The following is a 56,555-nucleotide window of genomic DNA, read 5'->3' as shown; positions in this document are numbered from 1 at the left end:
GTTCGAGCTGCATGCCTCATCGACCGGTGTCGGGCAGCACGCCACCAGCCTGGTCGCGCGGGGCGCCGAACTGCCAGACTCCGCCCGATTGTTGGTTTTTGACGACATTTCGGAGATTGTTTCTGCGCAGCGTGCGCAAGCTTGGGGCGAGGTAGCTCGCCGCCTCGCGCACGAAATCAAGAACCCGCTGACGCCCATCCAGTTGTCAGCCGAGCGTCTGGAAATGAAGCTCTCAGGCAAGCTGCCGGGCCCCGAGCAGGCCGTGCTTGCCAAGTCCGTCAAGACCATCGTGGAGCAGGTCGATGCCATGAAGCGGCTGGTCAACGAGTTCCGCGACTACGCCCGCCTGCCTGCTGCAGAACTGCATCTGCTGGACTTGAATGCCCTGGTGGCCGACGTGCTGCATCTGTATGGAGAAGAGAACGCCACCGTGCGCGTGGAAGCCGAACTGGACCCCCGCTGCCCCTCGATAGCGGGTGATGCGCAGCAGTTGCGCCAGGTGGTCCACAACCTGCTGCAAAACGCCCAGGACTCTACCGAACAGGCGCGGACCGGCGCAACCACCGAGCCCGCCGAGCCGCTGCCCCCGGTGCGCATCAGCACCCGCTGGAGCGAGTCGTCGCGCCGTGTGCGGCTGACCGTGACCGACAGCGGCGGCGGCTTTCCGGCGCACATCCTGCAGCGCGCGTTCGAGCCCTACGTCACCACCAAACCGCGTGGCACCGGCCTGGGCCTGGCCGTGGTCAAAAAGATCGCCGACGAGCACGGCGCACGCATCGACCTGTCCAACCGCACGGAAGATGGCGTGGTACGCGGAGCCCAAGTGTCGTTATCATTCGCCCCTGAACCAGCGGTGGCGTCATAACAACACCGCCCCGCAGTACCCTCCCAAGGCGTCTCTACACACATGGCAAACATTCTGGTGGTCGACGATGAGCTCGGCATTCGTGATCTGCTGTCGGAAATCCTGAACGACGAAGGTCACAGCGTAGACCTGGCAGAAAACGCCACCCAGGCGCGAACCGCCCGTGCCGGAAACAGCTACGACCTCGTGCTGCTCGACATCTGGATGCCAGACACCGACGGTGTCTCGCTGCTCAAGGAATGGGCCACCGCCGGTGTGCTGACCATGCCCGTGATCATGATGAGCGGCCACGCCACCATCGATACCGCGGTGGAAGCCACCCGGATCGGAGCCTTCTCCTTCCTGGAAAAGCCCATCACACTGCAAAAGCTGCTCAAGGCCGTGGAGCAGGGCCTGGCCCGCAACGCCGCCCACCAGGCCGCACCTGCCGCCGCCGCCCAGGCACCCGTCCAGCCCCCGGCCGACCCCACCTTCGCACAGCTGCCCGCCGTGTCGACCGTGATGGCCGGCGTGGACGCCGGCCCCCACGCCCACCAGGGCTTCGACCTCGACCGCCCTCTGCGCGAAGCGCGCGACGGCTTCGAAAAAGCCTACTTCGAATTCCATCTGGCCCGCGAAGGCGGCTCCATGACCCGCGTGGCGGAAAAGACAGGCTTGGAGCGCACCCACCTGTACCGCAAGCTGCGGCAATTGGGCGTGGATCTGGGGCGCGGCAAGCGCGGGTGATCTGTAGACGTTGTCAAAATTTCATGCCATCGCCAGAAAGCTCTTTTTTCTGGTTATAATTTGAGGCTCAGGCCCGGTAGCTCAGTCGGTAGAGCAGAGGATTGAAAATCCTTGTGTCGGTGGTTCGATTCCGCCCCAGGCCACCAAATATAAAAAAGCCCAGTTCCAACGAACTGGGCTTTTTGCATTTCTGGCCCGACAACGGTTCCTTTGACTTCTGCGGGCACATCCCATCAATTGCCCATGGCGTCGGGCCCCGAGTCACCGGGCTCAATGCCCCCCACACCCCCGCTGCCGCGTATCCGACGGCGTCTCTCCGAACCGCTTGCGATAGCCCTCTGCAAAGTGCCCCAGGTGGAAGAACCCGTAGCGCGCAGCAATGTCCGCTACGTGCGGGGCGCGGTCTGCGCTGGTGGGCTGTTGCAGTGCGGCGTGGGCGGCATCCATCCGCAGGTCGCGCAGAAAGGCCATGGGGCTTTTGCCGGTGCATTGGGCAAAGGCCTGCTGCAAAGAACGGGCGCTGGTGCCTGCGTGGGCGCACACGTCGGCCAGGGTGATGGGCAGCTCCAATTGGCTGTGCATGAATTCCTGCGCGCGCTTGACGGCACGTGGCAGCACCATGCGACCGGTGCAGGTCGTGGGTGCGCCTGCGCCCGCGGCGAGCGCTGCCGAATGGTTGTGCTGCGCGGACAGCAGCAGGCTGGTGAGCAGGTGGTTCTCGGCCTGTTCGGCCAGCACCGGGTGCCCCAGTAGGAAAGCGCTGGTTTCCACCGCCGAACGCAGGTAGGCGATGAAGCTGGCCATGCCCATGAGTGCGGGGTTGGCCAGGTCCATGCCCAGGTCGAACACCAGGGGCTGCTGCACCGGCGCCTGCAGCAGGTCCGACAAGCGGGCGTGCAGTGCCTCGCTCTCTATCTTGACGATGAACTGCGGGCTGTCTTCATGCCAGCGCATGGACAGCGGCTCGGTGGGTGAGGGTACCGAGGCCATCAGCGTGTGCGACTCCACCGTTTGCCCGCCGCAGCGGACCGTGGCGCCGCCGCGCAGCGGTATCTGCAGCAAATAGAAGCTGCGCAGGTACCCGGGCTCGATGCGCACCGCAGGGCCGTACTGCACATAGTTCAGGCTGACATGGCGGTGCAGCGGGGCGCTGTGGTGGCATGCGTCCAGCCTGTCGCCGGGGTGCAGTGTGGCCAGGTCGTGCGGGCAGAACACGCGGCCCACGAACTCCCGCGCTTCGTCCAGGTCGTGGCTGTCGAACAGGCGATAGCGCTGCAGCGGTAGCCGGTCGGCGGCGGTGCTCTGCGGGGCGATGTCCATGGTCTTGGCGGCGTGGGCGTGCGTCGGTCGGTCGGTGGATCGTGTGCTGCACGCAGCGGGTGCGCCACGGCGGCGGTGCGAACGAAATCCTGCGTTTTAGGGATACGGCCTGCGCTTTCCGGATGCGGTCGGGCCGGCTCCTTTTCTATTCTTGTGCAGGCCCCGAGCCCTGCGCAAGAGCGCTACCCCGGGGCATCGGGCGCGACTGTTTCAGCGTGTGAGCGCTGCTGCAGCGCAGCAAAGGCTGCCGGGCGCACTGCCCGGCCCGCAACGCACAGGAGTCACCATCATGGTCCAGGGGTTCGAAGGAATGCGCGGCAAGAGCGCCATCGTGACGGGGGGCGCCACCCTCATCGGGGCCGGGGTGGTGCGCGCACTGCACCAGGCGGGGGTGAGGGTCATGGTGGCCGACATCAACGCAGAAGCCGGGCAGGCACTGGCGGATGCACTGGGTGCCGGCGTGCTGTTTCGGCGCACCGACATCACCAGCGACGCGGAGATCGCTGCCTGCGTGGCCGAAGCTGCAGAGCGCCACGGCGGGGTCCACTACCTGGTGAACCTGGCCTGCTCGTATCTGGACGATGGCATTGCATCGCCGCGGGAGGACTGGCTGGCTTCGCTCAACGTGAACCTGGTCAGCGCGGTGATGGTGCTCAAGGCGGTGCGCCCGCATTTTCAGCGTGCGGGCGGCGGGGCGGTGGTCAACTTCACCAGCATTTCCTCGGGCGTGGCGCAGACCGGGCGCTGGCTGTACCCCGTGGGCAAGGCGGCCATGGTGCAACTGACGCGCAGCATGGCCATGGACCTGGCGGGAGAAGGTGTGCGCGTGAACAGCGTCTCCCCGGGCTGGACGTGGTCGGCCATCATGGACCAGCTCACCGGCGGCGACCGCGCCAAGACCGACCGCGTGGCCGCGCCGTTTCACCTGCTGCGCCGCGTGGGTGACCCGGCCGAAGTGGCCAACGTGGTGCTGTTCCTGTGCTCGGACCTGGCCAGCTTCGTGACGGGGGCCGACTATGCCTGCGACGGCGGCTACTCGGCCATGGGCCCCGAGTCCTATACCCCCGCCATTCCTCAGCTGATGTCGTGAAGGAGCAGCCGCCATGACCATTCGATCCGTAGGCATCGTCGGTGCCGGCTTTGCCGGCCTGTCCACCGCCAAGGTGCTGCGCGCCTTTGGCTTTGAGGTGACGGTGTTCGAAAAAGAGCCCGACGTGGGCGGCGTGTGGGCCGCGTCGCGCCGCTACCCGGGCCTGACCACGCAGAACCCGCGCACCACCTACGCGCTGTCGGACTTTCCGATGCCGGCGCACTACCCCGAATGGCCGTCGGGCCAGCAGGTGCAGGCCTATCTGCAATCGTATGCAGAGCACTTCGGCCTGGTGCCCCACCTGCGCATGTCCACGGTGGTGGAGCGCGCGGTACTGGATGAAGATGCCGGCACGTGGACTGTGCAGACGCGGCCTGCGCAAAGGCAAGGGCAGGGCGATGGCGTGACGCCTATGCAAGCGCAAGCGCAAACGCAGACGCAGACGCAGACGCAGACCCACCGCTTCGACTACCTGGTGGTGTGCAACGGCATCTTCAGCGAACCGGCCGTGCCGCACTATCCGGGGGCGGACGCCTTCGTGGCGGCTGGCGGGCGCGTGTGCCATACCAGCCAGTTCAACGACGCGAGCGCTGCACGCGGCAAGCACGTGCTGGTGGTGGGCTACGGCAAGTCGTCGTGCGACGTGGCCAACGCCATTGCGGCCGACAGCGCCAGCACCACCGTGCTCGCGCGCCATCTGATCTGGAAGATCCCGAAGAAGTTCATGAACGTGCTGAACTTCAAGTTCCTGCTGCTCACGCGCATGGGCGAGGCGCTGTTCAAGTACATCGAGCCCAAGGGCTTCGAGAAATTCCTGCACGGTGCGGGCTTGCCGGTGCGCAACTCCATGCTGGGCAGTGTGGAGTCGGTCGTCACCCGGCAACTGAAGCTGCGCGAGATCGGCCTGCACCCGGGCACGCCGCTGGAGACCATCGCCCGCAGCACGGTGAGCCTGGTGACCGATGGCTTTTATGAAAAGGTGGCCGCGGGAGCACTGGGCGTGCGCAAGGGCGTGACCATCCGCGAGCTGCAGCCCGGCCAGGCAGTGCTGAGCAATGGCGAGACGGTGCCGGCCGACATCGTGGTCTGCGGCACCGGCTGGCACCAGCAGGTGCCGTTCTTCGACACTGGCGTGATGCAGCGCATCACCGATGCGCGCGGCAACTTCCGGCTGTACCGCTCCATCCTGCCGGTGGGCATGCCGCGCCTGGCTTTCAATGGCTACAACTCATCGTTCTTCAGCCAGCTCAACTGCGAGGTGGGTGCGTTGTGGCTGGCCAACCACCTGCGCGGCGGCCTGCAGCTGCCGTCCCAGGCCGACATGAATGCGCAGATCGACCGGCGCCTGGCCTGGATGGAGGAGCGCACCGATGGCAAGCATTCCAAGGGCACCAACATCATCCCGTTCTCGGTGCACAACATCGACGAGCTGCTGCAGGACATGGGCTTGCCACTCGGCGCCGTCACGCGTTTCAGGCAATGGCTGGAGCCGGTGAACCCCGCCGACTATGCTGTGGTCACCCGGCAGTTGCTGGCCCGGCATGCGGGTGCAGCTGCCGGTGCGCCGCTGGCCGCCCGCGCCGCAGCCGGCACCGGTGTCTGAAAGAATTCGCCCCGACTCCTACCCCACCGAGAAGGACATCCCATGCCAGGACAATGGATCACGCTGGACGCCGCCGACGGCAGCGGCCGCTTTCGCGCCTACCTCGCCACCCCTGCCAGCGGCAGCGGTCCCGGCCTGGTGATTGCGCAGGAGATTTTTGGCGTCAATGCCACCATGCGCGATGTGGCCGACTACTACGCAGAAGAAGGCTACGTGGTGCTGGTGCCCGACCTGTTCTGGCGGCAGGAGCCCGAGGTCGAGCTGGACGCCGCCACCGACATGCCGCGCGCATTCGCGCTGTACCAGGGCTTCGATGAAGCCAAGGGCGTGGACGACCTGCAAACCGCCATCACCGCCCTGCGCGCGCGGCCAGAGGTCCAGAGCGCGGGCAGCGCGGGCGGCCCGGGCAAGGTCGGTGTGCTGGGCTTTTGCCTGGGCGGCAAGCTCGCCTATCTGGCGGCCTGCCGCACCGACGCCGACGTGGCCGTGGGCTACTACGGCGTGGGCATCGAGGCCGCGCTGGCCGAGGCGCCCGGCATCCGTTGCCGCCTGGTGCTGCACATCGCCGAGCTCGACGGCTTCTGCACGCCGCCTGCGCGGGACGCCATCGTGCAGGCCCTGTCGGGCCGCGAGAACGTGGAGCTGTACGTCTACCCCGGCACCGACCATGCCTTCGCCCGCGTGGGCGGCGACCACTTCCACAAGCCGTCGGCCCTCATGGCGCACCAGCGCAGCGTGGCCGCACTGCGGCGCGAGATGGGCCCGCACTACGATCTGTCGGCGCTGTGGGACAAGCATTGCGAATACGAGTTCGCCACCCGTGATGTGGACGCCACCATGGCCACCATGGTGGCCGAGCCCTATGTGAACCACATCCCCACCATGACGGGCGGAGTGGGTTACAAGCACCTGCACGACTTCTACACCCGCCACTTCGTCAACAGCAACCCGCCGGACACGAGCCTGACCCCGATCTCCCGCACGGTCGGGGCCACGCAGGTGGTGGACGAAATGCTCTTTAACTTCACCCACACCACCGAGATCCCGTGGATGCTGCCGGGCGTGGTGCCCACGGGCCGGCGTGTGGAGATACCGCTGCTGGCGGTGGTGAAGTTCCGCGGCGACAAGCTCTACCACGAGCACATCTACTGGGACCAGGCCAGCGTGCTGGTGCAGGTCGGCCTGCTCGACCCCGCAGGCCTGCCCGTGGCCGGTGTGGAGACAGCGCGCAAGCTGCTGGACGAGATGTTGCCTTCCAACGGTTTAATGGGCGAGGGCCGCTAGCCTGGGTGCGCCGGTGGCATGGGCTGAGGCAAGGGCTTTGATCTCGCCGCAGCCCGCCTTGTTACGCCAAGCCCCGGAACCATCAGCGAGAAGTGTTCCGCCGACCCGAACCTGAATGCCAGCTCGGCCATGGGCGCTGCGGACGCGGCCAACGACATCATTAAGTCGGCCAGTGCGGGTTACCGGGGCGGGTTCGACAAATAGGCCGGCCGGTGTGCTGCGACGGTGCGACGGGGCAAAGGGGGCTGAGTGTCCGACTGCACCGCATCGCACCGCTGTGCAGCGCGGCCCCGCGTTACTTCGCGGAGCGCCGCTGCCGCGCCCGGCGCGACACCATGTTGAGCACCTCGACCAGCGCCGAGAACGCCATCGCTGCGTAGATGTAGCCTTTGGGGATGGGGGCGCCAAAGCCCTCCGCAATCAGCGTGGTGCCGATCAGCAGCAGGAAGCCCAGCGCGAGCATCACGATCGTGGGGTTGGCCTGGATGAAATTGGCCAGCGGCGTGGCGGCGAACAGCATGACTGCGACCGTGACCAGGATCGCGATCACCATGATGGGGATGTGGGGTGTCATGCCCACCGCGGTGATGATGCTGTCGATGGAGAACACCAGGTCCAGCATCAGGATCTGCCCGATGGCGGCGGTGGTCGTCAGGCCGGCGGACTGCGGTGTGAACACATCGGGGCCCGGGTCGGGGTCCACGCTGTGGTGGATTTCCTTCGTGGCCTTCCAGACCAGGAAGAGGCCGCCCGCGATCAGGATCACATCGCGCCAGGAGAAGCCTTTGCCGAAGAGGGTGAACACCGTTTCGGTCAGCCCGACGATGAAGGCGATGGTGCCCAGCAACGCCAGCCGCATGACCAGTGCAGCCCCGATGCCGATGTTGCGCGCGCGGGCGCGGTCCTTCTGCGGCAGCTTGTTGGTGAGGATGGAGATGAAGATCAGGTTGTCGATGCCCAGCACGACTTCCATCGCGATCAGGGTGGCCAGGGCGATCCAGGCGGCGGGGTCGGCCGCGAGCGTTTGCAAGTAGTCCATGGTGTGCAGGTGTGGTGATGAGTGGATACCGTTCGGCTCCAGCCTGCATCACACCCCTTGCTGCGCAGGGGGCGTGGGCTCCATGGCCGCTCGCAGTTTCCTCGGGGGCAAAGCGCAGGAAACGCGCGCATCTTAAATCGCAACCTGCAAGGGCGGCCCGTTCGGAGAGCGGCGCTGCACGGAATGGATGCCGTCCTACCCGGCAGGCGGGTGGCGGCGGGCGTGGCGCGGCGGCCTCAGGTCAGGTTCAACCCGCCGTCCGACAGCAGGACTTCGCCGGTGAGGTAGTCCGAGGCCACCAGCAGGGCCACGGCGTGGGCGATGTCGTCGGGGCTGGCTGCGCGGTGCATGGGCGCGCGCTCGCGCCACAGGGCCTGCGCGGCCGTCCAGTCGGCCGTGAGTGGGGTATCGACCAGGCCTGGCGCCACGGCGTTGACCCGGATGTCCGGCCCGAGCGACAGTGCCAGCAAGCGCGTGAGGTGGTTGAGCGAAGCCTTGCTCACCGCATACGGGATGGATGCGCCCTTGGGGCGAACGCCAGCGTGCGAGCTGATGTTGACCACGCTGCCAGCCCGGCCGCGCAGCGCCGCAGCACGCAGGGCCGCCTCCGCCAGCGCCACCAGGTGGAACGGCGCCACGACATTGACCTCGTGCAGTTCATGCCATATCGCCGACGTGGCGGCGGCCAGGTCCTGGTGGGGAATGACCTTGCTGATGCCCGCGTTGTTGACCAGAACGTCGAGCCGGCCCCATGCGGCAACCGACTCGGCCACCAGCCGCATCCGGTCGGCTTCGATCGACAGGTCGGCCTGCACATACACCGCCCTCTCCAGCTCGGCAGCCATGGCACGCCCGGCCTCAGCAGAGCTTCGTGAATGCAGGACCACGGCGTAGCCGTCGCGGCTCAACCTGCGCGCAATGGCGGCGCCGATGCCGGAGGTGGACCCGGTCACCAGCGCCACGCCCAGCGCGCCGTCGAGTGTGGGGGCGGCGTTCACGGATGTGTGCCTCGGTGCGGAGCGCGCCACAGTCATTGCCCGGCCATGGACTTGCACAGTGCGTGCAAGGCTGTCTGGTTCTCCGGCTTCTTCGCTTCGGCGGCTTGCTCCTGTTGGTGCTTCGCCGCAGCCTTTGCAAAGGCGTCTGTCTTTCGGTAGGCGATCAGGTCCGGCGACAGCGACGCGAGATTCTCCTGCCACAGCTTGCCAATATCCTTCGCCAGCTCGGGATGCTGCGCGCTGCACAAGGCCACGGTGGAGGCATCGATGACGTGAAGCTCGCGGTCCATGGCCGCCTGAATGTCCTGCCGGGTGATTTGATTGGCGGGCTTGGGTTGTGCCTGGGCGAAGGGGGCAGCAACGGACAGGGACAGGGCGGCGAGTGCGGTGAGTGCGGCGGGTTTCATGGGCGGGGGCGTGTGGAGAGCGGTGGCAGCCTGGCACGGTGTCGCTGCCTGCCATCGGTGCGATTTCTGCGTTCATCCGAAAAAATCGGGTCTGGAGAGTTTAGTGTGGCGGCCTTCGATGCTGGAATTCCTTCGCGTCGGTGCCCATGCCCATCTGGGTGGGGCAAGGCCCACAACTTCTTCAGGAGAAACACCATGCGTCCATGGACGGTTTTCATCAGCCTGCTGGCGGCAGCGGCGAGCCCGCTCGCCCTGGCACAACAGGGGCTGCCCACGCCAGATCAGTTCAGGCAGTGGGACGCGAAATTTCCACCCGGGCTCTATGAGTTCGTGGACTTCGACCTTGCCGACGGCGCGCCGAACCCGGACAGCGCCTCGGCACCGCGCCGCGTTTGCATGGACCGGATGAATGCGTATCTCATGGGGCGCGGAACCTACTTCGCGGAGCCCATGAAGTCCTGCGATCTGGTGGGTGTGAAGCTGGACGCGCGCGGCCTGGCCATGTCGCACCACTGCGGTGACCAGGCGCAAAGCAAGCGGCCCATCATCGGCGTGATCGTGATCTCGGAAGTGCAGGAGGGCACTTTTCTCGCCACGGTCGGCCGGCAGGTGCATGCCGCACCGGGTGCGCCACAGGAGCCCCTGGCAGGCACCGGCCAAGCGTTTCAGCGGGTGGGGAGCTGCCCTTGAGCCGCGCCGCGTCGGGGCAAGGCGGCTGACGGGCTGACGCGATGGCGGCGCGGCCCTGGTACCGTGCCGAGTGCGGCGCACCGGGCCCGGCGCGACACGCCGGCACCCGCGAATCCAGGCCATTTGCCAGCGCTGCGGCGCGCGCTCCGCTGGCGCCGCTATCATTCCGACCCGGCCCGGCATGGCGGGGCCGCCACCGCCGCGTGCACCCGCCAATGGGGGTCAACGCGGGGCAAGCCGCCCCGGCGGCCTCCCTCTTTCTTTGTATTTTTCTTTCCGTCTGCAGGTTTCGAGCGTGTATGAACGCGTGCTGCAAGCGTTCTTCCATTGCGATATTTCCATGACCATGCGCGTTTTGCAGGACACCACCCTCGGTATCGACTTCGGCACTTCCAACTCCGCCATGGCCGTGCGCCAGGGGGCGGGCCCGGCCCGGATGATTGCGCTGGAGGGCGAGGCGCGTGCCCTGCCCACGGCGCTGTTCTTCAATGGCGAAGACCACCGTACGCACTTCGGGCGTGACGCAGTCGCCCAGTACCTGGCGGGCACCGAGGGGCGGCTGATGCGCTCGCTCAAGAGCCTGCTGGGCAGCGCCCTGCTGCAGGACAAGACGGTGGTGCACGACAAGCTCGTGAGCTACCAGGACATCATCAGCCTGTTCCTGCGCATGCTGGTGGACAAGGCGTGCGCCGACCTTGGCGGCATGCCCGCGCGCGTGGTGATGGGGCGGCCCGTGCACTTCGTGGACGACGATGCCGAGCGCGACCGGCAGGCCGAGGCCGCGCTGCGGCAGGCGGCCGTGGATGCTGGGTTTTCCGAGGTGTCGTTTCAGCTGGAGCCGATCGCCGCAGCGCTGGACTATGAGCAGCGCATCGACCGCGAGTCGATCGTGCTGGTGGTGGACATCGGCGGCGGTACCTCCGACTTCACTGTGGTGCGGCTCGGCCCGGACCGCTTCGCGCGGGCCGATCGCGGCAGCGACGTTCTGGCCACCACGGGCGTGCACGTGGGCGGCACGGACTTCGACCGCCGCCTCAGTCTGGACCTGCTCATGCCGCTGCTCGGCTTTCGCCACACAGGGCCGTCGGGGCGCGAGGTGCCCAGCCGCGTGTTCTTTGATTTGTCGACCTGGCACCTGATCCAGTGGCTTTACTCGCCCAAGGCGCTGCGCGACGCGCAGAACCTGCGCACCGACTACGCCGACGCGCGCCTGCACGAGCGGCTGATGCACGTGCTGCGCGAGCGCCTGGGGCACCGCATGGCCGATACGGTGGAGCAGGCCAAGATCGCAGCGTCCCTGGCGGACGCCGAGGCGCCCATGCCGCTCCACTGGATCGAGAGCGGGCTGCAGGCTGCGGTGACGCCCCAGGGGTTGTCTCAGTTCCTGGCCCAGCCGCTGGCCCAGGTGGTGGCCTGCGCGCGCGACTGCGTGCAGCGGGCAGGCCTGGGCATAGAGGGCGTGGACGCCATCTATCTGACGGGCGGCTCCTCCGCCTTGCGGCCGTTGCGGCAGGCGCTCCGGGTGGCGTTCCCGGACACCCCGCAGGTCGAAGGCGACTTGTTCGGCGGGGTGGCTGCGGGGCTGGCCGTGACCCGGTAATGGGTGAGGCTGGCAGGCTGCACCCGGTTGAGTGAATTGAAGCGCACAGCCGGTCCGTGCGGCGCGGCCGGGTTGTGCACATGCTATCAAAAAAGGAGCTATTGGCGCTTTCCTGTCAAGCGTGAGAGGCGGATTTCACTAGAAGACATGGCCTTTGCCGCCATCATCGCGCTCAGTCGCCCGTCTCTTCTCCGTCCTGCCCGTCCCCCGCGTCGCTGCGCTTCCATGACAGCGCCGTGTCGTACAGCACGTTGCGCGGTGCGCCCGTGATCTCGGCCGCCAGCCGCACGGCGGTCTTGAGCGGCAGCTCCTGCACCAGCAGGCGCAGCACGCGCAGGCTCTCTGCGTCGTCGGCGGCCACGGGCATGGGGTGCAGCAGCACCACGAACTCCCCGCGCGAGCGCTGCGGCGCACCGGCCAGCCAGGCCGCCAGGGCGTGCGCGGGCTGCGTCGTGACTTCCTCGAACTGCTTGGTCAGCTCGCGTGCCAGCGTCACCGGGCGCTCACCCAGTACCGCCAGGGCCTGAGCCAGCTCGCCAATGCGGTGTGGGGCCTCCAGCAGCACCACGCAGCGGGGCTCGGCTACCAACTGCTTCTGGATGGTGGCCGCCCGCTCGGCACTCTTGACCGGCAGAAAGCCTGCAAACACGAAGCCGCCGTGCTCCGTACTGTGCGCGACGGCGCCGGCCACGCTCAGCGCCGTGGTCACGCTGCTCGCGCCGGGCAGTGGCACAGCCCGCAGGCCGGCAGCCTGCACGGCCGCCACCAGGCGTGCGCCCGGGTCGCTCACGCCCGGGGTGCCGGCATCGCTCACACAGGCCACGCGCTGGCCTTGCTGCAGGCGCTGCACGACGGCCTGCGCCGCCTCGGCCTCGTTGTGCTGGTGCACGGCCAGCAACTGCGCGGCAGCCTTGTCGATACCGTAGGCGCGCAGCAGCGACTGCGTGTGCCGCGTGTCCTCGCAGGCCACGGCGTCGGCCATCTGCAGTACGTGCAGCGCGCGCAGCGTGATGTCCGCCAGGTTGCCGATGGGCGTGGCCACGACGTACAGCGCGCCCTGCGGATAATGCTGCACAGCCGCGGCCTCGTGCGCGGCGCTCAGGGCTGAAGCGAAAGAAGCGCTCAATGAATTTCCTTGGAAGAAAGAAGCCGCCTGCTGCCGCCGCTCCATCGGCGCCGTCAGCGTCTCGCGGCGGTGCCGACAGCACCGCCACCACGACGCGCGAGCGCGGCAATGCGGCGGAAGACAAGGCCCTGGCGTACCTGCAGGCCCAGAGCCTGCAACTCGTGGTACGCAATTATCGGACGCCTGGACGCGGCGGTGGCGAGATCGATCTGGTGATGCGCGAGCGGGACGGCACGCTGGTGTTCGTCGAAGTGCGCAGCCGGGCCAGCGCTACCTTCGGCGGTGCGGGGGCGAGCATCAGCGCCGCCAAGCAGCAGCGCATCATTTTTGCGGCGCGGCACTACCTGCTGCGCATGCCTGCACCGCCGCCCTGCCGTTTCGACGTGGTGCTGGTGGAGGACTCCGTGCAATGGCTCAAGGCGGCATTCGATGCGCAGTAGATGCTTCGCCGAGCCAGTCATCGGCCATCGGGCGCACCGCTACAGCCCGGCTGGCGACAACGGTTTGCTACAAAAGCTGTAACACCCGGCGGGTATCATCGGGCCCTCATGCTTGAGCAACGCATCCAACAGCATTTCATCGACAGCGCCGACCTGAAGTACCAGGCCGCGCAAGCCCTGAGCCACCCCATCGCCGCCGCCGTGCAGGCTGTCCTGGCCTGCGTGACCAGTGGCGGGAAGGTCCTGGCCTGCGGCAACGGCCCCTCGGCCGCCGAGGCCCAGCAGTTCGCCGCCTTCTGCGTGGCCGGCTTCGAGCGCGAACGGCCCGAGCTGGCAGCGCTGGCCCTGTCGTCCGACAGTACCTTGTTGACCTCTGCCGCAGCAGGCGCCGGTGTCGCCAGCGACGCGGCCCAGCAGTTCGCCCGCCAGGTGCGGGCGCTGGGGCAGGCGGGCGATGTGCTGCTGGTACTGTCTGTCACCGGCAACGACGCCAACCTGATTGCCGCCACCGAAGCCGCGCACGAGCGCGACATGACCGTGGTGGTGCTCACCGGCCGCACGGGCGGAAAGCTCTCCGTGCTGCTGCGCGAGACGGATGTGTTGATCAGCGTGCCCCACGACCGCGCAGCGCGTGTGCGCGAAGTCCATGCCCTGGTGCTGCATTGCCTGAGCGACGGCGTGGACGCCCAGTTACTTGGTGAACAGGAGATTCCGCTATGAAGCAAACGACCATGAACCCGACCTTTCGCCGCGCGTCCCGCGTGGTGTGCACCGTGCTGGCCGCAGCAGCCCTGGCAGGCGGCCTTGCTGCCTGCGCGCCGCTGATCGTGGGCGGCGCGATGGTGGGCGGCGTGATGGCCATCGACCGCCGCACCGCAGGCACGCAGATCGAGGACGAGGGGATCGAGCTGCGCGCAGGCAATCGCATCCGCGAAGCGCTGGGCGACCGCGCGCACGTCAACGTGACCAGCTACAACCGCCAGGCCCTGCTGACCGGCGAAGTGGCCACCGCCCAGGACCGCCAGACCGTGGAGCAGATCGTCTCGCAGGTGGAGAACACCCGCTCGGTGGTCAACGACCTGGCCGTCATGCCGGTCACCACGCTGAGCCAGCGTTCCAACGACACCTTCATCACCGGCAAGGTGCGCGCCAGCCTGGTGGACGCCAAGGACATCTCCGCCAACTCCTTCAAGGTGGTGACCGAGCGCAACATCGTCTACCTGATGGGGCGCGTCTCGCAACGCGAAGCCTCCCGCGCCTCCGACATCGCCCGCGGCGTGAGCGGGGTTGCCAAGGTCGTGCGCGTGTTCGAAATCGTCTCGGAAGAAGAGCTGCGCCGCATCGCCCCGCAGCCCGCGCCCGTCACCACGGACAACACCAAGCCCGCAGGCGGCTGAAGATCATTCAGCAGGCCCGGTTGCCTGCATGACCGCTGACTAAAAAAGAAATCCCGGCGCGCAACACGCGGCCGGGATTCTTTTTTTGGCGACGACCCTGCGCGCCGTGCTGTGAAACTGGCGCTGCACAAGCCAGCGCACCCGTGGAACCGGCTCCGCCGGGCCACCGGGTGTGTCCCCCCTCAGGGGGATGGCGCCGCAGGCGACTCAGGGGGGAGTTATTTCAGCCGCTTGACCAGGCTCGACGTATCCCAGCGGTTGCCGCCCATCTTCTGCACGTCGGCATAGAACTGGTCCACCAGCGCCGTCACAGGCACACGCGAACCGTTGCGCCGGGCTTCGTCGAGCACCAGGCCAAGGTCCTTGCGCATCCAGTCCACGGCAAAGCCGAAATCGAATTTATCGTCCACCATGGTCTTGCCACGGTTGTCCATCTGCCAGCTCTGCGCCGCGCCCTTGCCGATCACGTCCAGCACCTGCTTCATGTCCAGGCCCGCGTTCTGGCCGAAGGCCACGGCTTCGGACAGGCCCTGCACCAGCCCGGCGATGCAGATCTGGTTGACCATCTTCGCCAGCTGACCTGCGCCGCTGTCCCCCAGCAGGGTGAAGGCGCGCGAGAACGCCATCGCGACCGGCTGGGCCGCGCTGAATGCATCGGCATCGCCGCCGCACATCACCGTGAGCTGCCCGTTCTGCGCACCAGCCTGGCCGCCCGACACCGGCGCATCGACAAACTGCAGGCCCTGCGCCTTGGCCGCCGCATACAGCTCGCGCGCCACCTCGGCGGACGCGGTGGTGTGGTCCACGAAGACGGCGCCCGGCTTCATGCCCGCGAACGCACCGTCGGCACCGAGCGTGACCGATCGCAGGTCATCGTCGTTGCCCACGCAGCAGAACACAAAATCCGCCCCGGCCGCCGCCTCGCGCGGCGTGGGTGCATGTTTTGGGGCTGTAGCGCTTGCATACTCTGCGCACCAAGCTATCGATTTGGTAGCGGTGCGGTTGTACACCGTGACCTCATGCCCCGCCAGCGCGAGGTGTCCGGCCATCGGATAGCCCATCACCCCCAGGCCCAGGAAGGCGACCTTGCGGGAAGGGGTGGCGTCATAGCTGCGGGGATTCGTGCTTGGCATGGGTGGAAGTGTAAAAGTGGTGAATCAAAAAAGAAAACGCCCGCAAGGGGCGCGTACCCGCCAGGGCCACCGTGGAGCGGGCTTTGCCCGGCCACCGGTGGCGTCCCCCTCGGGGGAAGCCGCAGAGCGGCTCAGGGGGGCTTCAGACGATCGCGAAATGCTCGGTGCCCTGCGCCAGGTCGGGCGACTTGGCGCGCTGGCTGTTGAGCTTGATCTGCAGGCGCAGGTCGTTGAGCGAGTCGGCGTTGCGCAGCGCGTCCTCGTAGGTGATCAGGTTGGATTCATACAGGTCGAACAGCGCCTGGTCGAAGGTCTGCATGCCCAGGTTGCGGCTCTTCTTCATGATCTCCTTGATCTCGTGGACGTCGCCCTTGAAGATCAGGTCAGAGATCAGCGGGGTGTTGAGCATGATCTCCACGGCGGCCGCGCGGCCCTTGCCGTCCTGTTTGGGGATCAGGCGCTGCGACACCATGGCGCGCAGGTTGAGCGACAGGTCCATCAAGAGCTGCGGTCGGCGTTCTTCGGGGAAGAAGTTGATGATCCGGTCCAGCGCCTGGTTGGCGCTGTTGGCGTGCAGCGTGGCCAGGCACAGGTGTCCGGTTTCGGCAAACGCCACCGCGTGTTCCATGGTCTCGCGGTCGCGGATTTCGCCCATCAGGATCACGTCCGGCGCCTGGCGCAGCGTGTTCTTCAAGGCCGCTTCCCAGCTGTCGGTATCCAGGCCCACCTCGCGCTGCGTGACCACGCAGTTCTTGTGCGGGTGCACGAATTCCACCGGGTCTTCCACCGTGATGATGTGGCCGAAGGAGTTCTCGTTGCGCCAGTCCACCATGGCGGCCAGCGTGGTCGACTTGCCCGAGCCCGTGGCACCCACCAGGATGCACAGGCCGCGCTTGGTCATGGTCACTTCCTTGAGCACCTGCGGCACGCCCAGACCGTCGATGGTGGGCAGCGTGAGCGGAATCGTCCGCAGCACCATGCCCACGCGCCCTTGCTGCACGAAGGCGTTCACCCGGAAACGGCCCACGCCCGCGGGCGAGATGGCGAAGTTGCACTCCTTGGTGCGCTCGAAGTCGGCCACCTGCTTGTCGCTCATGACAGAGCGGGCCAGCGTGAGGGTGTGTGCGGGTGTGAGGGGCTGTGGCGACACCTTGGTCACCTTGCCATCCACCTTGATCGCGGGCGGGAAATCTGCCGTGATGAACAAGTCGCTGCCATTGCGGCTCACCATCAGCTTGAGCAGGTCATTGATGAATTTACTGGCCTGATCGCGTTCCATCAGATTTTCTCCCTGGCGTGGCGGTCCGTGGGCCGTCCACTGTTGATGATGTTGAATCGTCGGCGCATTGCTATGGCTACTTCTGGTTGTCGCTCAGGCGGGCGCTCACCACGCGCAGACGCAGCGACAGCTTGCGGGCCAGCAGTGCAATCAGGCTGGCTGCCAGCTGCGGGTCCTTGGTCATCATGTCGTCCATGGCCTCGGCCGAGAGCACTGCAATCTCGCAGTCAGTGAGCGTGGTGCAGGCCGAAAAGCGGATGCCGCTATCGAGCAGCGACATCTCGCCCAGGATGTCGCCAGGCCGCGTCTCGGCCAGGCGCAACTGCTCGCCCCACGGCTGCACGCGGTCCACGGCGATGGTGCCGGTAAGCAGCACCACCATGAAGTTGCCATACTCATCCTGGCGGATCACATCGCGGTTGGAGGGGATGGCCGCGAACTCGAAGAAGCGCTCCATGCGTTCCACGGCGTCCTTGTCCAGGTGCGCCATGTACTTGTCCTTGGCCCACAGCCCCTGCAGCAGCTTGCCGCCGCGGCTGGTGGGCAGGCGCTTGGCGCCCACCTCCACGGCACGGGCCTCCCAGGGCACGAGCATGGAGTCGTCCACGCCCTGGCCGGCGAACGCGGTGGAGAACAGCACGGAATCCGTGTGGTCGTCCGCAGGCTTGCCATTGCGGGTTTTCATTTTCAGAAGGCCGAGAATGCCTTTCATACAGTGCTCCGGTGTGCGGCGCGGGGCGCCGCCAGTCGTCTATCGGGGGAGGGCGGGGGTCAGCCCGGGAAATTCTCGGGAATCTTGGCCTTCGAGCGGGCCTCTGCCGGGCTGATGATGTTGCGGCGCACGAGGTCGGTCAGGTTCTGGTCCAGCGTCTGCATGCCCACGCTGTTGCTGGTCTGGATGGTGGAGTACATCTGCGCCACCTTGGCTTCGCGGATCAGGTTGCGGATGGCGCTGGTGCCCAGCATGATCTCGTGCGCCGCCACGCGGCCCGAGCCGTCCTTGGTCTTGCACAGCGTCTGCGAGATCACGGCCTGCAGCGATTCGGACAACATCGCGCGGACCATTTCCTTTTCTTCGGCGGGGAACACGTCGATGATCCGGTCGATGGTCTTGGCGGCGCTGGAGGTGTGCAGCGTGCCGAACACCAAGTGGCCCGTTTCCGCCGCCGTCATGGCCAGGCGGATGGTTTCCAGGTCGCGCATTTCGCCCACCAGGATGGCATCCGGGTCTTCGCGCAGCGCGGACTTCAGCGCGGCGGCGAACGACAGCGTCATCGGGCCGACTTCACGCTGGTTGATCAGGCACTTCTTGGACTCGTGCACGAACTCGATCGGGTCCTCCACCGTGAGGATGTGGCCGTACTCGGTTTCGTTGAGGTAGTTGACCATGGCGGCCAGCGTGGTGGACTTGCCAGAACCCGTGGGGCCGGTCACCAGTACCAGACCGCGGGGCTTCAGGGCCAAGTCGCCGAAGATCTTGGGCGCGTTGAGCTGCTCAAGGGTCAGGATCTTGGAGGGAATGGTCCGGAACACGGCGGCCGCGCCGCGGTTCTGGTTGAAGGCGTTGACGCGGAAACGGGCCAGGCCTTCGATCTCGAACGAGAAGTCGACCTCGAGGAATTCTTCATACGTCTTGCGCTGCGAGTCGCTCATGATGTCGTACACCATGGCATGCACCGTCTTGTGGTCGAGCGCATCGACATTGATGCGGCGGACATCCCCGTGGACCCGGATCATGGGCGGCAGGCCTGCGGAAAGGTGCAGGTCGGAGGCCTTGTTCTTGACGCTGAAAGCGAGCAGTTGGGTAATGTCCACGGAATCCCTCTATCGTTTGATACGCTGTCAAACATTATGACCACGATTGCTAACAACCTCCAACAGGTTCTGGGCAGGATGGCGCAGGCATGCAAAGCCGCCGCGCGCGACCCGGCCAGCGTGTCCTTGCTGGCGGTTTCCAAGACTTTTGGCACCGACGCCGTGGCCCAGGCCGTGGCGGCCGGCCAGCGCGATTTCGGTGAAAACTACATCCAGGAAGGGGTGGACAAGATCATTGCCCTGCGCACCGCCCATCCCGGCGTGGCACTGCAGTGGCACTGCATCGGCCCTATCCAGAGCAACAAGACGCGCCTGGTGGCCGAGCACTTCGACTGGGTGCACACGGTGGACCGCCTCAAGATCGCCGAGCGCCTGTCGGCCCAGCGGCCGGCGCACCTCGCGCCGTTACAAATATGCGTGCAGGTCAACATCGACGGCGGGGCCACCAAGTCGGGCGTGGCGCCTTCTCATGCATTGGCATTGGTCCGCGCTGTCGCGAAACTGCCACGGCTGGTGGTGCGGGGGCTCATGAGCATCCCCGACCATGCTCCTGAATTCGAAGCGCAACGCGCCCTTCATGCAAGCGCCAGGGCGCTTTTCGACCAGATATCGGCGCTGCAGGAGCCCGGTCTCGAACGCTTCGACACCCTGTCCCTGGGCATGACGGCCGACCTGGAGGCCGCCATCCACGCCGGCAGCACGATGGTGCGCGTAGGCACCGGCATCTTCGGCGGCAGAACTTAGGGGCAACCCTCTGTGGGGTTGCGCGCCTCGGGGCTGGCCGCCGCAGTCGGCAGCTCTTCAGGCCGTCCAAGCCTGCGCAGGCAGGCTTGGAGCCGCGGCCCTCAGCCCCTTCTCTTGAAAGGCTACGCCGTTCGGGAAGGGGGACACCGCCAGTGCTGCGGGGCGGCCCTTGCGCGGCGGTCACTGGCTTGAAGCGTGCGGGTATTGAACGCCGTGGGGACAACGGCGCACGTTCGGGGCGCCGCTCCTGCCTTACCTGCCGGTGAAGCGAGCCACGCAGTCCAGCGCAGCGGTCACGTCCGACTCGCTCACGTCCAGGTGCGCCACCCAGCGCAGGCGCGTGGCGACGCCGTACAGGCTGCTCGTCACCCGCACGCCGTTCTCGGCCAGCCAGGCGGTGAAGGCCGGGGCCACATCCGCATGCAGGTCGGTGAAGAGGATGTTGGTCTGCCAAGGGTGGACCGTGATCTTGCCTTGCAGCACCGGGTGGCTCTGGTTGAGATCGCTCAGCCCCTGGGCCAGCCGCGCCAGGTTCGCGTGGTCGTCGGCCAGGCGGCGTACGTGGTGCTCCAGCGCGTATTGGCCTGCTGCGGCCAGCACGCCGGCCTGGCGCATGCCGCCGCCCAGGATCTTGCGGGTGCGGCGAGCCTGTCGGATGAAGTCGCGCGAGCCCAGCGCCAGCGAGCCGACCGGGGCGCCGAGGCCTTTGCTCAGGCACAGGGACACCGAATCGAAATGGCTGCACAGCGAGCGCGCCTCCACGTACACATCGGTGCCATGGCGCGCCGCGTTGGCCGTTGCGGCGTTGAACAGTCGCGCGCCGTCCAGGTGCATCGCCAGACCCCGGCTGCGTGCCAGCTGGGCCACCTCGGCGATATAGGCGGGCGGCAGCACCTGGCCGCCAGTCGTGTTCTCCAGCACCACGAGGCGGGTGCGCGCGAAGTGCGGGTCGTCCGGCTTGATGGCGGCGGCGATGTCGGCAATGCGCAGCGTGCCATCGGGCTGCGTCTCCACCGGCTGAGGCTGGATGGAGCCCAGCACCGCCATGCCGCCGGCCTCCCAGCGGTAGGTGTGCCAGCTCTGGCCCACGATGGCCTCGTCGCCGCGCTGGCAGTGGCCCCACAGCGCGATCAGGTTGGTCTGCGTGCCCGAGGGCGCGAACAGCGCGGCCTCGAAGCCCAGCAACTGCGCCGCATGCTCCTGCAGTGCGTTCACCGACGGGTCGTCGGCGAACACATCGTCACCCAGCGGGGCCTTGAACATGGCCTCGCGCATGGCGGGCGTGGGCTGGGTGACGGTGTCGCTGCGAAAGTCGGGCATGGGCATCCTGTGGGCAAACAAAAGGAAAGGCGCATCGTAGCGGTGCCTAAGGGTGCAGTGGCATCCAGGGTTTATTTCTGAACGAAGGCGGCAGTGCCGTGGTGATCACCGGGCTGTCGCTTGCATGCCAGCTGCGCTTGCCGGTGCCCGCCAGAATGCACCGCAACTTCAGCATCTGTGTGGGACACCTGCATGACCGACTGCCCCCTGTTCACCAAAGTCCTGGTTGCCAACCGTGGCGAGATCGCGCTGCGCACAGTGCGCGCCCTGCACGACCTGGGGCTGCCCAGCGTGGCCGTGTTCGCAGACGACGATGCCGCCAGTCCCCACGTGCAGGCGGCCGGCACCGCCGTGGCATTGGGCGCTGCAGGACCGGCGGCGTACCTGGACGGCGCGCGCCTCATTGCCATGGCCAAGGCGCAGGGCTGCGATGCCGTGCACCCGGGCTACGGTTTCCTGAGCGAGCGCGCTGACTTCGCCCGCGCCTGCGCCGAGGCCGGGCTGCGCTTCATCGGCCCCACGCCTGAGCAGTTGGCGCTGTTTGGCGACAAGGCGAGGGCGCGTGCGCTGGCGCAGCAGCAGGGCGTGCCGCTGATGCCCGGCACGCAGGCAGCGGTGACGCTCGGCGAGGCGCAGGCCTTCTTCGCGCAGCACGCGACTGCAGGCATCGTCATCAAGGCCATCGGCGGCGGCGGAGGGCGCGGCATGCGCGCGGTGGCGTCGGCCGAGGACTTGCCATCTGCCTATGCGCGCTGCCGCAGCGAGGCGCAGGCCGCGTTTGGGGTGGGCGGTGTGTACGTGGAGCGCCTGATGTCCAACGCACGCCATATCGAGGTGCAGGTGCTGGGCGACGGGCGCGAGGTGATGGCCCTGGGCGAGCGCGAATGCACACTGCAGCGGCGCTTTCAGAAAATGGTGGAGATCGCGCCCAGCCCCTCGCTGCCGGGCGCATTGCGCGAGCGCATCACCACGGCCGCGCTGTCCATGGCGCGCGCCGTGGACTACCAGGGCCTGGGCACCTTCGAGTTCTTGGTGGACCTGGCCAGTGCCGACCTGCCTTTTGTGTTCATCGAATGCAACCCGCGCCTGCAGGTGGAGCACACCATCACCGAAGAGGTCACCGGCGTGGACCTGGTGCAGGCCCAGATCGCGCTGGCGGCGGGCCGCACGCTGCAGGACATCGGCCTGAACCCCGCCGCGCCGCCGCCCGCCCAGGGATTTGCCGTGCAGTGGCGCATCAATGCCGAGACGCTGGATGCACAGGGCAACGCCACCCCCGGCAGCGGCATGCTCAGCCGCTTCGACCTGCCCACGGGCCCGGGCGTGCGTGTGGACACACACGGTGTGGCAGGGGCCGCGCCCTCGCCGCACTACGACACGCTGCTGGCCAAGCTCATCGTGCACACGCGCAGCCCACGTTTTGCCGACGCACTGCGCCGCTCGCAGCGTGCGCTGGCCGAGTGCCGCATCAATGGCGTGGCCACCAACCTGGCGCTGCTGCAGGCCCTGGCCGCGCGGCCCGAGATGGAGAGCCAGCAGGTGCACACCCGCTGGCTCGAATCGGTGCTGCCTGCGTTGCTGGATGCTACTAAAAACATAGCTGTTAGCGCTCGTCCAACAAGCGGTGGCGGCCTGAAAGACACTACAAACACTGCGTCCGCTCTCGCACCCACGCTCGCACCGCCAGGCGCGGTGCTGGCTCCCATGCCTGCACGCCTGGTGCAGCTCAGCGTGGCCCAGGGCGACGTGGTCGCCGCAGGTGCCGAGCTGGCCGTGCTCGAGGCCATGAAGATGGAACACGTGCTGCTGGCCCCGCATGCAGGCCGCGTGGGTGCGCTGCTGGCCGTGGCGGGCGGCTACCTGGCGCAGGGGCAGCCGCTGCTGGTGCTGGAGGCCGTCGCAGATGCGGCGGCTGTGGAGGTGCAGGGCAGCGCCGCGCTCGACCCCGACCACATCCGCGCCGACCTGCAGCGCGTGATCGACCGCCACGCCTTCACGCTCGATGCCGCGCGCCCCGAGGCGATGGACAAGCGCCACGCCCAAGGCGGCCGCTCCGCGCGCGAAAACATCGCCGACCTGTGCGACGACGGCAGCTTCATTGAATACGGCGCGCTCGCCATTGCCGCGCAGGCGCGCCGCCGCAGCAAGGAAGACCTGATTGCCAACACCCCCGCCGACGGCATGGTCACGGGCATCGGCGGCATCAACGGCGCACTGTTTGGCGATGAGAAATCCCGCGCCGTGGTCATGTCCTACGACGCCACCGTGCTCGCAGGCACCCAGGGCGCACGCAACCATGCCAAGACCGACCGCATGCTGGGCATTGCCCTGGCGCAGAAGCTGCCGGTGGTGCTGTTTGCCGAGGGCGGCGGCGGCCGCCCGGGGGATACCGACATGCCCATCGTGGCGGGGCTGCATGTGCACACCTTCGCCAGCTACGCCGCTCTGTCAGGCCAGGTGCCGGTCATCGGCATCGCGGCGGGGCGCTGTTTTGCAGGCAACGCCGCCCTGCTGGGCTGCAGCGACGTGATCATTGCCACCCGCGCCAGCAACATCGGCATGGGCGGCCCGGCCATGATCGAAGGCGGCGGCCTGGGTGTGTTCAAGCCCGAGCAGATCGGCCCGAGCCGCGTGCAGCATGCCAACGGCGTGATCGACGTGCTGGTCGACGACGAGGCCGGGGCGGTGCAGGCAGCGCGCCACTACCTGTCGTTCTTCCAGGGCCGCACATCGCAATGGTCCGCGCCCGATCAGCGCCTGCTGCGGGCCGTGGTGCCCGAGAACCGCCTGCGTGTGTACGACACCCGCACGGCGATGAGCGGGCTGGTGGACGACGGCAGCTTGCTGCTGCTGCGCACCGGCTTTGGCGCAGGCATCCACACCGCATTGGCGCGCATCGAAGGCCGCCCCGTGGGCATCCTGGCCAACAACCCGCAACACCTGGGCGGCGCCATCGACGCCGACGCGGCCGACAAGGGCGCGCGCTTCATGCAACTGTGCAACGCGCACGGCCTGGCCATCGTGAGCCTGGTGGACACGCCCGGCTTCATGGTCGGTCCCGAGGTCGAAGCCACGGCCCAGGTGCGCCACGTAAGCCGCCTGTTCGTCACCGCCGCCAGCCTGCGCGTGCCCACCTTCAGCGTGGTGCTGCGCAAGGGCTACGGCCTGGGCGCCATGGGCATGACGGCCGGGGGCTTCCACGCACCCGTGTTCACCGTGGCCTGGCCCACGGGCGAGTTCGGCGCCATGGGGCTCGAGGGCGCAGTGCGCCTGGGCTTTCGCAAGGAACTGGAAGCGCTGCCCGAAGGCTCGGAGCGCGATGCGCTGTTCGCCAAGCTGCTGGCCAGGTCGTACGCCAACGGCGAGGCGCTGCACATGGCAGCCACGCTGGAGATCGATGCGGTGATCGACCCGGCCGATACCCGCGCGTGGCTGGCGCGCGGGCTGGCGTCTGCCAAGGTGGCGCCGCTGGGGCAGCGGTTTGTGGATACGTGGTGATAAGCTGGCCCGCTGATTTGTTCAACGGAGAGATTGCCCATGCCCGGCCTTTTGCCCGATATCGACCCTGATGGTTTGCTTGAGTTTTCGGTGGTCTACACCGACCGCGCGCTCAACCACATGTCCAAGCGCTTTGCCGGCGTGGTGCAGGACATTCTGGGCACGCTGAAAGAGGTCTACCACGCCCACACTGCCGTGCTGGTGCCCGGCAGCGGCACCTTCGGCATGGAGGCCGTGGCCCGCCAGTTCGCCAACCGCGAGAAGGTGCTCATCGTGCGCAACGGCTGGTTCAGCTACCGCTGGACGCAGATCTTCGACGCCGACAAGGGCCTGGGCGGTGGCTCGGTGGTGTGCAAGGCACGCCCCCAGGGCAGCGGCCCACAGGCTCCCTGGGCACCGTGCCCGGCCGACGAAGTCGCGGCCACCATCCGCGCCGAAAAGCCCAAGGTGGTGTTCGCCCCCCATGTGGAGACGGCCAGCGGCATCATCCTGTCCGACGACTACATCCGCACCGTGACGGCTGCGGCCCACGATGTGGGCGCGCTGTTCGTGCTGGACTGCGTGGCGTCCGGAGCCATGTGGGTGGACATGCAGGCCACGGGCGTGGACGTGCTGATCAGCGCGCCGCAAAAGGGCTGGAGCGGCTCGCCCTGTTGTGCCATGGTGATGCTGAGTGAACGCGCGCGCCAGGCGATCGACGGCACCACGAGCAGCAGCTTCTCGTGCGACTTGAAGAAGTGGATGCAGATCGCCGAAGGTTACGAAAAGGGCCAGCACGCGTACCACACCACCATGCCCACCGACGCGCTGGTGCGCCTGTCCGAAGTGATGGCCGAGACGCGCGCCTACGGCTTTGCAAAGGTGCGCGACGAGCAGATCGAGCTGGGCGCCAAGGTGCGCGCGCTGCTCGAGTCGCGCGGGTTCCCCAGCGTGGCGGCCGAGGGCTTCAAGGCCCCCGGCGTGGTCGTGAGCTACACCACCGACCCCGGCATCCAGAACGGCAAGAAGTTCATGGAGGTGGGCCTGCAGACGGCTGCCGGCGTGCCGCTGCAGTGCGACGAAGGCCCGGACTTCAAGACCTTCCGCATCGGCCTGTTTGGCCTCGAGAAGTGGCACAACGTGGACCGTACCGTGGGCCATTTGTCGAAGGCGCTGGACCAGATTGCAGCCGCGCCCTGACCTGCGTTGTGGCGTGGCGCAGGGCATCGTTGTGCCCGCGCGCGCCTTGTAGGCATGAACAGCAGTCCGCTGCCCCCTTCTTCAGACGCCACCGAAGACCCGGCGCGCGCCCTGCGGCGCGCCAAGCGGCAGGCCCTCGCCCTGTTGCTGCTGGTCACCGCCGTGTTCGTGGCGACCAGCGTGGTCGAGCGCGGCCTGTGGCTCAACGGCATCAAGGCCATGGCCGAGGCCGCCATGGTGGGCGCGCTGGCCGACTGGTTCGCGGTGGTGGCGCTGTTCCGCCGCCCGCTGGGCCTGCCCATTCCGCACACGGCGGTCATCGCGCGCAACCAGGCGCGCATCGGCCGCAACCTGGCCACCTTTGTGCGCGACAAATTCCTGGATGTGCCCTCGCTCGTGGCGCTGATCCGCCGGCACGACCCTGCCGATAGGCTGGCACAGTGGCTCACGTCACCCGGCAACGCCGCGCTGCTGGGGCACCAGGCCACGCGCCTGGCATCGGCCGCGCTGGAGACGGTGCAGGACGCGCAGGTGGAGCGCTTTATTCAGAAGGCGGCGCGCGCGTTGATCGGGCAGGTCGACATGTCGCGCGCGCTGGCGGCGGTGCTCGACACCCTCACGCACAACGGCCGCCATCAGGCGCTGCTGGACGACGTGCTGGAGAAACTCATCGAGCTGCTGCACAACGAGGAAACCCGCGCCTGGGTGGCCCAGAGCATCGTGCTGTGGCTCAAGAAGGACCACCCGCGCACTGAAAAGCTGTTGCCCAGCGACTGGCTGGGCGACAAGGGCTCGGCCCTGCTGGCCCGCGCACTGGAGAGCGTGATGGCCGACGTCGCCGACAACCCGCAGCATGCCCTGCGCGCGCAGTTCGATGCGGCGGTGCAGCGGTTCATCGAGCGCCTGCGCAGCGACCCCGACTGGGTGCGCAAGGGCGAGGAGATCCGCACCTGGCTGCAGACCGACGCCACCGTGGCGGGTTATGTGCAGACACTGTGGCAGGACCTGCGCGGTGCCCTGCAGCGCGACCTGCTGGACGCCGATTCGGTCGTGGCGCGGCAGGTGCGCAACCTGGGCCAGTGGCTGGGCCAGTCGCTCGCGGGCGATGCCGCGCTGCGGCAGTCGCTGAACGACCGGCTGGAGCACTGGGTGCAGGGTCTGGCGCCCGACGTGTCGCAGTTCGTGGCGCAGCATATCGAGGACACGGTGCGGCGGTGGGATACCGAAGAGATGACGCAGCTAATCGAGCAGAACATCGGCAAGGATCTGCAGTACATCCGCATCAATGGCACTGTGGTGGGTGGGTTGATCGGGTTGGTACTGTTCGTGGTCTCGCACGCGGGGGGAATCTGGCGGGCGGCAGGAGGTGGTTGAGCGGGGTGGTTCACGTTCCGGTTGAACCCTTTGGCACCGGTGCGCAACCACTGTGCGTTCGGGTTGCGCTTGCACAAACCTGGGCTGGCTCGTTCTCTGATGGATGCGGCATGTCTGATTGACGGTCGGGAGCCGGGGAGCGCGCCCCGGTTTCGGCGAGCTCAGCCCGCACGGGCGAGGGTGAGGCGCCCGGGTTTCGGGCCGCACCATCCGATCCGACCACGACGCGCTGCGTCACACCCCATCCGGCACCACCGCCGTCGCCTCGATCTCCACCTTAGCCCGCTCTTCCATCAACCCGGCTACCTGCACACACGCCATCGCCGGAAAATTCTTGCCCAGCACCTCCCGGTACACCGCCCCCAGCTCCTTGAGCCGCGCGTTGTACTCCTTGCGGTCCAGCACATACCAGGTCAGCCGCACCAGGTGCTCGGGGCCCGCGCCGCCGGCTTGCAGCACTGCGCGCACGTTCAGCAGCGTCTGCTTCGTCTGGTCGATGAAGTCGTCGCTCTCGAACTGCTGCTGCGCGTTCCAGCCGATCTGCCCGCCGGTGAAGACCATCGTGCCGCGCGCCGCGACGCCGTTGGCATAGCCCTTGGGCGCCACCCAGCCCTCGGGCTGCAGGATCGTGTTCGTCATCGTCATGGTGTTGTTCTTGTAGAGGAAGAAGATAGGTTCGGGGACGCCGCGCCCTGGCGCAGCTTGAAGCGCTGCAGCTTGCCGGTCTCGGTGCGCGGCAGCGCTGCCACGAACTCCACCACGCGCGGGTATTTGAACGGGGCGATGGTGGCTTTCACATGGTCCTGCAAGGTCTTGACCATGGCCGCGTCGGCTGCATGGCCCGGCTTGAGCACGCAGATGGCCTTGACCACCATGCCGCGCTCTTCGTCGGGAACGCCGATCACGCCGCACTCGGCCACGGCGGGGTGGCGAAGCAAGGCGTCTTCCACCTCCGGACCGCCCACGTTGTAGCCGGCGGTGATGATCATGTCGTCGTCGCGCGCCTGGTAGAAGAAGTAGCCGTCGGCGTCCTGCGTGAAGGCGTCGCCCGGGTAGTTCCAGCCGTCCTTCACGTACTTGGCCTGGCGCGGGTCGTCGAGGTATTTGCAGCCCGTGGGGCCGATCACCGCCAGTTTGCCCACGGTGCCGTGCGGCACCTCGTTGCCATCGTCGTCCACCACCTTGGCGGTGTAGCCGGGCACAACCTTGCCGATGGCGCCGCGCCGGCTCTCGCCGCCGGCCGACGAGACAAAGATATGGAACATCTCCGTGGCGCCGATGCCGTCCGTCATGTCGATGCCGGTGGCGTCCTTCCACAGCTGGCGCGTGGCGTCCGGCAGGCCTTCGCCTGCGCTCACGCTGATGCGCAGCTGCGGCAGGCCGATCTGCCTGGCGAATGGCGCCATCTGCCGGTAGAACGTGGGCGCGGTGTAGCAGATGGTGACGCCCGCGTCGCGCATGAGGGTGACCATGGTCTCGGGGGTGTAGGGCAGGTCGGGGAAGTACACGCTGGCCCCGGCCCACATGGGGAACACGAGCAAGCCGCCCAGGCCGAAGGTGAAGGCCAGGGGCGGCGAGCCGGCCACGATGTCGTCGGGCGTGGCGCGCAGCACATGGCGCGGCCAGGCCTCGCAGGCGGCGAGCACGTCGCGGTGGGTGTGCACGGCGGCCTTGGGAGCGCCGGTGGTGCCGGAGGTAAAAGCCATGAGGGCGATGTCGTCCGCCGAGGTGGGGCAGGGCGGCGTGGTGCCCGGCTTGGCCTGGGCGCGCTGGATCAGGTCGGCCGCATCGGGTGCGGTGTGGAACGGTACGATGGCGGCCAGCACCGGTTGCTGTGTCTGCGCAGCCTGCAGCTCCGCCAGCAGCCGGCCGTCGCACAGCGCCAGCGTGGGCTGTGCGCGTTCGATGATGCTGGCCAGCTCGCCCGCGCGCAGCAGCGGCATGGTGGCCACCGCGATCAGGCCAGCGTACACCGTGCCCAGCCAGGCCAGCGCCATCTCCACGGTGTTTCCGCCGCGCAGCAGCACGCGGTTGCCGGGCACAAGGCCGTGGTCCTGCGTGAGCACTTCGGCGATGCGCGCCGCCTCGGTCCAGGCGTCGCGGTAGGTGTATGTGCGGTGCGGGCCGCGCAACAGGGGGCGGTCGATATGGCCGGCGCGCTCGGCCTGCTCGAACAGTGCCTGCACCAGGTTGGCCTGGTCTGCGATCTGCTGTTCATCCAGGTCGTAGTGCAGGGCCGGCCAGGCCTCGGGCGGAGGCAGGCGGTCGTGCACGAAATGGTCGGGCTGGGCGGAGGGGGTTTTCATGAAATCACTCCTGCAAAACGGCCTTGCCGATGATGAGCTGCTGCACTTCGGTGGCGCCTTCGTAGATGCGCAGCGAGCGGATGTCGCGGTACAGCGACTCGACCTTGCTGCCCACTTCCACGCCGCGCCCGCCGTGCAGCTGCAGCGCCATGTCGATGACGCGCTGGGCGTTTTCGGTGGCGGTCATCTTGGCCATCGCCGCCTCGGCCGTCACGCGTGCCTGGCCGGTGTCGCGCAGCCAGGCGGCGCGGTAGGTGAGCAGCGCGGCGCTGTCCACCAACGCGGCCATCTCGCCGATCCGCGCCTGCGTGAGCTGGAAGTCGGCGAGCGTCTGGCCGAACATGCGGCGCTGGCGTGCATGGTGCACGGCCTCGGCCAGCGCGCGGCGCGCCATGCCGAGGGCCGCGGCGGCGACCGACGCGCGGAAGATGTCGAGCGTGCGCATGGCCAGCTTGAAGCCGCCGTTCTCCTCGCCCAGCAGCGCATCGCCAGGCACCGTGCAATCCGTGAACTGCAGCGTGGCCAGCGGGTGCGGCGCCATCACGTGGATGTGGCGCGAGGTGTCCAGGCCCGGCGTGTCGGCATCGACGATGAACGCGCTGATGCCGCGCGTGCCGCCCGCCGGGTTGGTCTTGGCGAAAACGCAGTAGAAGTCCGCGATGCCGCCGTTGCTGATCCAGGTCTTGGTGCCGTTCAAGCAAAAAGTGCCGTTGGCGCTTGCTGGGTCTGCGCTGGAAGCTATTGTTTGCATAGCGCCAACGTCCGACCCCGCCCCGGGCTCGCTGAGTGCGAATGCGGCGATCAGCTCGCCGCTCGCCACGCCTTGCAGGTAGTGCGCCTGCTGTGCCGGGCTGCCCGCCAGCGTGATCGCGCCGCTGCCCAGGCCCTGCATGGCAAAGGCGAAGTCCGCCAGCGGCGAGTGGTAGGCCAGCGTTTCGCGCAGCAGCACCAGCGCGCGCGAGTCGAGCGCGGGCAGCGCTCCACCGTGGGCCGCTGGCACGCAGTAGCGCAGCCAGCCACCCGCGCCCAGGCGTTTCACCCAGTCGCGGCAGGCGGCGCGGTCGTCGGTTTCATCGACTTCCTGCGCAGCCGCCCACGGCACCAGGCCCTGGGCCAGCGCGCGGTGGGCGTCGTCGAAGAAGGGCAGGGCCAGGTGCGCCGTGGAGGGCGGGTGGGGGGCCGGGGGCGTTGCAACGTGCATGGTGGGCGAAAGGACCTGTTGGGATGTCACACCCGTTCGGGCTGGGCCTGTCGAAGCCTTGCGCAGCGCTTCGACTGCGCTCAGCGTGAACGGTTCGGGGGGGCGTGTCTTTCCTAGTCTCCCTGGAACACGGGCTTTTGCTTGGCCGCAAAGGCCTCGTACGCGCGCCGGAAGTCTTCGGTCTGCATGCAGATGGCCTGTGCCTGGGCTTCGGCCTCGATGGCCTGCTCGATGGTCATGCTCCATTCCTGGCTGAGCATGGTCTTGGTCATGCCGTGGGCGAAGGTGGGGCCGTCGGCCAGCGTTCGCGCCGTGGCCTGCACGTTGGCCAGCAGGTCGCTGCTGGCGTACAAATCGTTGAAGAAGCCCCAGGCCAGGCCTTCGTGCGCGGTCATGGCGCGGCCGGTGAACAGCAGCTCGCTGGCGCGGCCCTGGCCGATCATGCGGGGCAGCAGCGCGCAGGCGCCCATGTCGGCGCCAGCCAGGCCCACGCGGGTGAACAGGAACGCGGTCTTGGTGGCTTCGGTGCCGTAGCGCATGTCGCAGGCCAGCGCCATCATCGCGCCCGCACCGGCGCAGATGCCATCGATGGCGCCCAGCACGGGCTGCGGGCATGCGCGCATGGCCTTGACCAGGTCGCCCGTCATGCGCGTGAACTCGAGCAGCTCGGGCATGGTCATGGTGGTCAGCGGGCCGATGATCTCGTGCACGTCGCCGCCCGAGCAGAAATTGCCGCCCGCGCCCGTGACGACGATGGCCTTCACGTCGGTGGCAAAGCGCAGCGCGTAAAAGAAGTCGCGCAGCTCCGAGTAGCTCTGGAAGGTGAGCGGGTTCTTGCGGTCCGGACGGTTGAGCGTGACGGTGCCCACGCCGTTGTCGAAGCTCCAGTTGAAATGCTCGGCCACGTAGCGGGCCTCCGGGTTGAACTGCTCGCGCATGGGGTTGCTCGCCCCGATGAAATGTTTCATTCCGCTGTCTCCTGTGTGTGTTCCTTCACCTTGCCCAGCAGGCGGTACAAGGTGGCGATGTCGCGCTCGCCCAGCGTGGCGAAGGCTTCGACGATCCATTGCTCGTGCTGGCGCGCCATGTCGTTGAATTGCGTTCGGCCCTGGGGCGTGAGGCGCACCAGGTAGGCGCGGCGATCGCCCTGCACGTCCATGCGCTCGACCAGTCCTTCGGCCACCAACTGGTCGGTGATGCCGGTGATGTTGCCGCTCGTCACCATCATGCGGCGCGACAGCTCCTTCATCTTCATGCCGTCCGGCGCGCGCTCCAGCTGCGCCATCAAATCGAAGCGCGGCAGCGTGGTGTCGAACTGCGCGCGCAGATGGCTGCGCACCTGCTTTTCGATGAGCTGCGTGCAGGTGAGCAGGCGCAGCCACAGCCGCAGGGCCTCGGGGTGTTCGCTGGGGGCGGCGCCGTGCAGGCGGGCTTCGAGGTCCATGGCTAGCCTTCTTCTTCGGAAGATGCTCTGTTCTTGGTAGCTGATGGCGCTTGTGCAGTGAGGGCTGCAAGCTGCTTTTGCTTGCCGATCTCGCGCAGCATCTGGTCGCGGCCACTGGCGTACTGCACCGGCCAGTCGGTGTGGGCCGCGGCCACAGGGCTCAGCTGCGCGGCGGCATGCAGCGTCCAGGCCGGGTCTGCCAGGTGGGGGCGGGCGATGGCGCACAGGTCGGCCCGGCCGGCGGCGACGATGCTGTTGGCGTGGTCGGCCTCGGTGATCGCGCCCACGGCCATGGTGGCAATGCCCACCTCGTTGCGAATGCGGTCGGCAAACGGCGTCTGGTACATGCGGCCATAGATCGGGCGCGATTCGCGCGTGGTCTGGCCGGAGGACACATCGATCAGGTCCGCGCCCGCCGCCTTGAACAGCCGTGCGATGGCAATCGCATCGTCGGCGGTGTTGCCCTGGCCTTCCTGCAGCCAGTCGTGGGCCGAGATGCGCACAGAGAGCGGCTTGTCTGCGGGCCACACGGCGCGCAGCGCGGTGAACACTTCCAGCGGGTAGCGGCAGCGGTTGTCCAGGCTGCCGCCGTAGTCGTCCGTGCGCTGGTTGGTGGCGGGGCTGATGAAGCTGGCCAGCAGGTAGCCGTGCGCGCAGTGCAGCTCCAGCCAGTCGAAGCCGCAGGCCGCGGCGCGGCGGGCGCTGTCCACAAACGCGGCGGTCACGCGGTCCATGTCGGCACGGCCCATGGCGGAAGGGGTCTGGTTCTGCGCGCCGTAGGCGAGCGGGCTGGCGGCCAGCAGCGGCCAGTTGCCGGTCTGAAGCGGTTCGTCCGTGCCCTCCCAGCCGACGCGCGTGGAGCCCTTGGGGCCGCTGTGGCCCAGTTGCAGGCCGACCTTGGCCGTGCTGCTGCCGTGCACGAAGTTCACGATGCGTGCGAAGGCGGCTTGCTGCGCATCGTTCCACAGGCCGGGGCAGGCGGGGGTGATGCGGCCCTCGGGCGTGGGGCTGGTCATCTCCACCATCACCAGGGCGGCGCCGCCCAGCGCGCGCGCGCCCAGGTGCACCAGATGGAAGTCCTGCGGCACGCCTTCGACCGCGCTGTAGGTGGCCATGGGCGAGACGACGATGCGATTCTTGAGCGTGAGGCCTTTGAGGCTGAATGGCGTGAGCATGGGCGGTACGGCAGCCTTGCCGCCCGCCAGCCAGGCCTCATAGCCTTCGAGCCACTGCGCGTCGCGAAGCCGCAGGTTCTCGTGGCTGATGCGCTGGCTGCGCGTGAGCAGCGAGTACGCGAACTGCTCGATGGGCATGCCGGTATAGCGGCCCACGTTCTCGAACCACTCGGTGGAATTGCGCGCGGCGTTCTGGATCTTGAGCACCTCCACGCTGCGGCGTGCTTCGTAGTGCTGCAGCACCTCATCGATGGGCAAGCCCGTTGCAAACTCGTTGGCGAGATCGATGGCGTCTTCAAGAGCCAGCTTGGTGCCACTGCCGATCGAGAAGTGCGCCGTGTGCGCCGCATCGCCCATCAGCACGATGGGCACCTGCTTGCCGCCTATCGACTCGCGGTGCACCCAGGTGTTGCAGATCACGCGCGGAAAGCGGATCCAGTTGGCCGAGCCGCGCAGGTGTGTGGCGTTGCTGATGAGCGCGTTGCCGTCCAGGTACTTCGCGAACAGCTTCTCGCAGAAGGCGATCGCCTCGGGCTGCTCCATCTGGTCCAGGCCATGGGCTTTCCACACGGCCTCGGGTGTCTCGACGATGAAGGTGGAGGTGTCGGCGTCGAACTGGTAGGCGTGCGCCTGGAACCAGCCATGCTCTGTCTGTTCGAACGCGAAGGTGAAAGCGTCGAACTTCTTCTTGGTGCCCAGCCACACGAAGCGGCACTGGCGCAGGTCGATGTCGGGCTTGTAGGTGGCCGCGTAGCGGGTGCGGATGCGGCTGTTGAGACCGTCGCTTGCGATCACCAGGTCGGCACCGTACTGCGCGGCGATCTGCTGGTCGTCGGCGACGTCGGTCTCGAACACCAGCTCCACCCCGACCGCCAGGCACCGGTCCTGCAGGATGTTGAGCAGCCGCTTGCGCCCGATGCCGCAAAAGCCGTGGCCGGTGGAGCGCACGCTGCGGCCCTTGAAGAACACCTCGATGTCGTCCCAGTGGTTGAACGCATCGCCGATCAGCGCGGCCGTGGGCGCATCGGCCGCCTGCAGGTTGGCCAGCGTCTGGTCGGACAGCACAACACCCCAGCCGAAGGTGTCGAACGGCCGGTTGCGTTCGACCACCGTCACCCGGTGGGCAGGGTTCTGCTGCTTCATGAGCAGTGCGAAGTAAAGGCCTGCGGGGCCGCCGCCGATGCAGAGGATGTTCATGTGAAAATAGTTTAGACCTAAACAAAATGCTGTCAATGGGGCTTGCCCCGCCCGGTGGCGCACCTTGTAGGACGGCGCCTTGAAAGCCCTGCCGTCGAGTTGACGCAGCGCAGCATGGCTCCAAGAATGTGCGGTATGAAGCACTTGCTGCAGACCCTGGAAGGGCGGCTGGCAGCTTTGCCAGTGCCCATGGCCGTTCAGTTGCCGGCGGGCCGGCGGCTGGGGGCGGCGCAGCCTGCCGTCACGCTGCGTTTTCGGGACCGTGTGGCCCTGGTGGCCCTGGCCACCGGCGAGATCGGCAGGGTGGGGGCAGCCATCGTGGAAGGGCGCGTGGCGCTGGAGGGCGGCATGCGCGACCTCATGGCCGCTGCGGCGGGCCTGCTCACCCGGGACCCGGCCCGCGACCAGCACGACGGCTGGTGGCGGCGCGTGCTGGCGCGTGCGCGCTCCATGGCGGCACACACGCTGGCACACGATGCGCGGCAGGTGCGGTTTCACTACGATCTCAGCGACGACTTCTATGCACTGTGGCTGGACCCCCGGCGCGTGTACTCGTGCGCCTACTTCCGCGATGCCGGCATGTCGCTCGCGGCGGCGCAGGAGGCCAAGCTCGACCACATCTGCCGCAAGCTGCGCCTGGCGCCGGGCGAGCGTTTCCTGGACATCGGCGCCGGTTGGGGCGGCTTGCTGCTGTGGGCGGCGGAGCACTACGGCGTGTCGGCCACGGGCATCACGCTGTCGCGCCACCAGCATGCGCACGTGCAGCAGCTCATCGCGGAGCGCGGGCTGCAGGAACGTGTGCAGGTGCTGCTGTGCGACTACCGCGAGCTGCAGGTGGACCGGCCCTTCGACAAGGTGGCCTCGGTGGGCATGTTCGAGCATGTGGGCCGCGCGCAGATGGGCCGCTACTTCGATACCGTGGCCCGGCTGCTGCGCCCGGGCGGCCTGCTGCTGAACCACGGCATCACCGCCGGCGCGGTGGACAACGCGCAACTGGGCGCGGGCATGGGGGAGTTCATCGAGCAGTACATCTTCCCGGGGGGCGAGCTCGTCCATGTGAGCGCAGTGCTGCACGACATGGCACGCGCGGGGCTGGAGATGGTGGACACCGAGAACCTGCGCCCGCATTACGCGCGCACGCTGTGGGCATGGTCCGACAGCCTGGAGGCCCGGCTGCCTGCGGCGCGCGGGGTGCTGGCCGCACAGGTGGGCGCCGAGCAGGGCGATAAGGTATTGCGTGCGTACCGCCTGTACCTGGCCGGCAGTGCGCTGGGGTTCGAGCGCGGTTGGATGGCCCTGCACCAGATGCTGGCCATCAGGCCCGATGGCGACGTAGCCAACGGCTGTCTGCCCGGCGCACAATCGGACTATCCGTTCACACGCGATTACATCTACCGCAGCTGAGTCTGTCTCACAACGAAGCCCTTCACCATGCTCTACAAATTCAAGTCCCGCGCCGCCGCTGATCTGATCATGCTGGAGCCCCAGGGCCGTCAGGTCGTGACCCTCATGGGCAAGACGCCCGGTGCCAGCGGCATCGTGACGGCAGCGCAGATTCCGGCCGCCATTGCCGCACTGGAAGCTGCCGTGGCGGCCGAAGAAGCGCTGCCCGCATCGGCAGCAGACGCCGAAGAGGACGACACCGCTGCCGACGACCGCCAGGATGCCGTGCGCCTGCGCCAGCGGGTGGCGCCCTTCATCGACATGCTGCGTCGCAGTGCGGCGGAGAACGTCGATGTCGTCTGGGGCGTCTAACCGTGGCCCAGGAGGGTGATGCATCGCCGCTGGCCGTCGTTCAGGCTCAGCTCGATGCCTACAACGCCAAGGACATCGACGCCCTGCTTGCCACCTACGCCGAGGATGCGCAACAACATGTGCTGCACGGCGAGCGCCTGGCGCAGGGCCATGCCGAGATGCGCCCGCGCTTTCTGGCCCGCTTTGCCGAGCCCGACCTGCATGCGCGCCTGCTGTCGCGCACCGTGGTGGGGGGGGTGGTGGTGGACTACGAGTTGATCACGCGCAACTTCCCCGAGGGGCTGGGAACGCTGGAGATGCTGTGCGTGTACGAGGTCGCGGACGGGCGGATCCAGCGCGCATCCTTCGCCACGGGCGAGAAGCGCCTGCTGCCTGACGCCGCTGCGGGCTGAGTGGACGCGAGACGCACGCGCCGGGCCGTTGCACGTTGCTTTGGCGGTGGCAGCCTGCTTGCGGCCCTCAATCCACCTTGGCGCCCGAGGACTTCACCACCTGGGCCCACTTCTTGTGCTCGTTGTCGATGTGCTTGGCAAAATCCGCCGGGGTGTTGCCCCCGGGGATCGCGCCCTGGGCCAGCAGCCGCTCCTTCATGGCCGGCGTGGCCAGCGATTTGGCCACCTCCTGCTGAATGCGGTTCACGATGTCCGGTGGTGTTCCGGCCGGGGCCAGCAGGCCGAACCACGAGCTGGCCTCGTAACCCTTGAGCGTGGGGCCGCCCGCCTGTTCCACAGTGGGCACATCGGGCAGGGCGCCGGAGCGCTCCGAGCTCGTCACGGCCAGGGCGGTGAGCTTGCCGGCCTTGATCTGCGCCATGGACGACGGCAGGTTGTCGAACATCACGTCCGCATTGCCCGCCACCATGTCCAGCAGTGCCGGGCCCGAGCCCCGGTAGGGCAGGTGCAGCATGAACGTGCCCGTCATGCTCTTGAACAGCTCGCCTGCGAGGTGGATGGAGGTGCCGTTGCCGCTGGATGCCATGTTCATCTTGCCGGGGCTGGCCTTGGCCACGCGGATGAAGTCCTGCACATTGGCGATGCCTTGCGCCTTGGCCTTCTCGGCATTCATCACCATCACGTTGGGCACCGCGGCCACCATGGTGATGGGTACGAAGTCCTTGATGGGGTCGTAGGGAAGCTTGGCATACAAGGCGCGGTTGATGCCGTGCGTGCCCACGGTACCCATGAGCAGCGTGTAGCCGTCGCCCGGCGACTTGGCCACGATCTCGGCCCCCACGTTGCCGCCCGCGCCCGCGCGGTTGTCCACGATGAACTGCTGGCCGAACGCGCGGCTCAGCTCGGGCGCCATGGCGCGGGCCAGGATGTCGGTGGTGCCTCCGGGCGCGAACGGCACCACGATGCGCACGGGCTTGGTAGGCCAGCCGCCTGCGGCCGGCGCTGCCTGGGCATGTGCCGTGCCCGGGGCGATCAGCGAGCCTGCGGCGGCGATGGCGAGCGCCCCCAGTGCGCTCAATGTGAAGGCCAATGCGACGGCCTTGCGGCGGCTTCTCGCCTGGGTGCGCGCCAGGATCTGCGCGCTGGTGCGAGCGGGTTGGAAAGGGGCTTTGTGCAACTGCGCCATGGATGGGCTTTCGTGAGGAAGGGGGGCGGCAAACGGATGCTTTGAACCTCTTTTTACGCGGCCTCGCGCAGGGGCGGCACATGGATTACCCGAAGCGCCGGGCGTGCCGCGCCATGGCGGACGGACGAAAAAAAGCCACCAGGCCAGGGGCGTGGTGGCTGGTGGCGAGCCGCCCGCAGCGCAATGCAGCGGGCTGGCGGTGGCCGGTGGGCGATCAGTCGGCGTACGAGCCAGCGGCCTTGATCGCAACACCGAACTTTTCGGTTTCGGACAGCACGAACTTCTTGTGTTCGGCGGGTTCGATACGCTTGTCGGTAGCGACCACGGCGCCCAGGCCTTCCTGCTTCTTGATGAACTCGGGGTCCTTCAGTGCGACCTTCAGGGCGTCGTTGAGCTTGGCCAGAACCGGTGCTGGCGTGCCCTTGGGGGCATACAGGCCGTGCCAGATCGTCACGCTGAAGTCCTTCACACCCGATTCGGCCAGCGTGGGCAAGTCCTTCAGGGCGGGCGTGGTCAGACGCTTGGTGGTGGTCACGGCGTAGGCCTTGACCTTCTTGCCCTCGATCTGCGAGGTGGTGTTGGTGGTCTGGTCGCACAGCAGGTCGATCTGGCCGCCGATCAGGTCGGTGATGGCGGGGGCGGTGCCCTTGTAGGGCACGGCAGTCATGTCGACCTGCACGGCGCTCTGGAACATCAGGCCACACAGGTGCGAGGCCGAGCCCTGGCCGGCGTTGCCCAGGTTGATCTTGCCCTTGTTCTGCTGCAGCCAGGCGGCCAGTTCCTTGTAGTTGTTCGCGGGCATCGTGGGGCGCGCGATGAGTGTCATGGGCACATCGTTGATGATGCCCAGGTACTCGAAGTCGTTGGCCACGTTGAAGGCCAGCTTGCGGTACATGGTGGGCATGGTGGCCATGCTCACGTGATTGAGCAGCAGGGTGTAGCCGTCGGGGGCTGCACGGGCGGCCTTGGCGGAGCCGATGGTGCTGCCGGCGCCGGCGGAGTTGTCCACCACCACGCTGATGCCGCCCAGGGGCTTGCGGATGGCTTCGGCCAGGTCGCGCGCCACGCGGTCGGTCGGGCCGCCGGCTGCGTAGGGGACCACGATCGTGATCGTCTTGTCCTTGACCGGGAACTCTTGGGCGCTGGCGCCAAAGGTGGCGACTGCGGCGGCAGCGATCAGCGCGAGTTTCAGCATTTTTTTCATGGTCTCTCCTGTAAATGACGGGCCATGATAGCGAGGGGGGTCTGCCGAGGTATTGCGGATATTACGTAGCACACCCCCCACATGGTCTTCAAGCGAAAAAGGCCTGCGGCGCCTGTGCATCAAGCGCGAAATGCTATTGAAACAGGAGCATCACCTAGGGTAAATACTGCAGTTCCCGGACGTGCCGGATGGACATGTCTTGCGCTGGCGCAAATGTGTCGGCACGGGCTGCGGGCGCTGCTGCACCCTACCTGTAGCTCCTGGCGTCCTCGATCACCTTGCCGTCGTTGGGCAAGGTGCCGGGCGCCACCATCTGCACGTCGCCGCGCAGCTTGGTCACTTCGCGGATGGCGTCAGAGAGCTGGCGCGCCAGGCCTTCGGCCGTCTCCACGGTTTCCACCTGCAGAACCATCTGGTCGTTGGCCATCTCGCCGCTGACCACCAGGCGCGCGCGCACCACCTGCGGAAAGCGCCGCGCGATGGTGGCCACCTGGCCCGGGTGCACGAACATGCCGCGCACCTTGGTCGTCTGGTCGGCGCGTCCCATCCAGCCCTTGATGCGGGTGTTGGTGCGGCCGGTGGGGCAGGTGCCCGGCAGCACGGCCGAGAGGTCGCCGGTGCCAAAGCGCACCAGCGGATAGTCGGGGTTGAGCGTGGTGACCACCAGCTCGCCCACCTCGCCCTCGGGCACCGGGTCGCCGGTGCCGGGCCGCACGATCTCGACGATCACGCCTTCGTCCAGCACCAGGCCTTCGCGCGCGGCAGTCTCGTAGGCGATGAGCCCGAGGTCCGCCGTGGCGTAGCACTGGTAGCCCGCGATGCCGCGCTCGGCGAACCAGTCGCGCAGCGAGGGCGGGAACGCCTCGCCGGACACCAGCGCCTTGGTCACGGTGGGCAGGGGCACGCCCAGCTCGGCGGCCTTCTCCACGATGATCTTGAGAAAGCTCGGTGTGCCGATGTACCCCGCAGGCCGCAGCTCGGCCATGGCCTGCACCTGCTGCTCGGTCTGGCCCGTGCCGCCCGCAAACACGGTGCAGCCCAGGGCATGGGCGCCGGTCTCCATCATCGAACCCGCTGGCACGAAGTGGTAGCTGAAGCTGTTGTGGATCAGCTCGCCCCGCCGAAACCCCGCCGCATAGATCGCCCGCGCCATGCGCCAGTAGTCGGGCCGCGTGCCCTCGGGCTCATAGATGGTGCCGGGGCTTGCGAACACGCGCGGCATGCCCGCCCCAAAGCCCAGCGCCGAAAACCCGCCGAACACATTGCTCGCGCGCTGCGCCTGCTGGCGCTCCAGCAGCTCGTACTTGCGCGTGACCGGCAACCGTGCCAGCGCCGCACGGCTGGTCACCCCCGCCGCATCCACGCCGGCCAGAATGCCCGCGAATGCCGCACTGTTCTGCTGCGCATGCCCCACCTGCCGCGGCAACGCCACCAGCAGCGCCGCCTCGCGCTCGGCCGTGCTCCGGGTTTCCTGGGCGTCAAAAAACGTCGTCATGCCGGGATTCCTCTGCAGTGTTTTGAATGAAATAAGCCGCTACCGCACACCCATCAAGCGCCAGCAGCTATGAAATCAGGAGTAAACAAAAGGTGAATAGGTCACGCCGCTAAAAAAAGCCGCCACTGCCTCATCCCAGCGCACCCGTGGAACCGGCTTCGCCGGGCCACCGGGTGCGTCCCCTGAGGGGGACGGCGCGCAGCGCCTCAGGGGGCATGTCAGGCCAGCCAGCGCTTGCGCCGCTTGTAGCTCTTGACATCCTTGAAGCTCTTGCGCTCCCCTCCGCCCACGCCCAGGTAGAACTCCTTGACGTCCTCGTTGTTGGCCAGGTCGCTCGCGGCGCCGTCCATCACCACGCGGCCGCTTTCCATGATGTAGCCGTAGTCCGAATACTTGAGGGCCATGTTGGTGTTCTGCTCGGCCAGCAGGAATGTGACCTTCTCCTTGGTGTTCAGGTCCTTCACGATGTTGAACACCTCTTCCACGATCTGGGGAGCCAGGCCCATGGACGGCTCGTCGAGCAGCACCATGCTGGGGTTGGCCATCAGCGCGCGGCCGATGGCGCACATCTGCTGCTCGCCGCCCGAGGTGTAGGCCGCCTGCGAGGTGCGGCGCGTCTTCAGGCGCGGAAAGTAGTTATAGACCTTCTCCAGGTTGGCCGCGATCTCGGCCTTGCTGGTGCGGGTGTAGCTGCCCGTCATCAGGTTCTCTTCGATCGTCAGGTGGGCAAAGCAGTGCCGCCCCTCCATCACCTGCACCACGCCGCGCTGCACCAGGTCGGCGGGCGACAGGTTCTCGATGCGCTCGCCGCGCAGCTCGATGCTGCCCTTGGTGACCTCGCCACGCTCGCCCTTGAGCAAGTTCGAGATGGCGCGCAGCGTGGTCGTCTTGCCCGCCCCATTGCCCCCCAGGATGGCCACGATGGAGCCCTGCGGCACCTGCAAGGAGACGCCCTTGAGCACCAGGATCACGTGGTTGTAGATGACCTCGATGCCGTTGACGTTGAGAACGATATTGCTGTTGGTGTCCATGGTCTTCTCTTCCTTCGCTGTGCCAATCCAAAGAGCTGCGTACGACTCAACGCTTTGGGTTGGCGGCTGCCACAAAAGCAGCCGCTACGTCACCGGTCCTTGAAACAGTCGCTGCGCCATCGCCAGTGACACCGTGGAACTGGCTTTGCCAGGCCACCGGTGTCGTCCCCCTTCCCGAATCGCGCAGCGATTCGAGAGAAGGGGGCTGAGGGCCGCGGCTCCAGGCCTGCCTGCGCAGGCCTGGACGGCACCGAAGAGCGGCCGCCTCAGGCGGCTGCCCCCCGCGCCATCTCAGGGGGATGTACCGAATCAAGACTGGCAGTCCGCAGCATCTCGCCGCGTCATCTTCTTGTCCGCCAGGTACTTCTCCGCACCGGCCTTCACCATGGGCTTCAAGATCTGCTCATCGGCCTGGTACCAGTCGGACGAGAAGTCCCACTTCTTGCCGTCCCAGGTGTGCACGCGCGCCCAGGTGGAGCCCATGTGGTCGGCGCAGCTGGTGGACAGGGGGCGCATCACGCCGCCAAAGCCCATGGCGTCGAGCTTCTTCTGGTCCAGCGCCAGGTTCTCCATGCCCCAGCGCACCTGCTCGCCGGTCATGACCTTGCCCTTGCCGAAGCGCTCCTGCGCGCGGCGCACCGACTCGACGGCCAGCATCTGGATGATCACGCCGCGCGTGTACAGCACTGAACCCACTTCGTCCTTGGGACCCGTGCCCTGGCCCTTGTCGTGCACGTGCTTCATGATGTCCTGGATGACCTTGCTTTGCGTGCCGTAGCCGTTGAGCGCCAGGGCGTGATAGCCCTTGGCGCCTTCGCCCACATCGCGCACGTCCGGCTCGGCGCCGGCCCACCACACGCCATACAGCTTGTCGCGCGGGAAGCCGGTGGCCTGCGCTTCCTTCAGCGCGGTGGAGTTCATCACGCCCCAGCCCCACAGCAGCACGTAGTCGGGGCGGCTCTGGCGCACCTGCAGCCAGGTGGCTTTCTGCTCCACGCCGGGCGCGGTCACGGGCAGCATCTGCAGCTCGAAGCCGTGCATCTTGGCGCGCTCCTGCAAAAGCGGGATAGGTTCCTTGCCGAAGGGGCTGTCGTGGTAGACCAGGGCGATCTTCTTGCCCTTGAGCTTGTCCAGACCTCCCGCCGTCTTGCCGATGTGCTGGATCAGGATGTCGGCGCCGGTCCAGTAGCTGCCCATGAAGGGGAAGTTCCACTTGAACGCCTGGCCGTCCTGCGCCACCGACAAACCATAGCCCAGTGTCATCAGCGGAATCTTGTCCACGGGCGCCTTCTCGGTGAGCGCAAAGGTGATGCCGGTGGCCTGTGGGTCGAACAGCGACACGCCGGGCTTGCCTTTCAGGCGTTCGTAGCACTCCACGCCGCGGTCCGTGGCGTAGCCCGTCTCGCACTCTTCAAAGGTGAGCTTCACGCCGTTGATGCCGCCGTCGCGGGCGTTGATCATCTTGATGTAGTCCTGCTTGCCGTTCGCCCAAGGCACGCCGTTGGGCGCGTAGGGGCCGGTGCGGTAGGACAGCAGCGGGAAGAACTGCTCCTTGGCTTGCGCGAAGGCACTCGTCGCGACGGACGAGGCGCCAGCGGCAACCACCGCAGCGGCGATCACGAGTTTCGAAAGCTTCATGGATGTCTCCTTTGAATGAATGTGTTGAAGCACGGGGAAGAAACTGACGGATTCAAGGGCTGCGAGCTTTGCACTGGCATGCACGAGGCCAGCGCCACCGTGGAACTGGCTTTGCCAGGCCACCGGTGGCGTCCCCCTCCCGAAGGAGAGGGGGAAGGCGCGAAGCGACTCAGGGGGTGCATATCAATCAATGCGGGAAGGGCCACAGGCGAAGCTTTTGCTTTGCGGTGGACCACAGCTTGGCCAGGCCGTGCGGCTCTACGATCAGGAACCACACGATCAGCGCGCCGAAGATCATCAGCTCGGCGTGCGAGATGCCGGCGGTGGAGATCTCGATGCCGAACAGGCCCAGCAAGGCCGGCAGGAACTGGTTGAGCACGATGGGCAGCACCACGATGAAGGCCGCGCCGAAGAACGCGCCCATGATGGAGCCCAGGCCGCCGATGATCACCATGAACAGCAGGCGGAACGACACCTCCACCGAGAAGGCCGCGGGCTCCCATGCGCCCAGGTGCACGAAGGCCCACAGCGCGCCGGCCATGCCGATGATGAAGGAGCTGACCGCGAAGGCGCTGAGCTTGGCGTACATGGGGCGGATGCCGATCACGGCTGCGGCCACGTCCATGTCGCGGATGGCCATCCATTCGCGGCCGATGGCGCCGCGCACGAGGTTCTTGGCCAGCAGGGCCACCACGACCAGCAGGGCCAGGCAGAAGATGTACTTGCTGGCGGCGCTCTCGATGGGCATGCCCAGCACCTGCAGATTGCTCACCGACACCGAGCCCGAGTCGGAGTTGTTGGTGAACCACTTGATGCGCAGGAACATCCAGTCCGAGAAGAACTGCGCGGCCAGCGTGGCCACGGCCAGGTACAAACCTTTCACGCGCAGGCTGGGCAGGCCGAACAGGATGCCGAAGAACGTGGCGCACAGGCCGCCCAGGATGATGGCCGGAACCAGCGGCATGCCCGGAAAGCGCACGAAGAAGTTGTAGGCCCCGTAGGCGCCCACCGCCATGAACGCACCCGAGCCCAGCGAGATCTGTCCGCAGTAGCCCACGAGGATGTTCACCCCCAGGGCCGCCAGCGCCATGATGACGAAGGGGATCAGGATGGCGCGGAAGATGTAGTCGCTGGCGAATGCAGGCACCACCAGGAAGGCCACGGCCAGGATGAGCAGGATGGCCAGCCGGTCCTGTGCGATGGGGAAGATCTGCTGGTCGGCGCGGTAGCTGGTCTTGAACTGGCCGTTTTCGCGGTAAAGCATGGTGGTCTCCTGTGCTTGTCGTTGTTGTCAGAGCCGTTCAGACGCGATCAATGATCTTCTCGCCAAAGAGCCCCTGAGGCCTGAAGAGAAGGAACACCAAGGCCAGCACATACGCAAACCAGATCTCGATGCCCCCGCCCACGAACGGGCCCAGGTAGACCTCCGAGAGCTTCTCGCCCACGCCAATGATCAGCCCGCCGATGATGGCGCCGGGCACGGACGTGAGGCCGCCCAGGATCACCACCGGCAGCGCGCGCAGCGCCACGGTGGTCAGCGAGAACTGCACGCCGAGCTTGCTGCCCCAGATCATCCCGGCCACCAGGGCCACGACGCCGGCCACGCACCACACGATCACCCAGATGCGGTTGAGCGGAATGCCGATGGACTGGGCGGCCTGGTGGTCGTCGGCCACGGCGCGCAGGGCGCGGCCGGTGGAGGTCTTCTGGAAGAACACCGACAGCAGGGCCACCAGTCCGGCCGCGATGGCTGCCGCGATCACGTCTTCCTTGTTCACCAGGATGCCGCCCTGGAACATGCTCTCCAGCATGAAGATCGGGTCCTTGGGCATGCCCACGTCGATCTTGTAGATGTCGCTGCCGAACATCGTCTGACCCAGGCCTTCAAGGAAGTAGGTGATCCCGAGCGTGGCCATGAGCAGTGTGGCGCCTTCCTGGTTCACCAGGTGGCGCAGCACCAGCTTCTCGATCACCCAGGCCACCACGAACATGATGGCGCCCGCGATGATGAAGGCCGCCAGGTTGGCGACGATGGGGCTCGTGATGCCCGTCCACTTGGGAATCCATTCGGCAAAGCGCGCCATGGCCAGTGCCGCGAACAGCACCATCGCGCCCTGCGCGAAGTTGAAAACGCCCGAGGCCTTGTAGATCAGCACAAAGCCCAGTGCCACCAGCGAATACAGCATGCCGGCCATGAGGCCGCCGATCAGTGTTTCGAGAAAGAAAGCCATTTTTTTCTCCCGCCCCTTAGTGGCTCGTGCCCAGATAGGCGCTGATCACATCTTCGTTGTTGCGCACTTCATCCGGCGTGCCGTCGCCGATCTTCTTGCCGTAGTCGAGCACCACCACGCGGTCACTGATGTCCATCACCACGCCCATGTCGTGCTCGATGAGCACGATGGTGGTGCCGAACTCGTCGTTCACGTCCAGGATGAAGCGGCACATGTCCTGCTTTTCCTCCACGTTCATGCCGGCCATGGGCTCGTCCAGCAGCAGCACCTGCGGCTCCATGGCCAGGGCCCGGCCCAGGTCCACGCGCTTTTGCAGGCCGTAGGGCAGCTGGCCCACGGGGGTCTTGCGAAACGCCTGGATCTCAAGGAAGTCGATGATGTGCTCGACTTTCTCGCGGTGGGCGATCTCCTCGCGCTCGGCGGGGCCCCACCGCAGCGCCTGCATCAGCAGGTTGCTTTTGATCTTGAGGTTGCGGCCCGTCATGATGTTGTCGATCACGCTCATGCCCTTGAACAGCGCCAGGTTCTGGAAGGTGCGCGCCACGCCCATCTCGGCCACCTGGCGCGAGTTCATGTGTGCAAAGGTCTTGCCCCGGAAGGTGATGGAGCCCTCGGACGGCGTGTACACGCCGTTGATGCAGTTGAGCATGGAGCTCTTGCCCGCGCCGTTGGGGCCGATGATGGCGCGGATCTCGTGCTCGCGCACGTTGAACGAGATGTCGGTCAGCGCCTTCACCCCGCCGAACCGCAGGCTGATGTTCTTGACGTCCAGGATGACGTCGCCGATCTTCTTTGTGGTCATGGCGTGTGCCTTCTCGGGCGGGTAGAGGGCGGGCTTCATGCGGCGGTCTTCACGGGGGTGAACGTTTTGGCATCGGACAGCTTGAGCGTGGCGCTCACGCTGCCCGTGCGGCCGTCCTCGAACTTGACCTGGGTTTCGATGAACTGCTCGGTGCGGCCGGCATACAGCGCGTCGACCAGCACGCCATACTTCTCGGCTATGAAGCCACGGCGGACCTTGTTGGTGCGCGTGAGTTCGCCGTCGTCGGCGTCCAGCTCCTTGTGCAGCACCAGGAAGCGGCTGACCTGGCTGCCGGCGAGCAGCGCGTCGGTGGCCAGGTCCGCGTTGACCTTTTCCACGCACTCCCGGATCAGGCCGTACACCTCGGGCTTTTGCGCCAGGTCGGTGTAGCCCGCGTAAGGCAGGTTGCGGCGCTCGGCCCAGTTGCCGACGGCGTCGAAGTCGATGTTGACCATCACGCACACCTTCTCGCGGCCGTCGCCCAGGGCGACCACTTCCTTGATGTGCGGGAAGAACTTGAGCTTGTTCTCCACGTACTTGGGCGCGAACATGGCGCCGTCGTTGGCGCCGCCCTTGATGCGGCCCACGTCCTTCACGCGGTCGATGATCTTGAGGTGCCCTTGCGCATCGAGGAAGCCCGCATCGCTGGTGTGGTACCAGCCGTCGTCGGTCAGCACCTCGGACGTGGCCTTGGGGTTCTTGTAGTACTCCTTGAGCAGGCCGGCGGACTTGACCAGGATCTCTCCGTTGTCGGCCACCTTGATCTCCACGCCGCGGATCGGCACGCCCACGGTGTCGGCACGCGCCTGGTTGTCGGGCTGCAGGCAGACGAACACGGCGGTCTCGGTGGAGCCGTACAGCTGCTTCAGGTTGATGCCGATGGAGCGGTAGAAGGTGAACAGGTCGGGCCCGATGGCCTCGCCCGCCGTGTAGGCCACCCGCACGCGGCTGAACCCCAGGTTGTTGCGCAGCGGGCCGTATACCAGCACGTTGCCCAGCGCGTACTTCATGCGGTCAAGCAGGCCCACGCTCTGGCCGTCCATGAGCGCGGGGCCCACGCGCTGGGCCACGGCCATGCAGGCCTTGAACATCTTGCGCTTGATGGCGCCGGCGTCCTCCATGCGGATCATCACGCTGGTGAGCAGGCCTTCGAAGATGCGCGGCGGCGCGAAGTAGTAGGTGGGGCCGACTTCCTTCAGGTCGATCGACACCGTGCTGGCCGATTCGGGGCAGTTGACCACGTAGCCGCACGACAGCCACTGCGCGTAGCTGAAGATGTTCTGCCCGATCCAGGCGGGTGGCAGGTAGGCCAGCACTTCCTCGCTGCCGGTGAGCCTGTCGAACTCGGCGCCAGCGGACGCGCGGTCCAGCAGCGTGCTGTGGGTGTGCACCACGCCCTTGGGGTTGCCCGTCGTGCCCGAGGTGAAGAACATCGCGGCCACGTCGTCGGGGCTGGCCTTGCCCACTTCGGTGCGGAACCACCCAGGGTGCTGGGCCACGAAGGCCTTGCCGGAGTCGATCAGTGTGTCGAGCGCATAGAGGCCCTGCTCGGCATAGTTGCGCAGGCCGCGCGGGTCGTCGAAGTAGATGTGTTCGATCTGCGGGCACTGCTCGCGGATCTCCAGCATCTTGTCCACCTGCTCCTGGTCTTCGACCAGGCAAAAGCGCACCTCGGCGTTGTTGAGCGGGAAGATGCATTCCGCCGCCACCGCATCCTGGTACAGCGGCACGGGGATGGCGCCCAGCGACTGGGCGGCGAGCATGGTGGCGTACAGGCGCGGGCGGTTGGCGCCGATCACCACCATGTGCTCGTGGCGCTTGAGGCCCGCCTGGTGCAGGCCGGCGGCCACCTGCTCCACCAGTCGCGCCAGGTCGGCCCAGGTGTGGGTCTGCCAGATGCCGTACTCTTTTTCACGCAGGGCTGCCGCCGTGGGGCGTTCGGCGGCGTGGCGCAGCAGTTGCTGGGGGAACGTGGTCTTCATTCCGGTCCTCGGGTGAGAGAAGGGGCGCCCAGGCATGCCTGTGGCGGCGTCGGTCCATCCTGCGCCTGCCGGGACCGCTGCCGCGTTGACGGCGCAACGGGGCAGCGCGTGGGTGGCGCGTTGAAAGGAATGTAGAACTCACTTTGACGCCATCTTGTCTTGCCGACGACAATTTACGGGAAACTCCTTGTTGGGTGAAACCCTGAACGGCCTCGAAAACGTGCCGGATGCTGCGGCAGCCGGCCCGCAGGGGAACGCTTCACACCGGGGCGGTATCCTCATGGGATGTACGCCCCGTTTTTCGGTCTCCAGCATCCGCCGTTTTCCATCGCACCCGACCCCCGCTACCTGTTCATGAGCGAACGGCACCGGGAAGCGCTGGCCCACCTGCTGTACGGGCTGGACGCAGGCGGCGGTTTCGTGCTGCTGACGGGCGAGGTGGGTGCGGGCAAGACCACCGTGTGCCGCTGCTTCCTGGAGCAGATCCCGCAGCACTGCAACGTGGCCTATATCTTCAACCCCAAGCTCACGGTGCGCGAGCTGCTGCGCTCCATCTGCGACGAGTTCGGCATACCGCACAAGCCGACCGTGCCGGGCGGCGTGGAGACGGTCAAGGACTACATCGATCCACTCAATGCGTCGCTCCTGGCCGCGCACGGAGCGGGGCGCAACACGGTGCTCATCATCGACGAGGCGCAGAACCTGTCGGCGGACGTGCTGGAGCAACTGCGCCTGCTCACCAACCTGGAGACCAGCGAGCGCAAGCTGCTGCAGGTGATCCTCATTGGTCAGCCCGAGCTGCGCGCCATGGTGGCGCGGCCCTCGATGGAGCAGCTGGCGCAGCGCGTGATTGCGCGCTTTCACCTGGGCGCGCTCACGCAGCAGGAGACGCACCAGTACATCGCGCACCGCCTGGCGGTGGCGGGGCTCAACGGACCGCTGCCCTTCGACCGGCGTGCCATCCAGCGCGTGCACAAGCTCTCGCACGGCATCCCCAGGCGCATCAATCTCCTGTGCGACCGTGCGCTGCTGGGGGCCTACGCGGCTGGTGCCCGCCAGGTTTCCAAGGCCATCGTGGACCGTGCGGCGCGCGAAGTTTTCGATGCACCCGGCTCGGCCCGGGCCCTGCGGGGCACGCCTTCCGGCGCCTGGCCGCGCTGGGCGTCAGCCGGCCTCGGCGCCGTGGCCGGCGCGGCTGCCGTGGCCGCAGCGGGCTGGGCTTTGGGGGGCTGGCCTGCCAAGCCTGCGCGCACTGAGACGGCAGGCGCTGCAGTGGCGCCCGCCGTTGCCGCAGCCGGGGCGGCGCAACGGGCGCCGGCGGCATCCGGACCTGCCCGGCCGGCAAGCTTGCCCGCATCGGCCGCATCGGCCGCGTCGGCGGCAACCGCCGCGGGTGCGCCGTCTTCCGCGCCTTCGGCATCGACCAGCGCCGTGCCGCTGTCGGCCCTGGAGCAGTTCGTGCAATCGCAGCCCGCCAGCGATGCAGGTGCCTGGCAGGCCCTGGCGTCGGCCTGGGGCGTGAGCATCCCCGCCGGCGCGGATGCCTGCGCCAGCCTGCCGCGCGACGGCCTGCGGTGCTACCGCAACCGGCGCGCAGGTCTGAACCTGGTGCGCCAGATCGACCGGCCCGTGCTGCTGGGGCTGTATGCGTCGGAAGAGGCCGAAGCCCCCGTCTCCGTGGTGCTGCGGGGCCTGAGCAACGATACCGCCACACTGGAGGGCGCGGGCCGTACGCTGCAGGTGCCGGTGGCCGAGCTGGCCCAGGTCTGGCGTGGCGATATCGCCACGCTGTGGCGCATCCCGGCCGGCATGCCCGACAGGGGAGACATTGCCGAGTCGCCCGCAGGCGCCGCCTGGCTGGACCAGCGGCTTGCCAGCAAGGCGGCGGGCGGCACGGGTGCCATGCCCGCCAAGCCGATGACGCCCGCGCTGCGCCAGTCGCGCATCCACCGCTTCCAGCTGGCCCAGGGCGTGACGCCCGACGGCCGCGCTGGCCCCCTGACCCTCATGCTGCTCAACCGCGCCACCGGCGTGAATGAACCGCGTCTGCAATCCAAGCTCTGACCATGTCCTACATCCTTGATGCGCTGCGGCGCGCGGACGCCGAACGAGGCCGGGGCGCTGTGCCCGGCCTGCACACCCATGCAACGCCAGCCGCCGGACTCTCGCCGACGGCGGGGCGCACCGGCCCGTCCGGCGTGCTGATCGGTGTGGCTTCGGCCGCAGCGGTGGCCGTGGTGGCCGTGGCCGGTACCTGGTGGGTGATGCAGCGGCAGGCTATGCCGGCGGCCGCCCCCGCAGTGGCGCTCGCGACGCCACCTGCGGCCGCCCCACCGGCAATACCCGCCGCGCAGCCTGCTCCTGTGCCGCCTCCCGCCGCAGCGGCCGCCCAGGCGCCCGTGGCAGCTGCCGCACCGACTGTGGCCCCTGTGCCTGCTGCGCCCGCCGCAGTTGCCCCGGCGCCGCAGCGCCCCGCTGCCGTATCGCCACCGCCTCTCGATTCCCGGGTGGCCGACAAGCGGCCCACCACACCCGCGCGCGAACGGGCCGTGGCGGCAGCACCGCCGCCGCAGCCACCCGCCACCCGCACGCTCGCGCCCCTGCCGGAGCCCAGCCGCTCCCGGCCCGAATCCGCCGCCGCGCGCGAACCTTTGGCCGCGCAGCGCCCCCAGGCCGAGCCCACCGCCGCGGCGCCCTCGGGCGGCCCGGTCTTCGCCCAGGCCGATCTACCCGAATCGGTGCGCACGCAACTGCCCACGCTCAAGGTCAGCGGCGCCACGCACTCGAACAACCCGGCCTACCGCATGGCCATCGTCAACGGCCAGGTGCTGCATGAGGGCGACCAGGCTGCCCCCGGCCTGGTGCTCGAACGCGTCGAACCCGGCCGCACGGTCTGGACATTCCGCGGCTACCGCTACGGCGTCGCGTCGCAGTAGGTTTTTGATCAAAAAAGGCTGCTACCGCTTATCTGGAGAGCGCTGGCAGCTATTAAAAATATAGCGAAGGTATGGCGACGCGCCAAGTTTCCCCTGCCGCCCTGCCTCGGCGCCCCAGCCCCACCACCGGGCCTACCGCCGCCGTACCGCCACCGCCCATCCAAAAAGCGCCAGCAGCTATCAAACATATAGCGTCGCAGAAAACGCCCACCACAGCCCACCACCCTCAAAGCCCGCACGCCGCCAACGCGAGTGCACCCGTGGAACCGGCTTCGCCGGGCCACCGGGTGCGTCCCCCTTGGGGAAGACGCGCAGCGGCTCAGGGGGTCATTTAATAAATCTGCCATCCCGCCCCACCAGCGTCAGCTCGACAAAGCGCGACGCATTGCGGTCGGGCGTGCTGGCGCTGACCTCGAAGCCGCCCAGGTCCCATTTCTTGAGGTTCCAGCTTGCATCGATGAATGCCGCGCGCGTCGGGTTGCGCCCGGCGCGCTGTAGCGCTTCGGCGAACACGCGGGCGTTGATGTAGCCCTCCAGCGCGAGGTGCGAGGGCTCGGCGGTGGCACCCGATGCCTTCCACGCGGCCTGAAAGTCGCGCACCACCGGCATCACCGCGTTGGACGGCAGCGGCACGACCTGCGAGATGGCCATGCCGGTGGCATCGGCGCCCAGGGCCTTGACGGTGGCGGGCGTGCCCATGACCGACAGCGCGTACAGCGTCACCCCGCGCTTCAAGGCCCGGAACGCCTTCACGAACTCCAGCGTGGGCTTGCCGGCCAGGCCGATCACGATGGCTTCCAGGTTGCCCGCCGCCAGCTTGGCGGCGGCGGTGCCGGCGTCCGACGCGTTGTTCTCCACCGTCACCGTGGCGGCCTCGGGGAGCTTGAGCCGGTCCATCGACTGCTTGGCGGACGCGAACACCTCTTTGCCGAAGGAGTTGTTCTGATAGACGATGCCGATGCGCTGGATGCCGATGGTGGACAGGTGCTGCACCAGCTTCTCGGCCTCGTCGGCGTAGCTGGCGCGGATGTTGAATACATTGCGCGCGTTCTTGGTGCGGCTGAGCTGCGCGCCCGTGAACGGGGCAAAGAACGGGATGCCGCTGTCGATCACCTTGGGCAGCATGGCATCGATCATCGGCGTGCCCATGCAGTTGAACAGCGCGAAGACGTCGCGGTCTGCCAGGAATTGTTCGACGTTGGCCAGGGCCTTGGGCACCTCGTAGGCATCGTCCCGGGTCACGAGTTCGATGGTGCGGCCATTCACGCCGCCCCGCGCGTTGATGCTGGCGAACGCGGCCTTGGCGCCCTGGTGCATGGCCGAGCCCAGATCGCCCAGCGGCCCGGTGAGCGCGGTGGACTGCGCGATGCGGATGGCGCCTTCCTGCGCGCGAGCGGGCCCCGTCACGCTCGCCAAGCCCGCCAAAGGCAGGGCTGCGGCAGCCGCCAGAAGCTGGCGCCGTACGGGGCTGTGGCATTCTTTGGCGGTGGCAACGATGCGTGTGGATCGGTGGTGGTTCTTCATGTTGTTGTCTCCTCGGTGGACCCGGGCCTTGAACAGGTTCCTAGCCCGGAGGAGGGGCCATCATCGAGTGCAGATTGGCATTTTTTTGTCTTTCTGACGACAATTCGAATCAGGATTTCCCTATCAGCCGCACCCGCCGCACCCTGTCATGGACCCTCGCACGCACCAGGACCTGTCGTTGCACCAGCGCCGTCGGGCGCCCACCGCCGAAGAGCTCGACGGCATTCCCTGGCTGGACCAACTGCAACCGCCCGAGCGCGAGCGTGCGGTGGCCTCTCTGTTGGTGGGTGATGCCAAGGCGGGCGACTACGTGTGCCGCCTGGGCCGGCCCGTGACCTACTGGTTTGGCGTGGTGGAAGGCCTGCTCAAGATGAGCAGCGACAACGCCCAGGGACAGACCATGACCTTCACCGGCGTGCCCCCGGGCGGCTGGTTCGGCGAGGGCACGGCGCTCAAGCGCGAGCCGTACCGCTACAACATCCAGGCGCTGAGGAAGAGCGTGGTGGCGGGCCTGCCCATCGACACCTTCCACTGGCTGCTGGATCACTCCATCGGCTTCAACCGCTTCGTGATGAACCAGCTCAATGAGCGTCTGGGCCAGTTCATCGCTGCGCGTGAGATCGACCGCTTTGGCAACCCCGACGTGCGAGTGGCGCGCAGCCTGGCGTCACTGTTCAACCCGGTGCTGTACCCGGGCGTGGGTGAGGTGCTGCGCATCACCCAGCAGGAGCTGGCGTACCTGGTGGGGCTGTCGCGCCAGCGCGTGAACGAGGCGCTGACCACTCTGGAGGAGCAGGGCGCGATCCGCGTGGAGTACGGCGGGCTGCGCGTGCTGGAGCTGTCGGCGCTGCGCTCCAGCATCTTTGCGCTGCGGGGGCAGCCGGGTGGGGACTGAGAACCTGTTGCGAGGCGCATCGCGGTGTGCCGCAATGCGCCTGCCGTGCCACGTTTCCTCAGCCGCGTGGCAGCGACGGCAGGTCCTGGCGCGGTGTCTGTAGCCGGGGTGCCGCTGCACCTGCTGACTTGCGCAAGACTGGCGCGGCCAACGGGGTTGACGCTGGCGGGGCACTGACGGCTTGCGGCTCCCAGCTGTCGGCGTCGCCGCCGTTGCGCGAGAGGCGGAACGCGCCCACCATCTGCGTGAGGCGCCCCGCCTGGTCCTTGAGGCTGTCGGCTGCGGCGGCGCCTTCCTCGACCAGCGCGGCATTCTGTTGCGTCATCTCTTCGAGCTCGCCCACCGACTGGCTTACGTGGCCGATGCGCTGGCTCTGCTCCTGCGTGGCGGCAGTGATCTCGCCCATGATGTCGGACACGCGGCGTACCGACAGCACCAGGTCTTCAATTGTCTTGCCGGCGTGGTGCACCAGCGTGCTGCCTTCCTGCACCTGCTCGACGCTGGCGCCGATCAGGGCCTTGATCTCGCGGGCGGCGTTGGCCGAGCGGCCCGCCAGGCTGCGCACTTCCCCGGCCACCACGGCGAAGCCGCGGCCCTGTTCGCCAGCGCGGGCTGCCTCCACCGCAGCGTTCAGCGCGAGGATGTTGGTCTGGAAGGCGATGCCGTCGATCACGCTGATGATGTCGGCGATCTTGCGCGAGCTGGCGCTGATGGTGTCCATGGTGCGCACCACCTGCGACACCACCTCGCCGCCGCGCGTTGCAGCGTCCGATGCGGTGGACGCGAGCTGGTTGGCCTGGCGGGCCGAGTCCGCGCTTTGTGCCACGGTGCCCGTCAGGTCAACCAGCGACGACGCAGCGCTTTGCAGGTTGTGCGAGGTCTGCTCGGTGCGCTGGCTCAGGTCGAGGTTGCCCGAGGCCACCTCGGAACTGGCCACCAGGATGGAGTCGGACGTCTGCCCGATCTCGCCGACCAGGGTGCGCAGGCGTTCCTGCATCGCGGCGATGGCTTCCAGCAGGCGGCCGGTTTCATCGTGGATGCGCACCTCGACTTGGGAGGTGAGGTCGCCACGCGCGATTCGCTCGGCCACCACCACGGCGCGGCCGATGGGTGCCGTGATGCTGGCGGTGATGCGCCACGCGATCAGCGCGCCCAGGCCGATGGCCAGCAGCACCAGCACGCTGCCCACCGCGCGGGCGCGAGTTTGCGTGGCCTCGGCCGATGCGGTCGCCTCGGCGTTCAAGGTGTTTTGCAGATCGATGAGCTCGCGAAGCTTGGCGCGCCAGGCGGTCTCCGCAGGCGCCACACGGGTCATGAGCGCGAGCGATGCGCTCACCGTGTCGCCGTCGTCGGCGGCCTTGATGGCGTTGTCGAGCTCCGGGCGCGCCTTGCGGCCGAGCTCCTGCACCTCGCCCAGCAGCTTCACCTCGGCGGGCGTGGCTGTGTCGGACTTGATCAGTTCGGCCAGCGCTGCTTCCTGGCGCGCATAGTCGGCCAGCGTCTTGTTCACGCTGGTGATCTGCTCGCGTGCCTGTTTGGGGTCGATGTCGTTGAGCATGGCAGCCGAGCGCCCCTGGATGCCGATGGCGCTCACGCTCTCGAGCATGCTGTTGACCAGCTTGGCCTTGGCGGCTCCTACGCCAGTGATCTGCAGCATCTGCTCGTGCATCTTGCCGATGGACAACTGGCCCACGGCAGCCACGGCCAGCAGCAAAACGAGCACGCAGCCGAAACCCAGTCCGAGGCGGCTGGAGATCGACAAGGATTTGAAGGACGAAGCGGCCGGCATGGTTTTCCTTGGGTCTCGGTGAAGAAGCGGACAAACAACAATCAGTCAGTCGATCAAATGGCCGGCTGGGGAACAGTGGACGGCGAGTCCGCCGCAGCACACCGCCATGGCAAGCAATAACGGTGCCCATCCCCGCCGGGCAGTGTAGGCAGAAAGGACGCATCCCGGCATGAGGCTTACGGATGGGCGCATGCCCAAATTGCATGGACGGCTGTTACAAATGACCGCGGCAGCGAGAGCCGTAAGATGAGACGATGTACGGGCTTGCGCTAGTCTGAAATTATGAGCCAGAATGGCTAAATGCGCTTGTATCATAGCATTTGAAGCTATTAAAATGATAGCATTCCGTGTGCGCCTGAGCGCAAGGTGGCGCGTGTGGGGGCAAGGATGTTCGGTTATAACCATGTTACACATTCAAGGCGCACGATGACACTGAAATCCCTTTCCTTTGCGCACCGTCCGGCCATGGGTGCGCTGCTGGCGGTGGCTGCCGTGGTCGCCGGTTGTTCGACATCGCCGCCTGCGGACCCGAGCCGCCGCGAGCTCGTGGTGGCCGTCACGGCAGCGCACGAGCTCATCACCTTCAACGCCGGTGATCCCGGGCGCGTCCTCGAGCGCCGCCCCGTCACTGGACTGCCAGAAGGCGAGCGGCTGGTGGGCATCGACTTTCGTGTGGCGCGCGGCGTGTTGTACGCGCTGGCGCAGTCGGGGCGGCTGTACACGCTCGACATCCCGTCCGGCGCGCTGCGCCCGGTGGGCGCGGCGGCGGCCGTGGTACCGCTGAAGGGCCGGGTGTTCGGCTTCGACTTCAACCCCGCGGCCGACCGCATCCGCGTGGTCTCGAACACCGGCCTGAACCTGCGCCTGCACCCGGATACCGGTGCGGTGGTGGATGGTGACGCGGCCGCCGATGGCGTGCAGCCCGACCCGTGGCTGCGCTACGCCGCCAGCGACGTTAACGCCGGCCGCACGCCCGATATCGCGGGCGCCGCGTACACCTACAACACCCAGGACAGCAAGATCACCACCAACTACGCCATCGACCGCGCGCTGGGCGTGCTGGTCATGCAGGGCTCGCTCGAGGGCACGACGCCGGTGGTTTCGCCCAACACAGGCCAGCTGCGTACCGTGGGGCCGCTGGGCCTGGGACCGCTGGCCGATGTGTCCTTTGACATTGCCGATGTGGGCAATGCGGCCCTGGCGGCAGTGCGCACCGCCACAGACCTGCAGACGCGCCTTGTGCTGGTGGACCTCAAGACCGGCGCAGCCAGGCTCCTGGGCCGCGTGGGCGAAGGCGCGCCGCTGGTGGGCATCGCGATAGAGCCATGACAGCCTGCCTGCGCACTGCGGTGGCACGGTTGGCAATGGCCATGGCTTGGGTCGTGGGGCTGGCGGGCGTGGTGCCGGCGGCGCACGCCGCCACGGTGCAGGTGGACGTTCTGGAC

Annotated in this window: 49 protein-coding genes and 1 tRNA gene (2 of these 50 running past the window's edge); 23 read left to right on the top strand and 27 right to left on the bottom strand. The window is 67.4% G+C overall.

Annotated elements, in window-relative coordinates:
• The 3 genes from KW835_RS15150 to KW835_RS15140 all read left to right on the top strand — a co-directional run.
• On the top strand, positions 1-865 hold the end of the coding sequence (locus tag KW835_RS15150) for an ATP-binding protein (protein ID WP_218383740.1). The gene continues 1,448 nt to the left of window position 1, outside the view; 865 of the gene's 2,313 nt are visible here — the last part of the coding sequence; its start codon lies beyond the left edge, outside the window; its stop codon occupies positions 863-865.
• Between the two features lie 42 nt (positions 866-907).
• Positions 908-1,591, top strand: a complete 684-nt coding sequence (locus KW835_RS15145; RefSeq protein WP_218383738.1) for a response regulator — start codon at positions 908-910, stop codon at positions 1,589-1,591.
• 70 nt (positions 1,592-1,661) lie between these two features.
• Positions 1,662-1,737: transfer RNA gene (locus KW835_RS15140), tRNA-Phe, on the top strand.
• A 124-nt stretch (positions 1,738-1,861) separates the two neighbouring features.
• Here the strand turns inward: KW835_RS15140 and KW835_RS15135 are convergent.
• Complete coding sequence (locus KW835_RS15135) at positions 1,862-2,911, bottom strand: AraC family transcriptional regulator (protein ID WP_218383736.1); 1,050 nt, start codon at positions 2,909-2,911, stop codon at positions 1,862-1,864.
• A gap of 289 nt (positions 2,912-3,200) precedes the next feature.
• Here KW835_RS15135 and KW835_RS15130 point away from each other — a divergent pair, with 289 nt between their 5' ends.
• Genes KW835_RS15130 through KW835_RS15120 form a run of 3 tightly spaced genes read left to right on the top strand, consistent with a single transcriptional unit; the run spans position 3,201 to position 6,888 of the window.
• Complete coding sequence (locus KW835_RS15130) at positions 3,201-4,001, top strand: SDR family oxidoreductase (protein WP_218383735.1); 801 nt, start codon at positions 3,201-3,203, stop codon at positions 3,999-4,001.
• A gap of 13 nt (positions 4,002-4,014) precedes the next feature.
• Positions 4,015-5,604: an NAD(P)/FAD-dependent oxidoreductase gene (locus tag KW835_RS15125; RefSeq protein WP_218383734.1), complete on the top strand. Its 1,590-nt coding sequence runs from the start codon at positions 4,015-4,017 to the stop codon at positions 5,602-5,604.
• 42 nt (positions 5,605-5,646) lie between these two features.
• Entirely contained in the window at positions 5,647-6,888 is a 1,242-nt protein-coding gene (locus KW835_RS15120; RefSeq protein ID WP_218383733.1) for a dienelactone hydrolase family protein, read from the top strand.
• 295 nt (positions 6,889-7,183) lie between these two features.
• Here KW835_RS15120 and KW835_RS15115 read toward each other — a convergent pair whose 3' ends face one another.
• The 3 genes from KW835_RS15115 to KW835_RS15105 all read right to left on the bottom strand — a co-directional run bounded on the left by KW835_RS15115 (position 7,184) and on the right by KW835_RS15105 (position 9,332).
• Complete coding sequence (locus KW835_RS15115) at positions 7,184-7,927, bottom strand: TerC family protein (RefSeq protein WP_218383731.1); 744 nt, start codon at positions 7,925-7,927, stop codon at positions 7,184-7,186.
• 236 nt (positions 7,928-8,163) lie between these two features.
• Entirely contained in the window at positions 8,164-8,925 is a 762-nt protein-coding gene (locus KW835_RS15110; protein ID WP_339385558.1) for an SDR family oxidoreductase, read from the bottom strand.
• A 32-nt stretch (positions 8,926-8,957) separates the two neighbouring features.
• Positions 8,958-9,332: a hypothetical protein gene (locus KW835_RS15105; RefSeq protein WP_218383727.1), complete on the bottom strand. Its 375-nt coding sequence runs from the start codon at positions 9,330-9,332 to the stop codon at positions 8,958-8,960.
• A 195-nt stretch (positions 9,333-9,527) separates the two neighbouring features.
• Here KW835_RS15105 and KW835_RS15100 point away from each other — a divergent pair, with 195 nt between their 5' ends.
• Positions 9,528-10,022 (top strand): hypothetical protein, encoded by a 495-nt coding sequence (locus tag KW835_RS15100; protein WP_218383726.1) that lies wholly within the window; start codon positions 9,528-9,530, stop codon positions 10,020-10,022.
• Between the two features lie 346 nt (positions 10,023-10,368).
• On the top strand, positions 10,369-11,622 hold the full coding sequence (locus KW835_RS15095; protein WP_218383795.1) for an Hsp70 family protein: 1,254 nt from the start codon (positions 10,369-10,371) through the stop codon (positions 11,620-11,622).
• A gap of 172 nt (positions 11,623-11,794) precedes the next feature.
• On the opposite strand, the gene rsmI is transcribed toward KW835_RS15095, so the two are convergent.
• Entirely contained in the window at positions 11,795-12,748 is a 954-nt protein-coding gene (gene rsmI / locus KW835_RS15090; RefSeq protein ID WP_218383725.1) for a 16S rRNA (cytidine(1402)-2'-O)-methyltransferase, read from the bottom strand.
• Between rsmI and KW835_RS15085 the strand changes: the two genes are divergently transcribed.
• From KW835_RS15085 to KW835_RS15075, 3 genes are all read left to right on the top strand, one after another.
• A complete protein-coding gene (locus KW835_RS15085) occupies positions 12,748-13,188 on the top strand; it encodes a YraN family protein (RefSeq protein ID WP_218383724.1) in 441 nt (146 codons plus the stop codon). The genes rsmI and KW835_RS15085 overlap by 1 nt on opposite strands.
• Before the next feature lie 108 nt (positions 13,189-13,296).
• Positions 13,297-13,908, top strand: a complete 612-nt coding sequence (locus KW835_RS15080) for an SIS domain-containing protein (protein WP_218383722.1) — start codon at positions 13,297-13,299, stop codon at positions 13,906-13,908.
• Positions 13,905-14,585, top strand: coding sequence for a BON domain-containing protein (locus KW835_RS15075; protein ID WP_218383720.1), 681 nt, complete (start codon positions 13,905-13,907; stop codon positions 14,583-14,585). Before KW835_RS15080 ends, KW835_RS15075 begins: the two co-directional genes overlap by 4 nt.
• A 218-nt stretch (positions 14,586-14,803) precedes the next feature.
• Here the strand turns inward: KW835_RS15075 and KW835_RS15070 are convergent, their stop codons facing one another.
• From KW835_RS15070 to KW835_RS15055, 4 genes are all read right to left on the bottom strand, one after another.
• Positions 14,804-15,718: an NAD(P)-dependent oxidoreductase gene (locus KW835_RS15070; protein WP_218383718.1), complete on the bottom strand. Its 915-nt coding sequence runs from the start codon at positions 15,716-15,718 to the stop codon at positions 14,804-14,806.
• 142 nt (positions 15,719-15,860) lie between these two features.
• Complete coding sequence (locus KW835_RS15065; RefSeq protein WP_218383716.1) at positions 15,861-16,997, bottom strand: PilT/PilU family type 4a pilus ATPase; 1,137 nt, start codon at positions 16,995-16,997, stop codon at positions 15,861-15,863.
• A gap of 76 nt (positions 16,998-17,073) precedes the next feature.
• Positions 17,074-17,709: a Crp/Fnr family transcriptional regulator gene (locus tag KW835_RS15060; RefSeq protein ID WP_056165064.1), complete on the bottom strand. Its 636-nt coding sequence runs from the start codon at positions 17,707-17,709 to the stop codon at positions 17,074-17,076.
• A 59-nt stretch (positions 17,710-17,768) separates the two neighbouring features.
• Positions 17,769-18,812, bottom strand: a complete 1,044-nt coding sequence (locus KW835_RS15055) for a type IV pilus twitching motility protein PilT (protein WP_142149008.1) — start codon at positions 18,810-18,812, stop codon at positions 17,769-17,771.
• A 36-nt stretch (positions 18,813-18,848) separates the two neighbouring features.
• On the opposite strand from KW835_RS15055, the gene KW835_RS15050 reads away from it, so the two are divergent.
• Positions 18,849-19,556 carry a YggS family pyridoxal phosphate-dependent enzyme gene (locus KW835_RS15050; protein WP_218383711.1) on the top strand — a complete coding sequence of 236 codons (708 nt, stop codon included), beginning with the start codon at positions 18,849-18,851 and terminating at the stop codon, positions 19,554-19,556.
• Between the two features lie 252 nt (positions 19,557-19,808).
• Here KW835_RS15050 and ltaE read toward each other — a convergent pair whose 3' ends face one another.
• Complete coding sequence (ltaE, locus tag KW835_RS15045; protein WP_218383709.1) at positions 19,809-20,876, bottom strand: low-specificity L-threonine aldolase; 1,068 nt, start codon at positions 20,874-20,876, stop codon at positions 19,809-19,811.
• Between the two features lie 207 nt (positions 20,877-21,083).
• Here ltaE and KW835_RS15040 point away from each other — a divergent pair, with 207 nt between their 5' ends.
• The 3 genes from KW835_RS15040 to KW835_RS15030 are packed head-to-tail and all read left to right on the top strand — an operon-like array spanning position 21,084 to position 26,927.
• The gene (locus KW835_RS15040) at positions 21,084-24,374 is read left to right on the top strand and encodes a carboxyl transferase domain-containing protein (RefSeq protein ID WP_218383794.1); all 3,291 of its coding nucleotides are present in this window, start codon (positions 21,084-21,086) and stop codon (positions 24,372-24,374) included.
• A 39-nt stretch (positions 24,375-24,413) separates the two neighbouring features.
• The gene (locus tag KW835_RS15035; RefSeq protein ID WP_218383701.1) at positions 24,414-25,553 is read left to right on the top strand and encodes an aminotransferase class V-fold PLP-dependent enzyme; all 1,140 of its coding nucleotides are present in this window, start codon (positions 24,414-24,416) and stop codon (positions 25,551-25,553) included.
• A gap of 54 nt (positions 25,554-25,607) precedes the next feature.
• Entirely contained in the window at positions 25,608-26,927 is a 1,320-nt protein-coding gene (locus KW835_RS15030) for a DUF445 domain-containing protein (RefSeq protein WP_218383699.1), read from the top strand.
• 234 nt (positions 26,928-27,161) lie between these two features.
• On the opposite strand, the gene KW835_RS15025 is transcribed toward KW835_RS15030, so the two are convergent.
• The 6 genes from KW835_RS15025 to KW835_RS15000 all read right to left on the bottom strand — a co-directional run bounded on the left by KW835_RS15025 (position 27,162) and on the right by KW835_RS15000 (position 34,250).
• The gene (locus KW835_RS15025; protein WP_218383786.1) at positions 27,162-27,566 is read right to left on the bottom strand and encodes a RidA family protein; all 405 of its coding nucleotides are present in this window, start codon (positions 27,564-27,566) and stop codon (positions 27,162-27,164) included.
• Positions 27,567-27,568: 2 nt separating this feature from the next.
• Positions 27,569-29,233 (bottom strand): AMP-binding protein, encoded by a 1,665-nt coding sequence (locus KW835_RS15020; RefSeq protein WP_218383698.1) that lies wholly within the window; start codon positions 29,231-29,233, stop codon positions 27,569-27,571.
• A 4-nt stretch (positions 29,234-29,237) separates the two neighbouring features.
• Complete coding sequence (locus tag KW835_RS15015) at positions 29,238-30,434, bottom strand: acyl-CoA dehydrogenase family protein (RefSeq protein WP_218383697.1); 1,197 nt, start codon at positions 30,432-30,434, stop codon at positions 29,238-29,240.
• Between the two features lie 113 nt (positions 30,435-30,547).
• Positions 30,548-31,402, bottom strand: a complete 855-nt coding sequence (locus tag KW835_RS15010; RefSeq protein ID WP_218383696.1) for an enoyl-CoA hydratase family protein — start codon at positions 31,400-31,402, stop codon at positions 30,548-30,550.
• On the bottom strand, positions 31,399-31,878 hold the full coding sequence (locus tag KW835_RS15005; protein WP_218383695.1) for a MarR family winged helix-turn-helix transcriptional regulator: 480 nt from the start codon (positions 31,876-31,878) through the stop codon (positions 31,399-31,401). The genes KW835_RS15010 and KW835_RS15005 overlap by 4 nt, the downstream gene beginning before the upstream one ends.
• A 2-nt stretch (positions 31,879-31,880) precedes the next feature.
• Positions 31,881-34,250: a bifunctional salicylyl-CoA 5-hydroxylase/oxidoreductase gene (locus tag KW835_RS15000; protein WP_218383694.1), complete on the bottom strand. Its 2,370-nt coding sequence runs from the start codon at positions 34,248-34,250 to the stop codon at positions 31,881-31,883.
• A 135-nt stretch (positions 34,251-34,385) separates the two neighbouring features.
• On the opposite strand from KW835_RS15000, the gene KW835_RS14995 reads away from it, so the two are divergent.
• Genes KW835_RS14995 through KW835_RS14985 form a run of 3 tightly spaced genes read left to right on the top strand, consistent with a single transcriptional unit; the run spans position 34,386 to position 36,397 of the window.
• Positions 34,386-35,654 (top strand): class I SAM-dependent methyltransferase, encoded by a 1,269-nt coding sequence (locus tag KW835_RS14995; protein WP_218383693.1) that lies wholly within the window; start codon positions 34,386-34,388, stop codon positions 35,652-35,654.
• Between the two features lie 27 nt (positions 35,655-35,681).
• Positions 35,682-36,005, top strand: a complete 324-nt coding sequence (locus tag KW835_RS14990; protein WP_218383691.1) for a DUF1840 domain-containing protein — start codon at positions 35,682-35,684, stop codon at positions 36,003-36,005.
• Between the two features lie 2 nt (positions 36,006-36,007).
• Complete coding sequence (locus KW835_RS14985; protein ID WP_218383690.1) at positions 36,008-36,397, top strand: nuclear transport factor 2 family protein; 390 nt, start codon at positions 36,008-36,010, stop codon at positions 36,395-36,397.
• 67 nt (positions 36,398-36,464) lie between these two features.
• Here the strand turns inward: KW835_RS14985 and KW835_RS14980 are convergent, their stop codons facing one another.
• The 9 genes from KW835_RS14980 to KW835_RS14940 form a co-directional block, all read right to left on the bottom strand.
• A complete protein-coding gene (locus tag KW835_RS14980; protein WP_255593547.1) occupies positions 36,465-37,583 on the bottom strand; it encodes a tripartite tricarboxylate transporter substrate binding protein in 1,119 nt (372 codons plus the stop codon).
• Positions 37,584-37,797: 214 nt separating this feature from the next.
• On the bottom strand, positions 37,798-38,787 hold the full coding sequence (locus KW835_RS14975) for a tripartite tricarboxylate transporter substrate-binding protein (protein WP_218383689.1): 990 nt from the start codon (positions 38,785-38,787) through the stop codon (positions 37,798-37,800).
• A gap of 247 nt (positions 38,788-39,034) precedes the next feature.
• Complete coding sequence (locus KW835_RS14970) at positions 39,035-40,282, bottom strand: phenylacetate--CoA ligase family protein (protein ID WP_218383688.1); 1,248 nt, start codon at positions 40,280-40,282, stop codon at positions 39,035-39,037.
• Between the two features lie 218 nt (positions 40,283-40,500).
• Positions 40,501-41,313, bottom strand: a complete 813-nt coding sequence (locus KW835_RS14965; protein WP_218383687.1) for an ABC transporter ATP-binding protein — start codon at positions 41,311-41,313, stop codon at positions 40,501-40,503.
• Positions 41,314-41,622: 309 nt separating this feature from the next.
• Positions 41,623-42,951, bottom strand: coding sequence for an ABC transporter substrate-binding protein (locus tag KW835_RS14960; protein WP_218383686.1), 1,329 nt, complete (start codon positions 42,949-42,951; stop codon positions 41,623-41,625).
• A 187-nt stretch (positions 42,952-43,138) separates the two neighbouring features.
• On the bottom strand, positions 43,139-44,215 hold the full coding sequence (locus tag KW835_RS14955) for a branched-chain amino acid ABC transporter permease (RefSeq protein ID WP_218383684.1): 1,077 nt from the start codon (positions 44,213-44,215) through the stop codon (positions 43,139-43,141).
• Between the two features lie 37 nt (positions 44,216-44,252).
• Positions 44,253-45,182: a branched-chain amino acid ABC transporter permease gene (locus KW835_RS14950; RefSeq protein ID WP_218383682.1), complete on the bottom strand. Its 930-nt coding sequence runs from the start codon at positions 45,180-45,182 to the stop codon at positions 44,253-44,255.
• A 16-nt stretch (positions 45,183-45,198) separates the two neighbouring features.
• Positions 45,199-45,984 carry an ABC transporter ATP-binding protein gene (locus KW835_RS14945; protein WP_218383780.1) on the bottom strand — a complete coding sequence of 262 codons (786 nt, stop codon included), beginning with the start codon at positions 45,982-45,984 and terminating at the stop codon, positions 45,199-45,201.
• 35 nt (positions 45,985-46,019) lie between these two features.
• Complete coding sequence (locus tag KW835_RS14940; protein ID WP_218383681.1) at positions 46,020-47,966, bottom strand: long-chain fatty acid--CoA ligase; 1,947 nt, start codon at positions 47,964-47,966, stop codon at positions 46,020-46,022.
• 285 nt (positions 47,967-48,251) lie between these two features.
• On the opposite strand from KW835_RS14940, the gene KW835_RS14935 reads away from it, so the two are divergent.
• The gene (locus KW835_RS14935; protein ID WP_218383679.1) at positions 48,252-50,030 is read left to right on the top strand and encodes an ExeA family protein; all 1,779 of its coding nucleotides are present in this window, start codon (positions 48,252-48,254) and stop codon (positions 50,028-50,030) included.
• 2 nt (positions 50,031-50,032) lie between these two features.
• Positions 50,033-50,902, top strand: a complete 870-nt coding sequence (locus KW835_RS14930) for a general secretion pathway protein GspB (protein ID WP_218383678.1) — start codon at positions 50,033-50,035, stop codon at positions 50,900-50,902.
• 327 nt (positions 50,903-51,229) lie between these two features.
• Here KW835_RS14930 and KW835_RS14925 read toward each other — a convergent pair whose 3' ends face one another.
• Complete coding sequence (locus tag KW835_RS14925; protein WP_255593546.1) at positions 51,230-52,426, bottom strand: ABC transporter substrate-binding protein; 1,197 nt, start codon at positions 52,424-52,426, stop codon at positions 51,230-51,232.
• A gap of 148 nt (positions 52,427-52,574) precedes the next feature.
• Here KW835_RS14925 and KW835_RS14920 point away from each other — a divergent pair, with 148 nt between their 5' ends.
• Positions 52,575-53,321 (top strand): Crp/Fnr family transcriptional regulator, encoded by a 747-nt coding sequence (locus KW835_RS14920; protein WP_218383676.1) that lies wholly within the window; start codon positions 52,575-52,577, stop codon positions 53,319-53,321.
• Positions 53,322-53,379: 58 nt separating this feature from the next.
• On the opposite strand, the gene KW835_RS14915 is transcribed toward KW835_RS14920, so the two are convergent.
• Positions 53,380-55,110, bottom strand: a complete 1,731-nt coding sequence (locus KW835_RS14915) for a methyl-accepting chemotaxis protein (protein WP_218383674.1) — start codon at positions 55,108-55,110, stop codon at positions 53,380-53,382.
• A gap of 426 nt (positions 55,111-55,536) precedes the next feature.
• On the opposite strand from KW835_RS14915, the gene KW835_RS14910 reads away from it, so the two are divergent.
• Positions 55,537-56,439: a DUF4394 domain-containing protein gene (locus KW835_RS14910; RefSeq protein WP_218383672.1), complete on the top strand. Its 903-nt coding sequence runs from the start codon at positions 55,537-55,539 to the stop codon at positions 56,437-56,439.
• Positions 56,436-56,555, top strand: partial view of a methylamine utilization protein gene (locus KW835_RS14905; RefSeq protein ID WP_218383671.1) — the 5' portion only. The gene runs 522 nt beyond the window's last position; only the first 120 of its 642 coding nucleotides appear in the window; its start codon is at positions 56,436-56,438; its stop codon lies off the right edge, out of view. Before KW835_RS14910 ends, KW835_RS14905 begins: the two co-directional genes overlap by 4 nt.

This window comes from Acidovorax sp. sic0104 (assembly GCF_019219095.1).
Taxonomy (GTDB): Bacteria; Pseudomonadota; Gammaproteobacteria; order Burkholderiales; family Burkholderiaceae_C; genus Acidovorax.
This window is presented reverse-complemented; position numbering and strand designations above follow the sequence as displayed.

Excerpts from the sequence above, each read along its gene's own strand:
- KW835_RS14915 (WP_218383674.1), bottom strand. The coding sequence starts at position 55,110 with ATGCCGGCCGCTTCGTCCTTCAAATCCTTGTCGATCTCCAGCCGCCTC.
- KW835_RS14995 (WP_218383693.1), top strand. The coding sequence starts at position 34,386 with ATGAAGCACTTGCTGCAGACCCTGGAAGGGCGGCTGGCAGCTTTGCCA.
- KW835_RS15020 (WP_218383698.1), bottom strand. The coding sequence starts at position 29,233 with ATGAAAACCCCCTCCGCCCAGCCCGACCATTTCGTGCACGACCGCCTG.
- KW835_RS15085 (WP_218383724.1), top strand. The coding sequence starts at position 12,748 with ATGAATTTCCTTGGAAGAAAGAAGCCGCCTGCTGCCGCCGCTCCATCG.
- KW835_RS15035 (WP_218383701.1), top strand. The coding sequence starts at position 24,414 with ATGCCCGGCCTTTTGCCCGATATCGACCCTGATGGTTTGCTTGAGTTT.
- KW835_RS14955 (WP_218383684.1), bottom strand. The coding sequence starts at position 44,215 with ATGCTTTACCGCGAAAACGGCCAGTTCAAGACCAGCTACCGCGCCGAC.
- KW835_RS14965 (WP_218383687.1), bottom strand. The coding sequence starts at position 41,313 with ATGGACACCAACAGCAATATCGTTCTCAACGTCAACGGCATCGAGGTC.
- KW835_RS14945 (WP_218383780.1), bottom strand. The coding sequence starts at position 45,984 with ATGACCACAAAGAAGATCGGCGACGTCATCCTGGACGTCAAGAACATC.
- KW835_RS14960 (WP_218383686.1), bottom strand. The coding sequence starts at position 42,951 with ATGAAGCTTTCGAAACTCGTGATCGCCGCTGCGGTGGTTGCCGCTGGC.
- KW835_RS15100 (WP_218383726.1), top strand. The coding sequence starts at position 9,528 with ATGCGTCCATGGACGGTTTTCATCAGCCTGCTGGCGGCAGCGGCGAGC.
- KW835_RS15095 (WP_218383795.1), top strand. The coding sequence starts at position 10,369 with ATGCGCGTTTTGCAGGACACCACCCTCGGTATCGACTTCGGCACTTCC.
- KW835_RS14970 (WP_218383688.1), bottom strand. The coding sequence starts at position 40,282 with ATGACGACGTTTTTTGACGCCCAGGAAACCCGGAGCACGGCCGAGCGC.
- KW835_RS14935 (WP_218383679.1), top strand. The coding sequence starts at position 48,252 with ATGTACGCCCCGTTTTTCGGTCTCCAGCATCCGCCGTTTTCCATCGCA.
- KW835_RS15130 (WP_218383735.1), top strand. The coding sequence starts at position 3,201 with ATGGTCCAGGGGTTCGAAGGAATGCGCGGCAAGAGCGCCATCGTGACG.
- KW835_RS14910 (WP_218383672.1), top strand. The coding sequence starts at position 55,537 with ATGACACTGAAATCCCTTTCCTTTGCGCACCGTCCGGCCATGGGTGCG.
- KW835_RS15050 (WP_218383711.1), top strand. The coding sequence starts at position 18,849 with ATGACCACGATTGCTAACAACCTCCAACAGGTTCTGGGCAGGATGGCG.
- KW835_RS15145 (WP_218383738.1), top strand. The coding sequence starts at position 908 with ATGGCAAACATTCTGGTGGTCGACGATGAGCTCGGCATTCGTGATCTG.
- KW835_RS15010 (WP_218383696.1), bottom strand. The coding sequence starts at position 31,402 with ATGAAACATTTCATCGGGGCGAGCAACCCCATGCGCGAGCAGTTCAAC.
- KW835_RS15115 (WP_218383731.1), bottom strand. The coding sequence starts at position 7,927 with ATGGACTACTTGCAAACGCTCGCGGCCGACCCCGCCGCCTGGATCGCC.
- KW835_RS15015 (WP_218383697.1), bottom strand. The coding sequence starts at position 30,434 with ATGCACGTTGCAACGCCCCCGGCCCCCCACCCGCCCTCCACGGCGCAC.
- KW835_RS14930 (WP_218383678.1), top strand. The coding sequence starts at position 50,033 with ATGTCCTACATCCTTGATGCGCTGCGGCGCGCGGACGCCGAACGAGGC.
- KW835_RS15065 (WP_218383716.1), bottom strand. The coding sequence starts at position 16,997 with ATGGAACGCGATCAGGCCAGTAAATTCATCAATGACCTGCTCAAGCTG.
- KW835_RS14980 (WP_255593547.1), bottom strand. The coding sequence starts at position 37,583 with ATGGCGCAGTTGCACAAAGCCCCTTTCCAACCCGCTCGCACCAGCGCG.
- KW835_RS15075 (WP_218383720.1), top strand. The coding sequence starts at position 13,905 with ATGAAGCAAACGACCATGAACCCGACCTTTCGCCGCGCGTCCCGCGTG.
- KW835_RS14940 (WP_218383681.1), bottom strand. The coding sequence starts at position 47,966 with ATGAAGACCACGTTCCCCCAGCAACTGCTGCGCCACGCCGCCGAACGC.
- KW835_RS15125 (WP_218383734.1), top strand. The coding sequence starts at position 4,015 with ATGACCATTCGATCCGTAGGCATCGTCGGTGCCGGCTTTGCCGGCCTG.
- KW835_RS15070 (WP_218383718.1), bottom strand. The coding sequence starts at position 15,718 with ATGCCAAGCACGAATCCCCGCAGCTATGACGCCACCCCTTCCCGCAAG.
- KW835_RS14950 (WP_218383682.1), bottom strand. The coding sequence starts at position 45,182 with ATGGCTTTCTTTCTCGAAACACTGATCGGCGGCCTCATGGCCGGCATG.
- KW835_RS15000 (WP_218383694.1), bottom strand. The coding sequence starts at position 34,250 with ATGAACATCCTCTGCATCGGCGGCGGCCCCGCAGGCCTTTACTTCGCA.
- KW835_RS14975 (WP_218383689.1), bottom strand. The coding sequence starts at position 38,787 with ATGAAAAAAATGCTGAAACTCGCGCTGATCGCTGCCGCCGCAGTCGCC.
- KW835_RS15120 (WP_218383733.1), top strand. The coding sequence starts at position 5,647 with ATGCCAGGACAATGGATCACGCTGGACGCCGCCGACGGCAGCGGCCGC.
- KW835_RS15060 (WP_056165064.1), bottom strand. The coding sequence starts at position 17,709 with ATGAAAGGCATTCTCGGCCTTCTGAAAATGAAAACCCGCAATGGCAAG.
- KW835_RS14925 (WP_255593546.1), bottom strand. The coding sequence starts at position 52,426 with ATGAAGAACCACCACCGATCCACACGCATCGTTGCCACCGCCAAAGAA.
- KW835_RS15080 (WP_218383722.1), top strand. The coding sequence starts at position 13,297 with ATGCTTGAGCAACGCATCCAACAGCATTTCATCGACAGCGCCGACCTG.
- KW835_RS15135 (WP_218383736.1), bottom strand. The coding sequence starts at position 2,911 with ATGGACATCGCCCCGCAGAGCACCGCCGCCGACCGGCTACCGCTGCAG.
- KW835_RS15025 (WP_218383786.1), bottom strand. The coding sequence starts at position 27,566 with ATGACGAACACGATCCTGCAGCCCGAGGGCTGGGTGGCGCCCAAGGGC.
- KW835_RS15005 (WP_218383695.1), bottom strand. The coding sequence starts at position 31,878 with ATGGACCTCGAAGCCCGCCTGCACGGCGCCGCCCCCAGCGAACACCCC.
- ltaE (WP_218383709.1), bottom strand. The coding sequence starts at position 20,876 with ATGCCCGACTTTCGCAGCGACACCGTCACCCAGCCCACGCCCGCCATG.
- KW835_RS14920 (WP_218383676.1), top strand. The coding sequence starts at position 52,575 with ATGGACCCTCGCACGCACCAGGACCTGTCGTTGCACCAGCGCCGTCGG.
- KW835_RS15030 (WP_218383699.1), top strand. The coding sequence starts at position 25,608 with ATGAACAGCAGTCCGCTGCCCCCTTCTTCAGACGCCACCGAAGACCCG.
- KW835_RS15105 (WP_218383727.1), bottom strand. The coding sequence starts at position 9,332 with ATGAAACCCGCCGCACTCACCGCACTCGCCGCCCTGTCCCTGTCCGTT.
- KW835_RS14990 (WP_218383691.1), top strand. The coding sequence starts at position 35,682 with ATGCTCTACAAATTCAAGTCCCGCGCCGCCGCTGATCTGATCATGCTG.